Genomic DNA, 55449 nt, shown 5'->3' on the forward strand with positions numbered 1-55449 from the left:
GGAGGAGACCCACATGACAACCGCCGCGACGAAGCGTCTGGTCCGGGGTTGGGCATGTGGCGCCTGCGCGTTCGCTTTGGTGATCTTGCCGACAACCATCGTTCGCGCGCCCGCCGTCAGCCGCGCCGCCCCCGTCTGCCCTCCCGGCTTCGTGTGGAGCGGGTATCTGAATCAATGCGTGTTGTGGGTCCCCTCGGCGAACGGGCCGGCTGCACCCGTTGGGCCCCGCGGGCCCGGCGTCCCGGGTCTACCTACCGATCCCTGCCCGCGTTCGGGCGCCACAGGTCAACCCCGCGCTCACCGCGTCGAGCCGCCGCAAAATAGCGGGGAACTTTCCGCTTCCCTCGGTCGTTAAGCTGGCTAAGTATCGCTTTGAGTCGAGGGGAAGACGCATGCCACGCACGGACAACGACAGCTGGGATCTGGCCACCAGCGTGGGCGCGACGGCCACCATGGTGGCTGCGGCCCGAGCGATCGCAACCAAGGCCGACGATCCGCTGATCGATGACCGCTTCGCCGAGCCGCTGGTTCGCGCCGTCGGCGTGGATTTCTTCACGCGATGGGTCGACGGCGACCTCGCCGCCGCTGACGTCGACGATCACGAATCCGGGTGGAAGCTCGAGCACATGCCCCTGGCAATGGCCGCCCGCACACGGTTCTTCGACGCCTTCTTTCACGACGCTGCCGAGGCCGGGATCCGTCAGGCCGTGATTCTGGCGTCGGGACTGGACGCACGCGCCTACCGGTTGGCATGGCCCGAGGACATGACGGTATTCGAGATCGACCAGCCGGAGGTGATCGAATTCAAGACCACCACCCTGGCGAAGTTGGGTGCCGCCCCCCGAGCCGACTTGCGCCCCGTCGCCATTGATTTGCGCCAAGACTGGCCAAAGGCTCTGGCGGAAGCAGGCTTTGACGCGAGCCGCCCCACCGCGTGGATCGCCGAGGGTCTCTTCGGTTACCTGCCGCCCGAGGCGCAAGACCGCTTGCTGGACAACATCTCCAGGCTGAGCGCGCGGGGCAGCAGGCTGGCCGTCGAAGCCATCCCGGACCGGCCCGAGCAAGACGTCGAGAAAGCCCGCGAGATGATGCGCAGGGCCACAGCCAAATGGCGCGATCACGGCTTCGAGTTGGATTGGGAGGAACTGGGTTTCGAGGGTGAGCGCAACGACGTCGCCCAATACCTGAAGAACCTCGGCTGGCGGACGGTCGGCAAGCAGATGAGCGAGCTGCTCGCCGGCAGCGGGTTGGCGGCGATTCCCCAGACCAACGATTCGGTGTCCGTCGCCGATACGATCTACTACACGTCGGTTTTGGAAGGATGACGGAACCGAGCCGCAGAGGCCTCAACGACGCGGTCACGCGGCTATGGAGTTTCCTGGCCCCGGTCTACGACCTGCCGTTCCTGCAGCAGTGGGTATACCGTCCGCCGCACGACGAGGTGATAGCGCAGCTGCGCGCACACCATGCCCGCAAGATAGCTGATATCGCCTGCGGCACCGGCATTCTCAGTGATCGGATCGCCCGCGAGCTTCGGCCCGACGAGATCTACGGTGTCGACATGTCCGAAGGCATGCTCAGTCAGGCGCGCGCCAGAACCGACGCGGTGCAATGGCTGCGCGGCCCGGCGGAGCGGCTGCCGTTTGACGACGGGGCTCTCGACGCGGTGGTGACCACCTCGGCGTTCCACTTCTTCGACCAGCCGGCGGCGCTACGCGAATTCCACCGCGTGCTGGCGCCCGGTGGGCTGGTGGCCGTTGCGGCGCTTAGTGCGCGGCAACCGCGACTACAAGCCCCCTCGTCCAATAGGTGGAAGCCGCAACACAATGCGTCGCCGGCGGAGATGCGGGCGATGTTCGAGGACGCCGGGTTCGTTATCAGCGAGCAGCACCGGATCCCGCGACCGGTCTGGACCCGCGTGGTTTCCGACCTGATCACGGTCGGGACCAAGAACTGAACGGCCGTCAGGCCGCCAGCTTGCTCGTGACGCGGGGAGTGAAGTGCTCGCAGCGGCCGGTGTACACGACGCGCGAGGGTCGATAAGTCGGCGCATGCCGGACGGCCGTCACCGCATGCTGCCGCGCGAAGCTCGCGTGCCCGCGCCCGACGGTCCGTTCGATGAAGTCCGCGGCGATCCACCCGGCGCCGAATAGCGCCGCCGCGACGCCGAACTGAAGCGGCGAACCGGTGGCAAGGGCGGCCAATGCGCAAATTCCCGACACCCCAGCGACGGCCAATGCGCCCACGTAGAGCGGGGTCACGCGAGGGTCTCGTGTGGGCCGCATGGATATCGCGCCTCCTGGTCGGTCGATCGCTCTGGCCGGTGCCGAAACCCAAAGCGTGACCTTGATGTTTCGCTATCGAGACACGTGAATCGAGGGCCATACGGCATCTGTGGCATGGCGTATGGCCCCCGCGATGGGGTCGAAGGTCCCAACCGGTCGTTCGCTCTTGGTTGTGGCAGCACACCGGAGCGGCTTAAAGCTCTGTGGTGCAGGGTGATTGGGGCCGGGCTCCGGCTCGGTTATCGACCGGCAGCACGACGCCCGCCTCGCCGGGTGGCGAAGCGGGCGTCGCGTTCACTGCTGTTTACAGCGGAATCCAGACTCCGAAGAACCAGAAGCCCCACTGATTGAAGCCGGGGTCCCACACGGGAGTCTCCTCATAACCCCAGTAGTTGATCGGGCCGTATCCCCAGTGCCCACCGGGCGGGGGGAGCGGTCGGTCCCAATCGGGTCGCGGCGGCACACCTGGTCCCCAGGGCGCCGGCCCGTCACCCCATGGCGCGCCACGGAAGTAGCCGCGCTGGGGATCTCCGTGCCAGGGGCCGCCGGGACCGCCAGGCCCGCCGGGGCCGCCTGGGTGGTCGGGCCCGCCTGGGCCGCCGGGGCCGCCTGGGTGGTCGGGCCCGCCTGGCCCGCCGGGGCCGCCAGGATGATCAGGTCCACCGGGTCCCCCCGGTCCGCCGGGGCCACCGGGACCATTGGGGCCGCCCGGATGGCCGGGGCCACCTGGCCCGCCAGGTCCGCCCTGAGGCCCACCGGGGCCGCCCGGGCCGCCGGGTCCACCGGGGCCGCCGGGTCCGCCCGGATCACCGGGTGCGTTGGGCGGGTGAATGCCGCCCGGAGCGGGTGCGCCATGGTTGCCGGCCGGGCCGGGCGGCGGCCCGCCCGGAGCGGCGCTCGCCGCGCCGGCACCCATACCCAAGGCCGCAGCGCTCAGAGCGCCGGCCACGGTCATCCCCCCGAGAAATTGCTTGAATTTCATAGTCCTTCACCTGTCTAACTGCTAGTGAATTCCTCAGAATCCCCCCTTACACAGACCGACCCTAGATAGCTTCCCTATGCAACGGCTGTGTGAGGCCCATGCAGAGGTTTTGGGCCGCGCCCGTGCGCTCGTAAAGTGACGGAAAAGCACCGGGCCTGCGGCTTTGGCAAGGCTACGTTTGCTAGTCCACGGGATCTTTGATGTATATCGTTGCGGCCGTGTCGAGCCGGTCGCATCCCCATCCGTCCGAACCACACGTGGGTTCGGTGTCGTCGAAGTTGAACTGGCTGCGCGCTGGAGTTCTGGGCGCCAACGACGGCATCGTGTCCACCGCCGGCATTGTGGTCGGGGTCGCGGCCGCGACGGTCGAACGCGCTCCGGTATTGACCGCCGGCACCGCGGGACTGGTCGCCGGAGCGGTGTCGATGGCGCTGGGCGAATACGTCTCGGTCAGCACCCAACGGGACACCGAGAAGGCGCTGCTGCACAAGGAACGCCAGGAGCTGCGCGACGATCCGGCCGCCGAATTGGATGAGCTCGCCGCCCTGTACGAGGCGAAAGGCCTGACCCCGGCGACCGCGCGCACCGTCGCCGAGGAACTCACCGACCACAATCCGCTCCTCGCCCATGCCGAAGTCGAACTGGGCATCAATCCCGAGGAGTTGACCAACCCCTGGCAGGCGGCGTCGTCTTCGGCGTTGTCATTCGCCGTCGGGGCCCTCCTGCCGTTGATCGCGATCCTGGTTCCGCCGGCGACGTGGAGGATCCCGGTCACCGTCGCGGCTGTGCTCGTCGCGCTGGTGATCACCGGGGCGGTGTCGGCCGGTTTGGGCGGAGCGCCCAAGGGCCGGGCGGTGCTCCGCAACGTCATCGGGGGCGGTCTCGCATTGGCGATCACATATTTGATCGGCCACCTGGTAGGCGCAGCGATCGCCTGAGCGGCGGCCACGCAAACTCACCTGAATCGGCTCGGCCCGCGGTGACTGGGACTGGTAACTGTAATATCAACTGTTGCCATCCTCAGATCAGGGAACCCAACACCGGGCGGAGCGTCGCGCATTGACCGAAACGAATCTCGTGCCGAATAGCGTCGATTCGGCGGCGCAGACGCCATACTTATTTCGCGATGAAACCCGTTACGTGCCAAACCCGATCGCGCGCGGCGGGTGGGGGCCGTCGCTCAGCGGACACGTCGTCGGCGGACTGCTCGGGTGGGCGGTGGAACGTGCGGTCGACGACCCGGAACTGCAACCCGCCCGGCTGACCGTCGACTTGCCCGCTCCGGTCGCGTTGGAACCCATCGAGGCGCACACCACCGTGCACCACGACCGGCGGCGGCTGCGGCTCGTCGAGGTCGTCCTCACCCAAGACGGCGCGCCGGTCGCGCGGGGGAGCGCGCTGTTCCTGCGGCGCGGGCCGCAGCCCGGCGGGCAGGTGTGGTCGCCGACCCCGCACATGCCGCCGCTGCCCATCGAGGACGGCGCGCAACCCACGCTCTTCATGCGAACTTACGGATGGGGCACCGAGCTGCAGAATCGCGACCCTGAATGGGACGACACCTCCGGCCGGAAATACACCTGGCTCCATGAGACCCGCTCGCTCATCGACGGTGAACCGCTCAGCCCGTTCACCCGCGCCGCCATGGCGGCCGATATCACCGCCTCCCTTGCCAACTGGGGCACAAACGGCTTGCAATTCATCAATGCCGACTACACGCTCACGCTGAGCCGACTGCCGGAAGGGCCCCACATCGGCATGGCCGCGCTGACCCACTACAGCCACGACGGGGTGGCCACCGGGTCGGCCGTCCTCGTCGACCGCAAGGGTCCCATCGGCAGCGGCGTGTCGGTGGCGATCGCGCACTCCGGATTCCGCCCGACACAGGTCAATCCGACGAACGGATGAGCACCGGAAGCGACGTCACCTACTGGCGGCTGATCGCCGACGCGGCCGGGGCGGGATCCCCCCGGCCACTGCTCGCCGATGACTACGGGCGCACGCTGACCGCGCGGCAGTTTCACGATGCGGCCTGCGCGACGGCCGCCGCCTTCGCGGCACGCGGGATCGGCGCGGGAACCGTGGTGTCGTGGCAGTTGCCGACCACGCTGGAAACCATGGTCGTCATAGCGGCGCTGGCCCGGCTTGGCGCGGTGCAAAACCCGATCATCCCGCTGCTGCGAGAGCACGAGGTCGGCTTCATCACCGAGCAGCTGTCCTCGGAATACCTTGTGGTGCCCGAGCTTTGGCGCGGGTTCGATCACGGTGCACTGGCTCGCGGCCTGGCCGCGACCCGGGGCTTCGAGATCATCACCGTCGATCTGGTGACACGACCCGCCGACGCCGAGCTTCGGCTGCCCCAGGCCGACCCCGGTGCGCTCCCGTCACCACCCGCTTCGGCCAGCGATGCCCGATGGGTCTACTACTCGTCGGGAACCACCGCGGCCCCCAAAGGAATTCGCCATACCGACGCATCGGTGATGGCAGGCGCGACCGGACTGGTCGAGGCCATCGGCATCACCGCCGACGACGTCGATCCCATCGCGTTTCCGGTCGCGCACATCGGCGGCGCGGTGATGCTGGCCGCCGCGCTACGGACCGGCATGCGGTTGGCACTGTTCGAGGTGTTCGACCCGCCGACGACACCGTTCGCCATCGCGGCCCACAACCCGACTTTCCTGGGCACGGCCACCCCGTTTTTCGTCGGCTTCCTCGAAGCCCAGCGAGCCCACGGAGACCAGCCGCTGTTCCCCTTCCTGCGCGGCTGCCTGGCCGGCGGCGCACCCATCACCGCCGAGCTCGGCCGTCAAATCCGGGAAGCCTTCGGCCTGCCCGGCATCGCCAATGCATGGGGGCTCACCGAGTTCCCCGTGGCGGCTTCGCCGTCGCTCACCGCCACGCCGGAATCGCTGGACCACACCGTCGGTGCGCCGACCCGGGGGGTCAGCGTGCGAGTGGTCGGCAGCGACGACGCCGAACTGCCCGTCGGGCAGGAAGGTGAGCTGCGGCTCAAGGGGCCCCAATGTTTTCTCGGCTACGCGGACCCCGCGCTGGACCTCGACGCGTTCGATCGCGACGGCTGGCTTCGCACCGGAGATCTTGGGCTGGTCGATCAGGATGGCAACGTCCGCGTGACCGGTCGCATCAAGGATGCGATCATTCGCAATGCGGAGAACGTCTCGGCCCTTGAAGTCGAGAATGTGCTGGCCACGCATCCCGCTGTCGCCGACGTGGCGGTCATCGGCGTTCCCGACCCGCGCACCGGCGAGCGCGTATGCGCGGTGGTGGTGGCCGCGCCGGCCGAGGACGTGTCGTTGGAATCGCTGGTGCGGCACTGCCATTCGAGCGGGCTGAGCCGCTACAAACACCCGGAGCGCCTGGTGATCGTTGAAGCGTTGCCGCGCAACCAATTCGGCAAGGTGATCAAGAAGGATCTCCGCGAAGTCTTCGGGTGAGGGTGAGGCCGGCCTACAGCCCCTTGGGTGCCTCGCGGACGGCCTGCACCGCCGACGCGTCGCCGTCGAACTCGACGCGCGCCGCCCTCCCGACCGAGAACAGCAGCAGCTCCTCGGGCGGACCGGTGACCGTCACGGCCGGGCCCTGTCCCGCCGTCAGCAGCGTCTTGCCCTCCGGGGTGCGCAGCGCCACCCGGCCCGGCACCTTGGCCAGAGTGAGCCGGGCCATCAGGGGCAGGGTGCGGCGCAAGCGGGCGCTCAATTCGGGTTCGAGCTCGCGCGGTTGCCAGCCCGGCTGCGCGCGCCGCACATCCTCATGGTGGATGAACATCTCGGCGACGTTGGCCACCGGGTCCAGCAGCTTGAACGGGGAGTAGAGCGGCGGGCCGGACGCAACCTTGTCGATCAGCTCGTCCCAATCGGCCCCCTCGGCGACCTGGTTCTGCACCTTCTCGGTATGAGCGGCGAAGAACGGGATCATGATGCCGGGAGCCGCGTCGGGCCGGTACTCCCGGATGACGAGGTGGGCGGCGAGGTCCCGCGTCTTCCACCCTTCACACAAGGTGGGCGCCTCGGGCCCGGTGGCGCGCATGGTCTCCACGAGGGCGGCTCGTTCGCGTTGAGCAACAGACATCTGTTCAGACTAGGCCCGAGGTGACGGGCCCAAGCGACGCGCTGCTCGCATCTCGGTAAATTTGGAACGTCAAATGTCCGAAAGGACCCGGGAAGAGACGTAGGGAATGTCATGAACGCGCGTGTCGAGCAGCTGGAGTTTCAGGCGGAAGCACGGCAACTGCTGGACCTGATGGTCCACTCCGTCTACTCCAACAAGGATTCGTTTCTGCGGGAGCTGATCTCGAACGCTTCCGACGCACTGGACAAGCTGCGGCTGGAAGCCTTCCGGAACAAGGACCTCGACGTCGACACCTCCGACTTGCACATCGAGATCGAGGTGGATAAGGACGCACGCACCCTGACCATCCGTGACAACGGCATCGGCATGAGCCGCGACGAGGTGGTGGGGCTGATCGGCACCCTGGCCAAGTCCGGCACCGCCGAGCTGCGTCAGCAATTGAAGGAGGCCCAGAACGAGGCCGCCTCCGAGGAACTGATCGGTCAGTTCGGCATCGGGTTCTACTCGAGCTTCATGGTCGCCGACAAGGTCGAGCTGCTCACCCGCAAGGCCGGCGAGAGCGAGGCCACCAGGTGGGAATCCAGCGGCGAGGGTACCTACACGATCGAGGCCGTCGACAGTGCCCCGCAGGGGACGTCGGTCATCCTGCACCTCAAGCCCGAAGACGCCGAAGACGAGCTGCACGACTACACCTCGGAATGGAAGATCCGGAGCCTGGTCAAGAAGTACTCCGACTTCATCGCCTGGCCGATCCGGATGGAGGTCGAACACCGGACGCCGCCGGCCGAGGAGGGCGGCGAGGAGACCGTCACCACGGAAGTCGAGACCCTCAACTCGATGAAGGCGCTGTGGGCCCGCCCCAAGGAAGAGGTCTCCGAGGAGGAGTACAAGGAGTTCTACAAGCACATCGCGCACGCCTGGGACGACCCGCTGGAAGTCATCGCGATGAAGGCGGAGGGCACCTTCGAATACCAGGCCCTGCTGTTCATCCCGTCCCACGCACCGTTCGACCTGTTCAACCGCGACGCCCAGATCGGGATCCAGCTGTACGTCAAGCGGGTGTTCATCATGGGCGATTGCGACCAGCTGATGCCCGAATACCTGCGCTTCGTCAAGGGAGTCGTGGACGCGCAGGACATGTCGCTCAACGTCTCCCGCGAGATCTTGCAACAGGATCGGCAGATCAAAGCCATCCGCCGGCGGCTCACCAAGAAGGTCCTGTCCACCATCAAGGAACTGCAGTCCGAGCGGCCCGATGACTACCGCAGCTTCTGGACCCAATTCGGCCGAGTGGTCAAAGAGGGGCTGCTGTCGGACTTCGACAACCGCGAGACCCTGTTGCAAATTTGCTCATTCGCCTCGACGCACAGCGAGGAGGAGGCCACCACCCTCGCCGAGTACGTGGAGCGCATGAAGGAGGGCCAGGAGCAGATCTTCTTCGCCACGGGGGAGACGCGGCAACAAATCTTGAAGTCCCCGCACCTGGAGGCCTTCAAAGCCAAGGGTTACGAGGTCTTGCTGCTCACCGACCCGGTCGACGAGGTCTGGGTGGGGACGGTGACGGAGTTCGACGGCAAGCCGCTGCAGTCGGTGGCCAAGGGCGAGGTGGACCTGAGCTCCGAAGGCGACGAGAGCGAAGCCGAGCGCGAGGAGCAACAGAAGGACTTCGCCCACCTGCTGACCTGGATGAAGGAGACGTTGAGCGAGCACGTCAAGGAGGTGCGGCTCTCCAGCCGCCTGACGGAGTCGCCCGCTTGCCTGATCACCGACGCCTTCGGCATCACGCCGGCGCTCGCGCGGCTGTACCGTGCGTCCGGCCAGGACATCCCGGTGGGCAAGCGGATTCTCGAGCTCAATCCGAACCACCCGCTGGTCACCGGGTTGCGTGAGGCGCAAAAGAAGGCGGAGGACGACGCGGCGCTCGCGGAGGTCGCCGAAACCGCCGAATTGCTCTACGGCACAGCCCTTCTCGCCGAAGGGGGCGCGCTGGACGATCCGGCGCGGTTCGCCGAGCTCCTCGCCGACCGGTTGACCCGCACGGTGTAACCCGGGATTTGCCAGGGCCGAGCTGGGGGCGTTCGCTGCGGGCCATACCCCCAAAAGGGGGGATTAGCCGGATTGAAAAGCCGCTGGCAGGGATAATCACATCCCATGGCTGAGTTTCGCGTCATCGACCCGCGTGGGCGGGTCGTCGCGACGAAGGTTTTTGCCAGCGCGGAGTCCGCACACGCGTGGTTCATCCATTCGGTGGGCGGGAACACCGAGCTCGGTTGGCGCATGGAGGTCAACGACGACGGCCAGTGGGCCAACTTCGACGACACGCAGGGGTTCACCGCTCCGGTGAGCCACCGCCCCGGGAAGCGCTGATCCGGTCAGGGTCCGACGACGAAGCAGCGGCCGGCGCCGCTGGTGAACAGCACCTCTTGAACCGTCGACGGCGCGACGGTGGGGAAGCCGAATCGATGCACTTGTTGGTCGGCGGTGATGTCGGCGTCCTGCGACTCACTGGTGCCGTCCTTTTTGCGCACCAACGCGGTGACCTTGTCCGGCTTGGGCGGGTTCTGCGGGTCGCGGAAGTACCACACCTCGATCCCGGCGCCCGAGGAGTCGCCGCGCCACCCGTCCGCGTAGTAGCACGCCGGATTTCCCTCGGCGTCCGGCGGCGGTGGCCGGCATATCGACAGCCCGACGCAGTCCGGCGCGCTCGTGTCGGGCGTGGGCGTGCTGGACGGGGCGGTTGAGCTGGGCGGCGTAGACGGTTTCGTCGTGCTCGAACCGGAGGCATTCGGCGGTGCGGCGTGCTGCGACCCGCAGGCCAGGAGACTGGCGCAGGCCATCGAGACGACGGCGACCAAGCGGGTCGGCGCGGGCATCGACCACGCGGATGTCAGTGGCATACTTCGCACGCGATGCCGTCGCCGTCGCGGTCCAGGCCCGACCGGTAACCCGGCTGTCCGCGGTAGATCGGAGCCACGCCGTCGGCGCACGCCGCCTTGCAGTTCGGGTAGTAGACGCTGGCGCCCGTCGTCGGCGCGGGTCCGGGCGAGGTCGTCGTCGCGGGCGCGGCCTGGGTCGCAGGTGCCCCCGCAACCCCGACGACGATTGCTCCGGCGATGAGCAATCTACGAAGCATGTTGGCGAGCCTCCTGTTAGCGAAGCGGTGTTAGTTGCTGACGACTAATGAGCTAACACCGCGACGCGGTCACCGAGCAAGAGGCGAGCACACGTAGGCTCCGCTCATGCACGTCGACGCGATGACGGTCCCGCAGCCGCTACACCAGATCGGCGACCTGGCCCGGCGAACGCAAGCCGCCGGTTTCTCCGGGTTGTTGTTCACCGAGACGGGCCGCACGGCTTATCTCAACGCTGCCGTGGCGTCGCAGGCCGCGCCCGGCCTCGAGTTGTCCACCGGCGTCGCGGTGGCCTTCCCGCGCAGCCCGTTCGTGACGGCGGCCACGGCCTGGGAGCTTCAGGAAGCGACCGGCGGGAATTTCCGGCTGGGTCTGGGCACCCAGGTGCGCACCCACGTCGTCCGGCGCTACGGCGTGGCGTTCGAGCGGCCCGGACCGCGCCTGCGCGACTACCTGTTCGCGGTCAAGGCGTGCTTCGCGGCGTTCCGCTCCGGGACGCTCGATCATCACGGCGACTTCTACGACCTCGACTTCATCACCCCGCAGTGGAGCCCGGGTCCGATCGACGCACCCGACCCGAAAGTCGATATCGCAGCGGTCAATCCGTGGATGCTGCGGATGGCGGGCGAGGTGGCCGACGGCGTGCACGTGCATCCGATCGGCGAGCCCGGTTACATCGCCCGCCACGTGTTGCCGAATGTCGCCGACGGGGCGGCGAAGGCGGGACGTTCGCCGGCGGACATCGCGGTGATCGTGCCGGTGATGACCATCGTCGGTGACTCCGACGAGGAGCGTGCCAAGCAGCGAGAAGGCGTGCGCGCCAGCATGGCTTTCTACGGCAGCACCCCCAACTACGCGTTCATCTGGGACCAGGCCGGCTTCGAGGGCACGACCGCGCGGATCCGCGAGAAGCAGAAGGCCGGTGACATGGCCGGCATGGCGGCCCAGGTCAGCGACGACCACGTGGCCGCCTTCGCCACCGAGTCGACGTGGGACGGACTTGCCGACGCGCTGATCGACAAATACGCCGGAAAGGCCACGCGCCTGGTGCTTTACAACGCCGTGGGCGATCCGGAGCGGTTCGAGCGGTACGGCGAGGTGGCCCGCCGCATCCAACAAGCCCGTCAGTGACTGAGCTGTATTGCCTTGACCACCAACAGCAGTGCTCCGACGATCAAGTAGGCGCGCAGCGCGATCATGCCGAGTCGGGTACCCGGTGACCAGGTGACCGGCTCGAGCAGCGTCAGGGGCGGCATCCGCCAGGTGTTGCGGTCGACGCCGCGCGCCGGCAGTCGTGCAGCGGGCGCCGCGGGTTGCCGGCGGCCCATCCAGCGCAGCACCGGCACCGCCGCGGCGGCGAGTACCACGAGGGCCAGGGCCAGGTAGCCCGCCACCGCCACGACGTTGAGGTCGCGGAACAGTGTGGTGGCCATCAGGATTCCCGACAACAGCAGCAGCGTGCCGACGATCAGCCCGGCGACCCAGTTGAGCCAGGGCCGATTGACCCACGGGCCCAACACCTCCCGGTCATTGCACAGCAACAGCAGAAAGACGCTGGCGCTGGGCAGCAGTAGGCCGGCGAGGGCCTGCACGGCGGTGGTGATCAGCCCGAGCGGGGCGCCGGGAATCAAGACGATGGCCGCGGCCACAAAGACCATTGCGGTGTAGGACAGGTAGAACTGTTTGGCGTCGGCGAATCCGCGGTGCAGCGAGTGCTTCAGGCCGAACACGTCACCGAAGGCGTAACTGGTGGCCAGGGTGACCGCGGCGGCGCCGATGATCGAGGCGTCCATCAGCACGATCGCGAAGATCCAGCCCAGCGTCCCCCGGTGTTCGCCGAGCAGGTGCGCGGTGGCGCCGGCGTCGGTGAAGCCGCCGACGGTGTTGGTGGAGCGTGCCGCCCATTCACCGGTCATCACCAACGCCGCGGCACCGATGACGACGACGAAGGCGCCGAGCACGGTGTCGGCTCGTTCGTATCCGATGAAGCGCGGGGTAATGCGCTTGTCGACGACGTTGGACTGCTGGAAGAACAACTGCCAGGGCGCCACGGTGGTGCCGACGATGGCGATGATGAGCAGCACCGCGTCCGAGCTGACGCCGCCCGAAATGCTCGGTATCACGAAGGATTTCGCGGCTTGACGCCACTGGGGATGCGACATCAGCAGCATCGGGATCTGCAGCAGTGTCACGGCGATGAAAATGAACATGGCGCGCTCCCAGCGGCGGAAGCTTCCGCTGGCCATGATCGCGACCAGCGCCACCGCCGAGACCGGCACCACAACGTATTTGGAGACGCCGATGAATTCGGCGGCGAGGCTGATCCCGATGAATTCGGTGACGATGGTCAGGAAGTTGAGCAGGAACAGGTCTCCGACCGAGAACCAGCCCCAGCCGCGGCCGAAGCGTTCGTTGATCAGTCGCGCGTGCCCGACGCCGGTGACCGCACCGAGCCGGACCACCATCTCCTGGTTGACGATCAGGACCGGTATCAACAGCAGCAACACCCACAGCAGGGAGTAGCCGTAGTTCTGTCCGGCTTGCGCGTAGGTGGCGACGCCGCCGGCGTCGTTGTCGCCGACCATCACGATGATCCCGGGACCGACGATCGCGAGCAGGGTGAGCAGCCGGGTTTTCCAGGTGCGGGCATGCTCGGTCTCGCCGACGCTGATGCGGCCGAACGCGCCCTCGATGTCGCCCAGGTGCGCGGCGTCGAGCACCGCGCTGGGCCGGTGAATCTCTTCGCGACCCGTGGTCACAGCGCGTTACCTCCGGGCACGCGGGAGCTCTGGTCGGGGATCTCGCGGACGGGACGGGGCGCGGGCTCTCGCCGACGCCAATCCTCGGGGATGGTTGCCTCGAGCACGTCGTCGACGGTGACCACCCCGAGCACGCGGTCCTGATCGTCCACCACCGGGATGGAGTAGAGGTTGAAGTCGGCCATCAACAGCGCCACATCGGTCAGGTCGGCATCGGCCGTAACCCGCACCGGGTCGGAATCCATCAGTCGCGCAAGGGTTTCGGCGGCCGGGGCCTGCAACAGCGTGATCACGGAGACGACGCCGTCGAGCCGTTTCTCCTCGTCGACCACATGCACTTTGATCAGCGCCTCGGGTTGGATGGTGCTGGCGGAGGCGATCAGGGCCAGGGCTTCGGCCGCCGTCGTGGTTGCCGCGCATGAGACGAAGTCGACGTTCATCAGCCCGCCCGCGCTCTCGGGATTGAAGCCCATCAGCGTGATGACCTTGGTGCGCTGCGGGGCCGGCATCAGCTCCAGCACGCGCCGGCGCCGCGACTGGCGCAGGTCCGCGATCGCGTCGGCGGCGTCGTCGGCACGCATCCGGCCCAGCAGCGCAGCGACCTCGTTGTCGGGCATGCCGTCGAGGAGTCGGCTGGCTTTTTCGGGCTCCAGCTCTTCGAACACGTCGGCTTCCAGTTCAGGGTCGCTGCGCACCCGGTCGAGGATCTCGCCGCCCTCGGCCTTGTCCGCCTCCTCGAGAAGGTCGGCGATCTCGGCGGCTTTGAATTCGCCGAAACGATCCGACAGGCGCCGCACGGCATCCGAGCGAGCGTCGCCGATCAGCGGCTCGAACGCCTTCCAATCGCGGGCCGCGTGTCCGCCCGACTGCTTGATCAGCCCGAACAGCCGCGGTGGCCGTCGGGTGTCCACGCGCGTGAGCATCCATCCGGCGCCGGTGTATTCCAGCTCCACGTCGTAGGCCCGGATCAGCTCGACGTTGGCCACGTCGATCAGCCGGTGGCCCAACACGTCGGCGCGCAACAGCACCTCACCTTCGCGGCGTTCGAAGCCGCGAAGGTCAACCTTGTTCTTGGTCAACAGGACTCGGTCCGCGGCGTACTCGTCGATCGATTTGTCGCCGATGAACACCCGCCGCCCGCCGACCCCGGCCACGATCCCGGTGACGAGGGGATATTCGTCGGCGCCCTGAAGCCGCACGATCACGTCCTCGACACGGCCCACCGTTTCCCCGGCGCGGGCCAGCACCGGCGCACGCAGCAGCTGCGAGAGGTGAATCACCGGCCGCTCTCCGCCGCGTTCCGCCGCCTTCTGCGATGCGCTCATTCGTTCCTCCTCGACACCCCGCCACCGACCCTTCGAGCAGACTGCACGAACCGTGTCGCGACGTCGCGTGCAGCTACGGCTTACCGCCCGGATCGGTGGTGGCGCAAGTGTCGTCGCTTGACCGGGGTCGGCCGCAAGATCGTACGCCGGGGGCGCGGCGAGCAGCTACCGCCGACAGGTGAACGGCGGGCGGCCAGTGAGGTCTTATTGCTTGCCGATCTTCCCGGCGATTTGATTGGCGATGCGCACGCCGAGGTCGCCCGCGTCCTTGCGGCACGCGTCGACGTCGACGACGACGTTGCTGCGCACGGTCAACGCCCGCTGACAGGGGATGCTCACGTTCACGCCGTTTCGGCTCAAGGTCAGGGTTACGGTTGTGCTCAGCATCCCGTTGGTGTTCGTGACCGGTCCGACCTTCCACTGAAGTTCGGGATGGGTCCCGTCGGCGGGCACGGTGTCCAAACGGTTGGCGCAGGCGGGCCATTGCTGGGACGAGGTGGTGAAAAACGCGTTCGCTTGGTCGGGCGCGGGGAACAACACCACAAACTGATACACGTCAGGGCTTTCCAGGTCGTCCGCTCCCGGGGGAGTGGGCGCAAGGTCGTGATAGCCGTAAACCGCCGTGTACCCGCTGTCCGCATAAACGGGTGTCAGGGCCGCGTGGAGGGCGTACTTGCATTCGGGGGGAAGCGTGTAGTCGGTGCGCCTGGCTGTGTCTTCTTCCAGCGCGGTCTTGGGTGGGTCGCTGGTTGTGCCCGTGACCCCGAGCACCGAGTCGATATCGCTGGGGCTGAGCATGAGGTCGGGCAGCTGGGCCTTTTCCAGCGGAGTCTTCGACGCAGCCGTGGTGCTGCTCGTGCTCGACGACGAGGCGGCACCCCCGTCATCGTGGCTGCAGCCCGCGAGCAGTATCCCGGCGGCGGCGATGACGACTGAAGCTGTCAGCTGGCGCATGTCGAGTGCCTTTCCTGCCTGGGCAAGCGTTTTCGCGCACCCCCAGCGCGTCCCCTATTCAGATGTTGCTCCGATGCAGCGTACGTCAGCGGCCGGGCGTCGCGAGCCGGTTCGGGTTACGCGATATGTTCGCGGCGTGACCGCAGTCGACTTCACCTCGGTAGCGCCGATCGTCCCGGTACGAAATCTCGATGTCGCCCTGGATCGCTATCGACGACTCGGCTTTGCTGCACGCGCCTACGACGGGCCGGATCGCTACGGGTTCGTCGACCGCGGATCCGTATCCATGCATCTCACCGAATGGGACGAGCACGACCCGTTGCGAACCGCCGCAAGCGTGTATCTCTACGTCAGCGACGCCGATGCCCTCTATGCGGAGTGGGCGGCACTGGACGACCTCGAGGGTCGCCTGGTCCCACCGCAGGACACTGCATACGGTCTGCGCGAATTCGCCTATGTCGATCCCGACGGCACGGCGCACCGGGTCGGTTCACCCACCCGATCCGCCTGACACCGCCGGCTTTTCGTCGCCCGGCGGGGCGCCGGCGGCCTGGCTGTGGGCCAGCGCCACCGTCGCCGCCGCCATCGCCGCCACCGACAGGGCGAGTGTCACCAGGCCGATGTCGTTGGTGCGCAGCGTCTCCCCGAGCACGGTGATGCCGAGCACCGATCCGACGACGGGCTCGGCGACGGTCACGGCCGGAAGCGACGCGGTGAGCGCCCCGGCCCGAAACGCGGACTGCTCCCAGGCCGTCGCCGCGATGGCCACCACCACCCACACGTACAACTCGGGCAGGCGCAGCAGGGCGGGAATGCCACGGTCGAGCTGGTCGACCACTCCCTTCGTCAGCACCGAAAACAATCCCCACAGCGAGCCCGACATCAGACCCAGCAGCATCGCGCCGACCGCGCCGGGAAACAGGCGCGCACCGATCACGCACAAGATCAGCGCCGGACCCATGACCAACGCCACAATGGTCCAGGTATGCACAGACCCTCGCGGCGTGCCCTCCTGAGGATCGCCGACCGTCACCACCACCGCGACCGCCGCCGCCAGCAACACGGCCCAAATGCCTTGCCACGGCGTGATTCTCCGATGGTTCACCCGGGCACTGATCAGCAACGCGAACAGCAGGGATGTCACCAACAACGCCTGCACCAGCACCACCGAACCCAGGGCCAGCGCCGCGGCCTGCAACCCGAAACCGGCGGCGGCCACCAAGCTGCCCGTCCACCATTGGCGGTCGCGCAGCAGCTGGCGGAACAGGGCCGCGGTGCCAACAGGCTGGTCGGTGACCTGTTGGGCGGATCGCTGCTGGATGACGTCTCCGATACCGACCATCAGGGCGGCCGCGATCGCGAGGATCGCCGCGATATCCGTCTTGCCCAAGCGGACCTCCTGTGTAACCGGCGTTGCGACCCTAGACTTCTGGACGGTACGCGACACGGTGCTTCGAGGGGATCCACGCCATGGACGACACGAACTCCCGGATCGGCGTGCTGGCCACCGAGGCGATCGATCTGCTCGTCGACGCCGTCGACCAGATTGCCTCCGAGCGCTGGGACCAGCCGTCCAACCTGGAGGGCTGGAGTTTGCGCGAGCTGGTCGGCCACGTCACGGGCAGCGCCGCGAAGGTGGTGACCCTCGTCGAAGACGGCGAGCTGTGGGACCGTCCGTCGCAGCCTTCCGACTGGGTATGCGACGACCCGGCGGCGCGGCTTCGTGAGTTCGCAACGCGGCTGAAGGCCGCCCTGCCCGGCGCCGACCTCGACGGGCCGCGGATGTCGCCCGAAGGTGAGGTCCCGTTGCGGCGCGCGCTGACGTATCCGGTTTCCGACCTGGCCATGCACGCCTGGGACATCCATCGCTCGCAAGGGCGGCTGATCGAGTTGCCCGCGAACCTGCTGGACCTGTGCCGTGGGCTGGTGGAGTCGCTGCCGGAGCACCTGTTGCGGCGCCCGGGCGGCTTCGGGCCGGCCCAACCCGCCCCGGATGATTCGACGCCGACCGCGCGGCTCATGGCTTACCTGGGCCGCTCGGTCGACGTCAGCCCCTGAGTTCGCTTGCGGCACAGGCATTTCACAGGGGGAACACCAGCACCCGCGCCGGAAGGCACTCGGGTTGCCCGCCTCTCAGCGACAAACGTCGGTGGCGAAGCGGCCACCTAGCCCGACGAGCGGATTGTCGCTGAGAGGCGGGCACTCCGAGCATCCCCGGCGGGCTGTGGCGCATGTGACGACCGCGCCGGGCCTCAGCTATTGCGGCTGATCTTGAGCGCGGCGGCGATCATGGGGATCTGCAGCGGCAGCCGGGCGAGGGCGGCGATCCGCATCGGCCAGGGCTTGTTCCACCACAACCGGCACATGTTGATGTTGGCCGGGAACACCCCGACGAACAACACCGCCGCGGCGAGCGCGGCCAGTCGCCGGGTGCGTCGTGGCAGCAGCGCCGCCCCGACGCCCACCTCGGCCACGCCAGACGCGTAGGTGTAGAACCGGGCGCTTCCCGGCAGCTCGGCGGGGACGATCGTGTCGAACGGCTTCGGGGCCAGGAAGTGCAACGTCCCCACGCCCAGGAGCATCGCCGCGACTCGATACGCGGTCAGCTCGGTGGTGTCACGCACGGCGACTGATCTGGTTGTCATCGGCCCATTGTGTCCTGTCACGCGCGGTCGGCGTCGGTGTAGCGGATGATGCCGCGGACGTTGCGGCCCTCCAGCATGTCGCGGTAGCCGTCGTTGATCTGCTCGAGTGTGTACTCGCGGGTGACCATGTCGTCGAGGTTGATCTGCCCCAGCTTGTACAGCTCGAGGATGGCGGGAAGGTCGTGTTGCGGGTTCCCGCCACCGAACAGGCTGCCGCGCAAGCTTTTCTGCAGCAGGGTTAGGCCCGCCAGGTTGAGGATGACGTCGGTGGCCATCACGTTGCCCATCGCCGTCAACACACAGGTCCCGCCTTTGGCCGTCAATCCCAGCCATGCCTCGACCTCGGCGCCGTCACAGTGGCCGACGGTGACGATCACCTTGCGGCACATCGCTCCCCACGTGGCTTCGGCGATGGCGCCGGCGGCGCTGGCCACGTCCGCGAAAGCCTCGGTCGCGCCGAATTTCAGCGCTCGCTCGCGTTCCGATTCGAACGGATCGACCGCGAAGATGCGGCGGGCGCCGGCCAGCCGGGCGCCCTGAATCGCGGCGACACCCACCCCGCCGACGCCGACGACCGCGACGTCGTCGCCGGGCCCCACGGCCGCGCTGTGTACCGCCGACCCGTACCCGCTCGTCACACCGCAACCCACCAGACAGGCCACGTCGAACGGGATGCCCGGATCCACCTTGACCACCGACGTCTGGTGGACCACCACATAGGGCGCGAACGTTCCCAGCAGCGACATCGGAATGACATCGCGTCCGCCTGCCGTCACCCGGAACGAACCGTCGCTGACCGATGCGCCCGACAGCAGTCCCATGCCCAGGTCACACAGGTTGCGCAGCCCGACCTGGCACGGCGTGCATTTACCGCACGAGGGGATGAACGACATGATCACGTGATCGCCCACGGCGAGGTTGTCGACGCCCTCGCCGACCTCGGTGATGATCCCGGCGCCCTCGTGGCCGCCCAGCACGGGATAACTCGGAATCGGAAAGTCGCCGGTCATCAGGTGATGGTCGGAGTGGCACAAGCCGGCGGTCTCGAGCTGCACCGTGACCTCGCCGCGGCGGGGTGCACCGATCTCGATCTCCTCCACCGACCATGGTTGGTTCAACTCCCAGACCAGAGCGCCTTTGGTTTTCACGGCCGGTCTCCTGTTCGTCGCCCACCTGCTCCAGGTGAACTTAGGCCATTTACTATTGCCCATACGGTATTTGTTACGATTCGCGTCATCTGCTGACATCCGCGCTGCCGACCGCAGCCAGACCGTTCGAGGTTGAAAACATGGCTACACCCGTCATTGTCGGAGCGGTGCGGACGGCGATCGGCCGTTCCTTCAAGGGCACGCTCGTCAACACGCCGCCCGAGACGCTGATCACCACGGTGCTTCCCGAGGTGGTGCGCCGGTCCGGCATCGACCCGTCCGCCATCGACGACATCATCTTCGCCGAATCGCATTACGGCGGAGGGGATTTGGCGAGGTATGCGGCCACCGCCACCGGGATGGAGGACATTCCGGGCCAGTCGGTGAACCGGCACTGTGCGGGCAGCCTGACCGCCATCGGCAATGCCGCCGCCCAGATCGGCTCCGGGATGGAACGCGTGCTGATCGCCGGCGGCGTGCAGTCGCTGTCCATGACGCCGCTGACCAACTGGCGGATCCCCGGCCCCGAGCTGAAGTTCGAGGAGCGCTGGATGCCGCCCACCCACGTCGAGACACCGGACGCGCCCGCCAAGGACATGTCGATCACCGTGGGCTGGAACACCGCTCAGGCGGTCGGGATCACGCGCGAGGAGATGGACGCCTGGGCGGCCCGGTCGCATCAGCGCGCCATCGCGGCGATGGACGCGGGCAAATTCGTCGACGAGATCATCCCGCTGAAGGTCACCCAGTTCGACGGCTCGGTCACCGAGTTCTCGGTCGACGAACACCCTCGCCGGGACACCACCGTGGAGAAGCTCGCCGGGCTGAAAGTGTTGCACCCTGAGATCGAGGGATTCTCGATCACGGCGGGCAACAGCAGCGGAACCAACGACGCGGCCGCGGCCGTGGCCCTCGTCGACCGCGACTACGCCGCCGCCGAGAACCTCCACGTGATGGGCGCGGTGCGGGCATGGGCCGCCGCGGGCGTGGCGCCCAGGGACACCGGGCTGGGTGCCGTCAAGGTCATCGGCAAAGTGCTGCAGCGGGCCGGTCTGTCGGTCGACGACGTCGCGTTGTGGGAGATCAACGAGGCGTTCGCGTCCGTGCCGATCGCGGCGTGCCGGGAATACGGCATCGACGAGGAGAAGGTGAACTTCTCCGGGAGCGGCTGCAGCCTCGGTCATCCCATCGCGGCCTCCGGTGCCCGCATGGTGACCACGCTGGTCTACGAGCTGGCCCGCCGCGGTGGCGGCATCGGCCTCGCGGCCATGTGCGCGGGCGGTGGCCAGGGCGGCGCCGTGGTGATCGAGGTCTAGCGGCGATCGCGAGCGCGGCGAAGCCGGGCGAGGCGGGTCGCCGCCATCAGGCCTAGCGGCGATCGCGAGCGCGGCGAAGCCGGGCGAGGCGGGTCGCCGCCATCGAACCCGCTAGTTGCAGTACGTGTAGCCGATGAATTGTGTGCCGCGCGTGTCGCCGCTCGAGTAGTTGGCGAAGTGCACCGCCGGCTGCCCGTTGTACTGGGTGTTCATTTTCTGCACGGTCGGCGGCGGAACACCTTTGGGGAAGGCCAGGATCATGTCGGCGAAAATGTTCAGGCCGACCTGACAGATGGCCTCGCGCCGCGGCGGCTGCGGATTCCATGCGTGGACGATCACCGGCTCGGTCAGCTGATACCCGGCCGCGCAATTGGGGTCGCAGACCTTGAAGACGGCCGTGCCGGTGCCGTCGGCCCCCTGCGGACCCCAGGCGCTCCACGACATGTCTTGCAGCGCAACGGCAACGCTCGCGCAGCCCAACACATTCAGCCGCTTCGGCCGCTCGACGGGCGGGACCGAAAGGTTGTAGCAGCCCGGGATCGCGAAGCTCTGCGGCGGTGCCGGCTGGGCGGTGGGTGCCTTGGCGCCCTGGTCGCCCTGATTCAGCTTCAGCACCACGAAGGTGAGGATGCCGCCCAGCGCGACCGCCGAGACGATGCCGATCACGATCAGACGCCCGCGTGGGATGCGCCCCACCCGACTCAAAAAAGGAACGTTGCCCCCGCTCACGATCAACAGATTACGGCCGGAACATTCTCGAGGGGTGGTGACCGTCAGGACCGAGATGGCAGGGTAAAGTTGGTCAACACTGCCAACTTAAGGATTGTGATGGCCTTGCAGCTGACGGATGACCACGAACTGGCCGCGCGGTTGGCCACCGAGGCCGGGCGGCTGTTGCTCACGGTTCGGGACGAGTTCGCAGACGCGGAACCCAGCGAGCGGAAAGCCGCCGGCGACAAGCGATCCCACGATTTCCTGATGGCGGCGCTCGCGGACGAGCGGCCCGACGACGCGGTGCTGTCCGAGGAGGGCGTCGACAATCCGGTCCGGCTGCGCTCGGAGCGGGTGTGGATCGTCGATCCGCTGGACGGGACGCGGGAATTCTCCGAGCTCGGGCGCGACGACTGGGCCGTGCACGTGGCGCTGTGGGAGGCCGGTGAGCTCGTCGCCGGGGCGGTGGCGCTGCCGGCGCAAGGGGTCACCCTGGCCACCCCCGAGGTCGACTCGCCTCCCGCCGCGCCCGGTAAGCCCCGCATCGTGGTGTCGCGCACCCGGCCGCCCGCCATCGCCCTAACCGTCCGCGACGCGCTGGACGGGGTGCTGGTGGAAATGGGGTCGGCCGGCGCCAAGGTGGCTTCGCTCGTCCAGGGGTTGTCCGACGTGTACGTGCACGCCGGCGGCCAATTCGAATGGGACTCAGCGGCGCCGGTGGCCGTGGCCCGAGCGGCCGGCCTGCATACCTCCCGCATCGACGGCTCCGACCTCGCCTACAACCGGTCGGATCCCAAGCTGCCGGATCTGGTGGTCTGCCGGCCCGAGTTGGCGGAAGCCGTACTGGCCGTCACCCGCTGACCGTGTGGCCGCCGCGGTTTCATCGCGACGACGTTGAAGCGCAATGCATTTCGCGTGCAAATGTGGCGAGATTGATGCCAGCGCAGGAAATACGAGTGATCGCACGGTGGCGTCGACCGCGACGTCCAGCGGCGGTCAGCGCAGCGCCTGCTGCCAGGACAGAATGCGTTCGGCCAGTTCGGGTCCGGAGTCTTCCTGGATGAAGTGACTGGCATTGATGCGGGCGTGCGGCTGACCCGCGGCGCCGGGGATGTGCTTGATCAGGGGACGGTCGGCCTGGCCGAGGATCGGATCGCGGGCCCCGAAAATGGCGAGGCAGGGTTTCTCCCATTGGCCCAGGGCCTTCCATGCGGCTCTGTTGGCCGGGACCGCCGGATCGTCGGGTGAGGTCGGCACCAACAGCGGGAAGGCGCGGGCACCGGCCTGATACGTCTTGTCGGGAAACGGCGCGTCATACCCGGCCCGCACCCGGGCGGAAACGCGACGCACGGTCCCCACGGAGACAATGCGGCCGGCCGGCAGCACGGGGGAGTAGCGCGCGAACGCGCGCCAGGCGTAGAAGGCGGGTGGGGTACGTCGCTCCGCGGTCGGAAGGAAGCCGTTGGCCACCACGAGCCGCGCGATGCGGTCACCCTGTTCGGCGGCGATGCGCAGCCCGATCAACGATCCCCAGTCCTGCACGAACAGCGTCACGTCCCGGAGGTTCAGCCGCTCGAACCACGACGTCACCCATTCGACGTGCCGCTGGTAGGTGTAATCCTCGATCCGGCCCGGCTTGTCGGAGCGGCCGAAGCCGATCAGGTCGGGTGCAAGGACGCGGTTCCCGGCGTCGGCCAGCGGCTGGATCATCGTCCGATATAGGTAGCTCCAGGTGGGTTCCCCGTGCAGCAGCACGATCGGCGGCCCGTCGGCAGGGCCCTCGTCCAGAAAGTGCATGCGGAGCGGCTGGGTGTCGCTTGCCGCGACGTCAACGTAGTTCGCTACGAACGGATAGCCCTCGAGGTTTTCGAATCGGGAGTCCGGGGTTCGTAGCACATGCATATTCAGCTCCTCCGGTGGGCGGGCGCCCCTGCTAGCCTCTCGCGACAACGCGAGTTCGTCTAGTGGGAGATTTCGTTGGGCTGGACGTCTTGTGGACATTAAACTGGCTTGCTCATGGCGATTCGGCGCGCGGTCCTCCTCATCGCGGATATCGGCGGCTACACCCACTACATGCAGTGGAACCGGATGCACCTGGCCCACGCGCAGTTGACGGTGGCGGGCCTGCTGGAGTCGGTGATCGACGCTGGCAAAGGCCTGAAGCTGGCCAAGCTCGAGGGTGACGCCGCCTTCTTCTGGGCGCCCGACGGTGACGCCAAAGTGCTGGTGTGTGACCGGCTCTCCCGGATGCGGGAGGCGTTCATCGCGCGGCGGGAGCGCTTTAAGAAGGACCTCGCCTGCGAGTGTGCGAGTTGCGCGCAGTTGGACAATCTCTCGCTCAAATTCGTCGTCCATCAGGGTGAGGTGGCCGAACAGCGGGTGAAGCGCCACGTGGAACTCGCAGGCTTCGACGTCATCCTGGTGCATCGAATGCTGAAAAACATGGTCCCCGTGGTCGAATACGTCCTGATGACCGATCCAGTCGCGGAGTGCCTCGACGAGCCGATCCGCTCGCTGTGCACACCGCTGACCCACGTCTTCGACGACATCGGGGAAACCCCGACGCACTACATCGACCTCGCGGTCTCCCAGGTTTCCCTCGCGCAACCCGAGTCCAGCTTCTTTCGCCGGTTCGGGGCGACGATGAAGCTGGAGTTGAGCTCGCTGCCGTTCGTGCTCGGCTTCAAGGAGCCCGCCGACGGCTTCCGCAACCTGGGCCGCGGCGTCGAGGAGATTCCCGCCTAGCGGGCGTCGCCGAGGGCCCGGCCCATCCGCGACACGGCCTCGGTGAGGATTGCCGGCGAGGTCGCAAAGTTCAATCTGACATGGCCGGCGCCGCCGGTTCCGAAGACGTGGCCGGAACTGAGCGCTACCCGAGCGTGGTCGAGGAACCACCGGGCGGGCCCGGACAGGTCGGCGACCACCGCCAGTCCCACGGCCGCCTCTTCGGCGAATCCCAGCTCGCGACAGTCCAGCCAGGCGAGGTAAGTCCCTTGCGGCCACTGATATTTCACGCCCGGTAGGTGCTCGGCGACCAGATCACCGAGCAGCGTTCGGTTTTGGTCGAGGCCGCGCAGCAGTGCGTCGAGCCAACCGCCGCCGGTTCGGAATGCTTCGGCATGGGCGATGACGCCGAAGTGGCTCGGTCCGTGGCTGACCTCCTCGGGCATGCGGTGCAGGTCGGCGACGGCCTCCGGTCCGGCGATGGCGAGCGCCGCCTTGAGGCCGGACAGGTTCCAGGCTTTGGAGGCGGATGTCAGGGCGAAGGCGTTCTCCGCTCCGGGCACCGTCAGATATGGCGTGAAGCGTGCGCCGGGCAAGACAACGGGCGCGTGAATCTCGTCCGACACCACCCGGACATCGAACCGGCGGGCCAGCTCGGCGACGGCGCCGAGTTCCTCGGCCGTGTGCACCGTCCCGGTGGGGTTGTGCGGATTGCACAGCAGGTACGCGGCTTTGCCGCCTTCCGCACGGGCTCGCGTGAAGGCTTCCGCCAAGGCGTCCAGATCGATTCGCCCGTCCGCGGCCAGCGGCGCCTCGATGATCCGGCGGCCGTCGTGCGACACGAACGCGTAGAAGGGCGCATATACCGGCGGGTTGACGATCACGGCATCGCCCCGGTCGGTGACCAAGCGCAGCACCTCAACGGCGCCGAGCATGACGTCCGGGACGATCGCCGTGCGGGGGACCTGAAGGTCATGCCATTGCCAACGGCGCGAGGCGAATTCACTCACCGCTTCGGCGAAGGCGGTGCCGGACGGGTACCCGGTGTCACCGATGTCGATGGCCCGCCGAAGGGCGTCGGCCACCGTCGGGGCCAGGTTGACGTCCATCTCGGCAACCCACAGCGGGAGCACGTCGTCCGGGTGTGCGCGCCACTTCATGCTGGTGCGCAACCGGAGCTGTTGCAGCGTGAGTTCCTCGAGTGGGTTAAACGTCACTCGGGCAGACTAGGTGGCGAACGCGTGCTTTGGAATCGTCAGGGGCAGGTCGATCGAACTCATCAGCCCGGGTTCGGCGGCAACGACATACGGGACGGCGTTGACCACGCGCATCGCGGTGGCGACCATCGCACCGGCGCCGGAAGTCATCCCCGCCACCCCGGCCTTACGCGGGTCCTTGAGCGTCGCCGCCATCGTGCAGTCGATGTCGGGGTCGCCGCTGATCATCACCCGGTAAGACAGATCGCCGATCCCGGTCGGCCAGTCCGGGGCCACGTCATGGGCCAGCCGGGTGATGTGCTCGATGACGATGGCTTCGCGGCCGTCGACCACCCCGATCGCCCGCATGCGCAGCGCACCGCACGTCCCCGCCTCGACGGTGCCCATGGCGACCTCCAGTGTCCGGTTTGTGACCGCGCGGTCGAAATATTCGCGGACCTCTTGGATTTCGACACCGAGTGCGTCGGCGACCAACCGGAGTTGGCCCTGCCATTCGCCGGCGATCGCCCCCGGAAAGCCGATCCACGGCTGGTAGTCGAGCGACCGGCCGAATCCCAATGCGTCACTCATGATGTCGGGGACGCCGTAGTCGTCGTACAGGCCGATCTCGAACGCGTGGATCTTTTCGATGGACGACGACTGGGTGGACAACACCAGCGGCAGGTAATCGGCGGCGAAGCCGGGCTCGATCCCCGACGCGTAGAGCGAGACCTGGCCTTGCTTGGCGGCGGCGACGAGCTGGTCGCGCCATTCCGCGGGCTCGTAGGCGTGCGGGTTGACCAGCCGGGTGGTGCTGGTCGTGACGACGTTGATGCCGGACTCGAGCAGCCGGACGTAGTCGGGGACGGCCAGCGCGTCGCGCTCCGGGCCGCTGGCGGCGTAGATGACGCAGTCGGGCTTCAGCGCGATCAGTGCGTCCGCATCGGTGGTGGCGGCCAGACCGATCGGCTCGCCGTTGGCGAGTTCGCCGGCGTCCCTGCCGTCCTTCTCCGGCGAATGCACCCACACACCGACGAGTTCCAGATTCGGGCGACGCTGGACGGTGCGGATGGCGATCGAGCCGATGCCGCCCGTCGCCCACACCACCACGCGGTGAGTAGTCATCTCGTCCTCCTCGGGTGGCGTGCGTGATGAAAGCTGGCGCGGCCGTTGCCCTTACGACCGCAGGTAGCCCGGTAATGCCCAACGTCCGATTCGGAAGCTAACAGCGCGCGGCCGCGCGGTCAAGGGTTTAAGAGAGCGCGCACTATCTTAAAGAACAAATCTTAGGTAACGCTGGACGATGTGAGGACCGACCGGCCTTCGGTGCGTCGTCACGCGATTCCGTATGTCGTCGACGCCCCGGGCCGGCCGAGCTCGCCGGACATCCCGACGACGCTGCGGCTTTACGCCTTCGACTGAACGTGTAACGTGCAGCGCAGAGATTAGGCCTCCTAGGAGTCTGTCGTGTACACACTGCGCTTCGACATGCGTGATCCCGAATGGGCCGCGCCGCCAACCGATCTGTACGCCGCGGTGCCGGAAATGTGCGCCTGGGCCGAGGAACACGGCGGTCTGGCCGCCGTGCTCTGTGAGCACCACGGGTCCGAGGACGGCTACCTGCCGTCACCGCTTCTGCTGGCCTCGGCGGTGGCCGCTCGAACGCAGCGCCTGGCCCTGAGCCTGATCCTGATTCTCCCGTTCTACGAAACCGTGCGTCTCGCCGAAGACATGGCGGTCCTCGACATCATCAGCAACGGGCGGGCGTCCTACATCCTGGCTTTGGGCTACCGCCCAGAGGAGTTCGAGCACTTCGGTGTGCCGATGAAGACGCGCGGCCGCCTCTGCGACGAGAAACTCGCGCTGTTACGGCGACTGCTTGCCGGTGAAACCGTCGTCGAAAACGGACGGCGGATCACCGTCACACCGCGCGCGCTGACGCCCGGCGGGCCGGGACTGATGTGGGGCGGAGGCACGTTGGCGGCGGCGCGCCGGGCCGGCAGGTACGGCCTGGGCATGCTGGGCAACGCCAACGCACCGGGCATGCAGGAGGCCTACGAGGAAGCCTGCCGCGAGCACGGCCATCAGCCCGGGCCCACCTTCTTCCCCGACCGCAACACGCCCTCGGTCGTCTTCGTCGCCGACGACGTGGACCAGGCGTGGAAGGAGATCGGCGAGCACCTGCTCCATGACGTGCGCACCTATGCCGCGTGGAATCCCGGTGACGAGACGACGGCCGGCTTCAGCCACGTCAACACGGTGGATGAGTTACGTGCGAGCGGGACGTCGCACGTGATTATCTCTGTGCCCGAGGCGGTCTCGCGGGTCCGCGCCGGCCAGGTGCTCAACCTGTCGCCGCTATGCGGCGGGCTGCCACCGGACATCGCGTGGCGGTATCTCAAGCGCGTGGGCGAGGTTGTGCTGCCGCAGGCTCTCGGGTGACTTCGCCGAGCCGCATCCGAACGCCGAGTTGCGGCCCTACTCGGGTTGGTTCGGCACGCCCGGAAACAACTGCTCCGCCGGGCCCGCGGTCACCCAGCCGCCCAGCTTCGTCACCAGGTGCGGCGCGAAAACCGCGCCATAGAGCACGTTTCCGACGACGACCACCGCGGCGACGGACAGCATCGCCGAGCCGAGGCGGCTCTTCGACCTATGGTCGGCCCACATTTCGATGACGTTTCGTCCTTGCGGGTCGGTGCGGCCGAGCAGGTAAGTGAACACCATCATCTGGATGGCCATCGCGAGGGAGTCATAGAGCGGGTACTGATGCACCGTCCCCTCGCGGATGGCCAGCCCCGGAATCACCCGCCCGTAATAGAACACGCCGAGCTTGGCGCCCAGGAACCCGTTGAAGAAGAGCGCCCAGCAGAAGCCGACGACGAGGCCGACCACCAAAAGCGTTGGCGGCCTTCGCCAGCCGAAGCGTGCGCTCAACCATCGCCCGAGCGCGGTGCCCGTCACCGCCGGCAGCACGAAGTAGGAGATGTAGCCGATGGGAACGAACAGCGGCAGCCCACCCCACGTCACGTTCAGCGGCCACCAGGATGGCATGCGGGGGATGGCCGGCGGGAACTGTGCGTACATCGCCCAGTCGTAGGGCGCCTCGATCCACGAGAACGATATCGCCGAGATGCACAGCAGCAGGAGCGGGTGCAGACGGCGCTGACGAACGCTCAGGAACGCGCCCAGGGCGGTGAAGCCGATGCCCCCGACGAGCGCGAAGTCGCTGGCCGCCTGCATCACGGGCGTCATCTGGGAGCTCACCGGCCGTTCCCCGGGGTCCGGCGCGCCTGCGGGTCAAAGCGCAGCACCAGCCCGAAGATTAGGACGATCAACCCGAACAGGGTGCCCAGCATGATGACAGCGCCCACGGTCGCACACCTTTCGCCCCTCGACTCTTTAGATAGTGCACACTATCCTAAAGTCAGTCAACCATCCGGATAGGAGCCGAACCGTGCCCCAGCGGCCACCCACGAAGCGCGGTCCGCCGGCGGCGGCGTCGCGTCGCCCCCGCGGCGCTCCGCGGGGGCTGCTGCTCGACGCGGCGCGGGCCCGTTTCGCCCGCCAGGACTACCGCAGCACGACGACACGTGAAATCGCCCAGGCCGCAGGCGTTACCGAGCACCTGCTGTTCCGCCACTTCGGTTCGAAGGCGGCCCTGTTCCGCGAGGCCCTGGTGCTGCCCTTCACGACCTTCGTCGACGAGTTCGGCCGGACCTGGCAGTCGGTGATCCCGGAGGAGACCGACGAGAAGGAGCTGGCGCGACACTTCGTCGGGCAGCTCTACGACGTGTTCGTCGAACACCAGGGTCTCCTGTTGACGCTGATGGCGTCGGAGGCGCTGAGCGAGGAGGAGAAGGCCGACGCCGGCATCGCGGAGATCAGGGAGGCGATCAGGGCGCTCGGTCAGATCAGCGCGGAGGGCATGCACCTGCGGGGGCTGCGGTCGGACCATCCCGACCTGCCCGCTCACTCGACGGTGGCGATGATCGCCGGCATGGCCGCGTTGCGCTCCACCTATTTCGGCACCAGACCGCCGTCGCGAGAGGTCATCGTCGAAGAGCTGGTCCAGGCAATCCTGCACGGCTTCCTGCACCGAAACGACTGAGCGAAGGGATCCAAAATGTCAGGTACCAGCGTGGTCGACTTGTACTACGACCCGTTCGACTCCGGCATCGACGACAACCCGTACCCGGTGTGGAAGCGCATGCGCGACGAAGCGCCGCTCTACTACAACGAGAAGTACAACTTCTACGCGCTCAGTCGCTACGAGGACGTGGCGCGCGAATTGCCGAACTGGCAGACCTACCGCTCCGGTCGCGGGACCACGGCCGACATCCTGTTCGCCAATATCGAAGTGCCACCGGGGATTCTGCTGTTCGAGGATCCTCCGCTGCACGACCTGCACCGCCGCCTGCTGTCTCGGGTATTCACGCCGCGCCGCATGCTGGCCGTCGAGGACCTGGTGCGCGGCTTCTGCGTCCGGGAGCTGGATCCATTGGTGGGCGCCGGCGGGTTCGATTTCATCGCCGATCTCGGGGCGATGATGCCGATGCGCACCATCGGGTACCTGTTGGGCATTCCCGAACAGGATCAGGAAAAGATCCGCGATCGCGGTGGGGCGTACATCGAGTTGTCCGAGGAGCGCGACCCCGCCGCGGTGAATGCGAAGCTGTTCGAGGAGAGCATCGTCGTGTTCGCCGAGTACATCGAGTGGCGGGCCGATCACCCGTCCGATGACCTGATGACCGACCTGCTGCGGGCCGAGATCGACGAACCCGATGGCACGCGACGGCGCTTGTCGCGGACCGAGGTGCTGGCCTACACCGCCATGATCGCCGGCGCCGGGAACGAGACCACCGCGCGGCTGATCGGTTACATGGGGCAGCTGTTGTCGGATCATCCGGATCAGCGCCGCGAACTCGTGGCGAACGCGTCGCTGATCCCCGGCGCCGTCGAGGAGACCCTGCGTTACGAGCCGCCGTCCCCGGTGCAGGCCCGGTATGTCGCCCAGGATGCCGAGCTCTACGGCACCGTCGTGCCCGAAGGCTCATACATGTTGCTGCTCAACGGTTCCGCCAATCGCGACGATAGACATTTCGACGACCCGGACCGCTACGACATCCACCGCCAGGGTGGCCACCTGAGTTTCGGCCAGGGCCTGCACTTCTGCCTCGGCTCCGCGCTGGCCCGGATGGAGGGCCGGGTGGCCCTGGAAGAGGTGCTCAAGCGTTGGCCGGACTGGGAGGTCGACTACGGCAACGCCCAGCGGGCGCACACCGCGAGCGTGCGCGGCTGGGCTCGCCTACCCGTCGTCACGGGCTAGGGCGGGCGCGGCGGTGGTTCCCTCCTACGCCCGGCCAGTGTGCCGAGTGTGAAGTTAGCTTCACGCTGGCCGTCGAGTGTGAAGCTAACTTCACACTCGACGGGGTGAGCGCGCGGCCGGCCGCACACTCGGCGAGATCAAGCGCTCTGGTCGACCAATACCGCGCCGTCGGGCTGGTTGCCCAGCGTCTGCAGCGGGAGATCCCCGCCCTGGGCGGTGAGACGAACGATCTCGGCCAGCTGCCCGGGGGCGTCGCACTGCAGGTAGTGATCGGCGCCCGGCACCACCCAATACCGGTTGCGGCCGGGTTTGGTCTTCAGATAGGTCTGCCAAACGTGGTTGGGGACGCGGAGCGGGGCGACGTTGTCGTGCAACCCCCACACCACGGTGGTGTTGATCGGACTCTTGGAAAGCGCCTCCAGCCAACCGGTTTCGTCCGCGGCGCGCTCGTTGAGGTATTGAATGGTGTCGGGCAGCACGCGGATTCCGTCATTGTGGGCGAAGCATTTCGCCAACGCGGCGATCTCGGGGTCGTCGAGTGTTCGCCGCGGCATGAAGGTGCTGGCGCCCAGGCCGGCGGCCAGCATCTCCGGCGTCGTCGCCGCCGCGGTGGGCCGCCCGGTCGCGGGATCGAGCAGCGCGGTCTGGAAGACGGTGAGGTTCGACAGCGGCAGGTAGATGTTGGCGTTCGTCACGATCAGGTCCACCGGTACGGCCGGCGGATCGAGGGCCGCCAGCATCTCCACCGCGATCATGCCGACGCTGCTGCCGCGGTCATGGGTCAGCATGCGGTAGTCGGTCAGGTTCCACACCTGGGTGATCGCGTACACGAGCAGGCGCGCGTCGTCGTAGAGCGAATAGACGTACGGCTCAGTGGGTTTGTCCGAAAGGCCGTATCCCGGGAAGTCCAGCAGGTAGATGTCGAACTCCGAGCCCAGTTCGCTCGCAAGGGCGAAGAAGTCGATGCTCGACGTCGGGAAGCCGTGCACGAGTACCAGGGCGGGCGCTCCCGGCGTGCCGCAGCGGCGACTGAACACCGCGACCTCGTGCCCGTCGTTGGCGGCGGTCGTTGACCGCCAACGCAGTTCCGTACCGCCGCTTTGCCACTCCGCGAAGATGTCCAAGCTGCCAGCATCGCAGAGGCGGTCGCGGTAGACAACCACGGCGCTAGCGGAACGTGACGACGACCTTGCCAGCGGCGTCGGCGGAACGGTTTCGCGCTGGTTCACGGGCAGGTGACATGCACTCCGAAGGTCACCGGGCGCGTGCCGCTTTGGCCGGGGGTCGATGCCTCGCCGGTTCCGGTGATCGTGTAACTCTTGCCCTGCTTGGTCGCCTGGACCTGATTTGCGGACTTGGTGGCCTGATAGGGGAGTTGGTACTGGCCGGTCGCCAGCGTCAGCGAGAGCGCGAATCCGTCGACCATGGGCGGGTTCTCGTCCGAAACGGCCAGCGACACCGACGCCGTATCGTCGTGCACGCCGATCCGGGTGGTGAGGTCTCCCGATTCCGGTGGGGAAGCATTCGGTTGCGCCGCTGAACTGCTGCATTCGACTCGCGCCGTCATGGTGTGCTTGTTCCCGTCGATCATGACGGTCGTGGTCACCGCCACAGGAGTCGAGCTCGGGGTCGACGGCGGATGGCTGTCCTTGCCGGAACAACCGGACAGACCCGCCGCCAGCGCGATCCCGGCGGCCAAGACGACGTGCCGATTCGTCATCACACCTCCTTCGCCAGCCAGGACTATAGGGCCCATTCGTTTCGGTAAGGTCTCTTTTCCCTGGCGACCAGTCAACCGATGGGTTTATCGCCAGGCTTCCCAACTCACCATGCTCCGTAGCGGTCCGGCGAACGAGGGCCGCACGGCGCCCGAGCGCCACCGGTCCTCGAGGACGGGCGCCAACGCGTCGGTAGTGGTCAGCGGGTCGGCGTCGAGGTAGACGACGGTGATGTACTGGAAGTCCGTGCGCCATCCTCGCGGCAGGTGGCTCCAACCGGTGCTGGAACCGAACGTCCACGCGCCGGCCGTCCCCGACGTGGCGAGCAGTGCCGGATGGTGTTCGGCGTGCAGCCATTGCAGCCACTCGTCCGGGCGGCGCCCGTCAACGGGTTCTTCGACGATGAGGACGACACCGCGGTGCGGCCGAAACGGCACCACCTCGGCGGAGATGAGTGCATGCGGCGCCGACTGCCACTGCAGCAGGCGCAGCCCGGCCACTTGCAGCGACGGCCGGACGACGGGGAATCGCCCGTTCTCGCGCAGCGCGCGCCCGAGCGTGACGAAGTCGTCGAAGGTTTCCTCGACGGGATCACCAACCAGGTAATGCACGGCGTTGCCGATCTCGGCCAGCGGGCCGTTTCCGGCCACCCTCTGCTGCGGATAGTCGCCGTCGGCGATCCAGCGCAACCCGTACACGATGCCCGGCAGTTGATACTGCTCCGGCATGTGATCCAGCAGGTGCCAACGCAGGTAACTGCCGTCGTCGTCGGGCGGCGCGGCGGCGGTGAGGCTGAATACACCGGCCCTGACGCGTATCACGCGGCGCCCCCGGGTTCGTGCAACTCGGCGAGCGCCTGCAGATTGTCCAGGTAATGCTGCAGCGAGGTGTGGCGAAAGACGGCGGGCACGATGGTGGCGCCGTGCGCGGCGGCTTCCGCGACGGCGTCGCGGGTGCGCTCCGGTTCGGTGATCGGATCCAGCGGTGCCGGTGGCGGCAGGATGACCTCGAATCCCGGACGAAGCTCGAAGCGGCCCAACCAGTCTCGCGCTTGACGCAGGCCCACGCTGAACGGCGCCCAGCCGTCGGCCAGCGTCACGGCGCGGCGCAGCGATCTCAACGTGCGGCCGCCGACCCAGATCGGGACGCGCTCCTGCACCGCGCACGGGTCGACGGTCATGCCGTCGAACGCGTAGAACTCGCCTCGGTAGGCGGGCTCGGGGACCGACAGCGACGCGCGCAGCGCCTTGAGCGCGTCGTCGCCGCGCGGCCCGCGATCGTCGAAGGGCGCGCCGATGAGGTCGAACTCCTCTTTGAGGCTGCCGACTCCGACGCCGAGGATGAGCCTGCCGCCGCTGACCTTGTCCAAGGTGCCATAGCGTTTCGCGATCTCGAGTGGATGGTGGTACCCGAGCACCAGGACATTGGTGGCCAACCGGATCTGGCGGGTGCGCGCGGCAAGATAGCCGAAGGTGGCCAGCGGATCCCAGTAGCGCACGCCGCGGCGGTCCGACTCGGCCGCGGGCAGCGCGATGTGCTCGCTGCAGGTCAGGTGGTGATAGCCGAGCCGATCCGCTGCTTCGGCGATTCGGGTCAGCTCCTCGATGGAGGCGTCCTTCTCCCAATCGCCGCTGGCCTTCGGGAACATCGTCACCACGGGTGTGGCCACCGAGAGTCGTGGGCTCATCCCTGCATGTACCCTCCGGCGTCGACGGGGATGGATTGCCCGGTGATGGTGCGGCTTTCGTCGCTGGCCAGGAACAACGCCAGGTTGGCGACATCCTCGGTCGTGGAGATATCTTGCAGTGCAACGCCTTTGAGGGCGCTCGCGCGCTGGTCGGCGAAGTCGACCCCCCGCTCGTCCGCGGTGCGTTGCACCCATCGACGCCACAGCTCGGTGTCGATCGCCCCGGGCACGATGCAATTGCACCGGATGCCGTGGGGGCCGACCTCCAGCGCGACCGACTTGGTGAAGGCTCGCAGCGACGCCTTGGCGGTGACGTAGTGACTCTTGCGGACGACGCCGGAATAGCCTGCCGTGGAGGAGAAGTTGAGGATCACGCCGCGGCGGCGCGCCAGCATCGACTGGTTGAGCACTTCCCGGGTGCACAGCATGGCCGCGGTGACGTCGATGGCGATCGTCGCGTTCCAGTTGTCCAGGGTCTGCTCCCAGATCCAGCGGTCTTGTCCGGGCGCGGCGGCGTTGTTGCACAGGATGTCGACAAAACCGAATTCGTCGACCGCCCGCGCCACCATGGCCGCGACGTCGCGCTCGTCGGTCACGTCGGCGCGCATCGCGATCGCTCCGGGGCCCGCGGCCCGGGCGGCGTCGCGCACGAGTTCTTCGCGCCGCGCGGCCAGCAGCACCCGGGCGCCTTCCCGCACGAACACCGAACCGAGCACCGGTCCCAGGCCCGTGCTAGCGCCGGTGATGATCGCGACCTTGCCCTCCAGCCGGCCCGTCATCGCGCACTCACCTTGCGGGCACACGTGATTCGACCCACGCGTGGATTCGTTCGGCGACGGCGAGCCACCCTGGGTCGAGCATCATGTCGTGGCTCATCTTAGGGAAGATCTCGGCGTCGGTGTGGTAGGCGGCCGCGGTTGCCCGCACTTCCTGCGGCGTGAAGCAGACGTCGTCCTCTGCCCCCAACACCAGCAGCGGGGTGGTGACGAGGTGCGGCCGGGGGAGGTGGAGCCACAGCATGTCGATCGCGATCTTCAGGGCGTACTCCTCGCAGAGTTCCGCGGCATAGCGCGCCACGTCGGCTTCGGAGTGCGACCGCGAGAAGAAGGTTTCGCGGGCCAACTCCGGTGTGGCGCCGACACCGCGCAGCGACCTCGTCATGGCCAGGCCGCTGGCGGTGTACCACGGGTGCCGCTTGAGCCTGCGGGCCAAAAACCCCAGGATGCCGCTCGGGGGTGCCGAGGCGAGCAGCACCGCGGCGGCGGCGTCGTGCGACTCCAGATACTTCTGCACCACGAAGCCACCCAGCGAGTGGCCGACGACGACCGGTCGCTCGGGCAGGCCGTCGGCAACCGCGGCGACGTCGGCCACGAAGTCCGCGATCGAGCAGAGCCGCATCGACTTGGGGGCCGGGCTCTTTCCGTGACCGCGCAGGCTGACGGCCAGCGCTCGGTGGCCCTTGTCCGCGAAGAAACCCAGGAAATGTTCGTCCCAACACCAGGCGCCGTGCCAGGCACCGTGCACGAATAGCACCGGCGGCTTGTGGGTTTCGCGGCGCGGCGTTCTCTCGATCACTTCGAGCATGAGCGGGACTCCTCGTCGGGCCGCCCCCCGGTTGGCTGCAACGCCGCTGAGATTAGCCGCTGACGTGCCCATGCAGGGCCGGAATCGGTGAAGCGACGGTGTCCGTTGGCGTTTACTGGTGCGGTGGGTGTAGGTGGCGAAGTGCGCACGCTGGTGCTGTCGGCCTTCCCGGCCGAAGCCGATGCGGTGCTCTCACACACCACGCTCGATCCCGATCCCGTGGTGATCGCCGGCCGGAAGCACTTCTACCTCGGCTCGATCGCGGGCCACAAGGTGATCGTGGCGATGACCGGCATCGGCCTGGTGAACGCCGTCGACACCACCGAGGCCGCGTTGGCCCGCTTCACTATTGGCGCGGCGGTGTTTTCGGGCGTCGCCGGTGGGGCGACGCGGACCCGGATCGCGGATGTGGCCATACCGGCGCGGTGGACACTGGACAACGGCAGCACATTTCGCCCGGTTGATCCCGCCATGCTGGCGACGGCCGAAAGGCTTTCTGTCGCACTGGAAAGCGTCGACCGGTGGATCGACCTGCGGCGGCGGCCGCAGATCGTGATCGGCGGCGACGGTTGCAGCTGGGACAACAACAACGGCGTGGCGTTCCCCTGCATCCCGAACGGCGGTGACGTCTTCGGCTGCCAGCCGCGCAGCGCGCCCGATCGGTCCTTCCGATACACCGGCAACTTTCGGCAAGCGGCGGGCCGGTGGCTGCGAAGCGCCCTGGTCAGCAACCTGAACATCGTCTCGTCCGCGGATCCGGCGTTTGATGCCACGGACATGGAAACCGCGGCCGCCCAAACGGTCGCCGACGCCCACGGTGTCCCGTTCCTCGGCATCCGCGGTATCACGGATGGGCCAGGTGACCCGCTTCACCTGCCGGGCTTTCCGTTTCAATTCTTCTGCTACAAGCGGATCGCGGCGAACAACGCCGCCCGGGTCACCGCCGCCTTCCTGCAGAGTTGGGGCGGCGCCTGATCGTTCACTCGGCGCCGACGGCCACCGCGCGCCCCGGGTCCGAGCACCACTCGGACCACGAGCCGGGGAACAGCGCCGCCTCCACGCCGTGCGCCGCGAGCGCGGCGACCGTGACGCTGGCCGTCACGCCCGAGCCGCAGTAGGCGCCCAAAGCGCCGTCACGGATCCCACGCTCGGCGAGCAGCCGGGTGAGCGCGTCACCGCCGACGAACGTGCCGTCGTCGTCCAGCACGGCGGTGCTCGGCAGGTTCGTCGCGCCGGGGATGTGCCCGGCCGCGGGGTCGAGCGGTTCGACGTCGCCGCGGAAGCGTTCGGGCGCCCGCGCGTCGAGCATCGTCACACCACCGGCGCCCGCCTGCTCGGACGTCAGGGTAGGCCGGCTGCCCGCGTATAGATCGTCATGCGGCACAGTCACATTCCCGGATTGCGGTGTGACCCCGCCGGTTTCGAGGCTCCGGCCGGACGCGCGCCAGGCGGCCAGGCCGCCGTCCAGGATGCGCACATCAGGCAGCCCGGCCGCCGTCAACACCCACCATGCGCGCGCCGAACCGGCGCGATTCCAGTCGTCGTAGACCACCACCGCTGAGTCCTGCCGGACGCCCCACCGGCGTGCCGCGGCCTGCAGGTCGCTCCCCGACGGCAGCGGGTGGCGGCCGCGACCGGCGACCGAGTGGTCGCTGAGCTCATCCTCGAGCGACGCATACACCGCCCCCGGAAGGTGGCCCTCCAGGTAGGCGGGCCGTCCGTCGGGCTCGTCGATCCGCCACCGCACGTCGAGGATGGCCAGCGGGGCGCCGGCGTCGATGAGGCCCGCCAACTCCGTGACGGTGATCAGAACCTGGTCTCGGGGTGCCACCGACTCAGCCTAGCGGCCGGGCAAAGCGGCCTCGCTCAGCAAAGCAGTGGCGTAGCGTCCCACTCAGTAAGACCGCGGATGGAGCAAAGTCATGGCGCGCATCGGCTATGGATTAACCGGGTGTCTCGCGATCGCGTCGGCGCTGCTGACGGCCGCGCCCGCCGAGGCGATACCAAACACCCGCTGTGTCCTTTCGACATCCGTCCAAGAGGTGCAGCATGTGTCCCAGCTGCCCCCGGAACTCCTCAAGCTTCTACCGCCGATGGCCGACATCGGTGCACCCTTCAACGCGACGGACGCGGTCAGCGATCCGACGTTGCCCTTCCGGCGGTTGATCCGCGCCGGCAATCACGACGCCGACTGGTTCGTCTGGTACGAGCACGGCGGTGTCGGATACTCCTGGCAGGCGGTGGTCGCTCGGGTCGCGCCGGGCGGCGCCCCGACGGTATTGGCCAACGCCGGGACTATTTCCGACACGTTGTGCAGGCTCACCGACGGCGCCTTCACCGGTGCGGTTCCGCCGTACCCGCCGGGATCGTGGGCGGCCGCCGACTTCTGAAAACTTTACCGACCGACGGTCTGGCATACCGACCACCGGTCGGTTATCCTCGGTGCAGGCCAGGGAGGTGGCGCAATGAGTGCATCCGAGCAATCGCAGACCCGAACCCGCATGTTCGCCCGCGTATTGGGCCCCTACATGTCGATCGTGCCGACCACGATCGCAATCCGCGGTTCATACATGCAGGAACTATTCACGGAGTTCAAGGCAAATCCCATGTGGCCGTGGCTGTATGGAGCCATCTTGTTGATGGGCGGCATCTTCATCATCGCCTTTCACCAGTATTGGCGCGGCCTGGCGGCGATCGTCGTGTCGGCCGTGGGCTGGTTTTTCTTCATCCGTGGTCTGCTGTTGCTGACCCTGCCACGGGCCTACGACGCGGCCGGCAACGCCATCTACAGTTCGGGCGCGACTGCGGCGCTATGGGTGTTGTTCCTCTTCCTCGCCTCCGTCGGGCTGTACCTGACGTACGTCGGTTGGAAGCCCGAGAGTGCCTCGGGTAGTTAAGCATCCCGACGTCCGCCGCGCGGATCTGCTCGATCGGGCGGCGGCGCTGTTTCTGCGTGACGGATATGACAACGTCAGCCTCAACGATCTGATCGCCGATGCGGGTGTCTCCAAAGGGGCCTTCTACCATTGGTTTCCATCGAAGGACGCGTTGATCGCGGCCTTGGCGGAGCGCAGCGCGCGGGCCGCGTTCGCCGGCGTGGAGGACGCGGTTGCCGCATGCGGCGGTGACGCGCTGGATCGTCTGAACGCCTTGCTGCGGAGCGGGTTTGAGGTCAAGATGCAGATGAATGTGTCGGAGCAGCTGGCCGCGATGGCGTCATTGCTGCGGCCCGACAACGCCCATCTCTACGCACGGATAACCGCGGTCGACGAAGCGCTGGTCCTGCCCCTGCTGACGCGCCTGATCGAAGAGGGGGTCGCCGAGGGTGTCTTCGACACCTTCGATCCCGTGGGCGTCGCCGATATGATCTACGGCCTTGCCGCGCGCACGAATTCCACCATCGTCGCGGTGTTGCAGGCGCCCGACGAGTCCGCCCGGGAGCGCGCGATCGACAGCATGACAAAACGATTCAGACTGCACGGCTTGGCCATCGACCGCATCCTCGGGCTACCCGACGGAAGCGTCACCACGCTCACGCGAGCACAAGTCGAAGCGCTGGTCGCCGCGCTGCCGAGAACCTACTAGCTACGCGGTGTGTTCGGCGTCGCCGGGGTCGTCCAGAGTCGGTGCCCCCAGCGAGGCCAGCATGCCCGTCGCCGCCCGATGCCAGGTGAAATCCTCGGCGCGGCGGCGCGCGGAGACGCGGCGATGGTGCTCGGGACGGCTGGTCACGGCGCTGACCGCTCGGGCGATGGCCGCCGGGTGGTTGTCCGCGGAGGCGCCGCTGTCCGGGGTGATGATCTCGGTGAGCGCCGAGGTACGCGACACGACGGCCGGGGTTCCGCAGGCCAGCGATTCCAGCGCGGCCAGCCCGAACGTTTCGTGCGGCCCGGGCGCCAGCGTCACGTCGGCGGACGCGAGCAGACCGGCCACCGTGTGCCGGTCGGAGACGAAACCTGTGAAGTCCACCGGTAGTCGCGCGGCCTGGCGCTCCAGCCTGGCCCGCAACGGACCCTCGCCCACGACGACGAGCCGGGCGTCGACCCCGGCGTGGCACAACTCGCCGACGGCGTCGATGCTGCGGTCGACGCGCTTTTCCACCGACAGCCGCCCGCAATGGACCAGCAGCAGCTGCGTCGGTGCGGCCCAGCGCCGCCGCAGCAGGTACGAGTGCCGGCGCGGGTGAAAGGTCTGCAAGTCCACGCCCAACGGGACGGTCACGGTGTTCGTCGCGCCGATGCGGTCGAATTCCGCACGCGCGAAACCGGTGGTGCACACCACCGTGTCGTAGTCGGCGGCGGTGCGCGCATTGGCCAAATCGGCGAACTTCACCGCGGCCCGGTGCGGAAGTATCTGTCCCACAAGGCGATCCAGCCGCTCGTGGGAGATCATCACGGTCGTGGCCCCGTGGTCGCGGCCCCACCGGCCCAGTGACCGCAGCGTGAGCCGGTCGGACACCTCCAACGCGTCGGGCCGCAGGGCCGCCAGGAGCGCCTTGACCGGTCCGGGCAGGACCGCCCGGTACCCGCCGGTGAGGGGAATCAGCCGGGCGGGCAGGGTGATTCGGACCACACCGGTGCGCAGCTGGGTACGTTCGGCGCGGTGGCCGGGAACGATCAGGAAGACCTCGTGGCCGCCGGCGCAATATTCGGCGCCCAGTCGATCGACCGCGGTGCGAAGGCCGCCCGAACGAGGGCCGTAGAAGTTGGCGACCTGTACAACACGCATAACGTGAGGACACGCGGCGCGCGTGTGCACTCAACAATGTGGACTTGACGGTGGCCTGAACAGTCCATGAATTCCGGCGTAGCGGTCCGATTCAGCCCCCTTTGGGGCCTTCGGCCTTATTGATCCGCTCGGCGATGTCGGTGCCGGACAGCTGGGCGCCGAGGAAGTCACCGGAGGTGGGCAGGCTCAGGTGCAGTTGCGAAGCCCCGCTGACCGCGACGTCCCCGCGCTCGAGAGTGAAATCCAGGATATGGCCCCCGCCGGTGCGGTCACTGTTGAGGAAGTGCAGGTGATAGCCGGCGACCGAGATGCCCTGCTCGAAGTCGGGGGTGCGGAAGCCGACGACCGTCCCCGACACGTCGGTGAACACCTTTTCGGCCTGCTCTTCGGTGGCCTGGGTCAGCGGCGGGTAGGGCGGCTTTTGCGCCATTACCGTGCGGGTGTGCAGCTCGGCGAACTGCCCGGTGATTCGGATGGCGTAGATCAGGTTGGCGCTGGTGATCTGGCGGTCGATCGCCGCGGTCACATCCGCGCGTCCGGTGCGGGTTTGGATCGCGATCTCGAAGTCGGTGTGAAACCGGGTGACCGCCGCGAAGGGGCTGCGATCGGTTGGTGCGGCCCGGGTGGCGGTGCCGTCGGCGCGCAACCGATAGCAGACGCCGTCGAGGATGACCATCTCGCCGTCGAGGTGATTGAAGGTGCCCAGGCCGAAGTCTCCGTGGCGCAGGATTTCGGCGACGGTGACGTCGCCGTCGTACACGCCCTCCAGCAGGGCGCCGATCGTCGAGAATTGATACACCTCGGCGTCGTCCGCGCGTTGATGTGTGAGAAGCGTTGCCGCCCAACGGCGGAAGCGTTCGTAGGCGCCCGAATGTGTGTCCATGATCCTTACTCGAAGGGGTCGTCGTGCAGCTGGGCGGCGAGATCGGTGTTGTGGCTGTAGTCGACGGGGACGTCGATCAGGGAGGGGCCGTCCTCGGCCAGCGCCTGGCGCAGGGTGGTGGTGAATTCGTCCAGCGAGGTCACCCGGTAGCCACGGGCGCCGAAGGCGGCCGCATACGAGACAAGGTCGTAATCACCCAACTCCACACCGGATTTCCGGTCGTACTTCAGGAGCTCCTGGAAGCCGACCATGTCATAACTGTTGTCCCGGAACACGATGTGGGTGAACGTGAGGCCCAGATGGGCGGCGGTCGCGAGTTCCTGGGCGGAGAACAGGAATCCACCGTCGCCGGAGACGGACACGACGGGCGTTCCGGGCCGCACGAGGCAGGCGGCCATCGCCCACGGCAGCGCCACGCCCAGGGTCTGCTGGCCGTTGGAGAACAACAGCCGCCGCGGCTCGTACACCCGAAAATGGCGGGCCAGGTAGATGTAGACGGAGCCGACGTCGCAGGTGACGGTGGCGGTGTCGTCGAGTTCCTCGCGCAGCCTCAGCAGCACGGCGACGGGGTTGAGGCCCGGACCCTCGGGTGTGGTCTGGCCCGCTTGATTGTCGATGTCGCTCAACGCTTTTCGTTGCTTGGCGATCTCGCCCTGATAGGCGCCGGTCAGGGTCAGGCCGGCCAGCTTGTCGGTCAGCGATGTGAGCGTCGCCGCGATGTTGCCCAGCAATTCCACGGTCGGCTGATAGTGGTTGTCGATGTCGGCGGGGACCGAGTCGATGTGCACGACGGTGCGCCCCGCGTCGTCGTTCCACAGCACGGGGTCGTACTCGACCGAGTCGTAACCGACGGCGACCAGGACATCGGCGTGCGCCAGGACGACGTCGCCGGGCTGGTTGCGGAACAACCCGACCCGGCCCAGGAAACTGTCCTCCAGCGCGCGGGAGATCACCCCGGCGGCCTGGAAGGTTTCCACGACGGGCAGCCCGGTGGTGGCGATGAGGGCGCGCAGCGCCAGGCAGCTGTCGGGGTCGGCCCCGCGCATGCCGACCAACAGGGCGGGCCGGCGCGCGGCCCGGATCAGCTCGCTCGCCTCGGCGATCGACGCGGCGGGGGCGGCGGCCAACGGGGGAATCGGGTTGCGGCCCGGGATGCTCGCCGTGGTGGGCGCGGCCAAGACATCGGCGGGCAGGACGACGGCGGCCGCGCCGCGCGGTTCGCTGAGCGCGGCGCGAAACGCGCCGACGGTGGCCTCGGCCGCGTTGTCGGGGTCGTTGACCTCGCCGGTGAACTTGGTGACCGTCCTGAGCATTGCGGCCGCATCCATGGATTGGTGCGTGCGCTTGAGGCGATCGACGCGCCGCACCGCGCCGCACAGCGCCACCACCGGATCCTGTTCGGTGTTGGCGGTCAACAGGCCGGTGGCCAGGTTGGTGGTGCCGGGGCCGGAGGTCACCAGCACCACGCCCGGCGTGCCGGTGAGGCGCCCGATCGCCCCGGCCATAAACGCGGCGTTCTGTTCATGGCGGCACACCACCACCTGCGGGCCGGAGTCCAGCAGCGCGTCGTAGACGGCGTCGATCTTCGCCCCCGGGACGCCGAAGACGTACTGCACGCCCTGCGCCGACAGCACGTCGACGACCTGCTGCGCGCTGCGCACGGCGTCGCCGGGATTCGTGGGGGCCATCCATCCAGCCAAGCACGGGTCGCGGTGTGGTGCGACTTCGTCGCCTCGGGTTGACCATCCATGTGCATGCGGGTGTATGGTCCGAATGGTGACGATCGAGAGCGTGCGGCAGGTTGAACTGACTGAGGATCTGACGCGACGGGCACTGCGGCTTGTGCTGGACAAGACGACCGACCTGGCCGCCGACGTGTTGAGGGTGCCGCTGCACTACTACCGCGACGCCAAAGTCGCCGATATCGAGGAGACGCAGATCCTGCGGCGAACCCCGCTGGCGATCCTGCCCAGCGTGCAGATCCCCGGCCCCAACGACTTCGAAGTCCGCTCGGTGCTGGGCAGTTCGTTGCTGGTGACCCGCGACCGCACCGGGGTCAGCCACGTGTTCCTCAACTATTGCCGCCACCGCGGCGCGATGCCGGCCTGCGGCGCGGGCAACGCATCCCGCTTCACCTGTCCCTATCACGCGTGGACCTATAAGAACACCGGCGAATTATTCAGCGTCCCAGGCAAATCCGGCTTCACCGGTATGGACATCGACGACTATGGGTTGGTGGAGTTACCGAGTCAGGAGGCCTACGGCTTCATCTGGGCGGTCCTGAGCGCCGACGCGTCTATCGACGTCGATGCGCATCTGGGACCGCTGCGTTCACAGCTGGCCGAACTCGACTACGCATCGTTCGGCTATCACACGCATCGCGAGTTCATTTCCGAGGTGTCGTGGAAGGGCGCGCTGGAGGCGTTCGCGGAGGGCTACCATTTCCCGTTTGTCCACGGCGAGAGCCTGATTGGTCAGAACGCGTTGCCCAATGTGGCGATTTACGACGAGTACGGCAAGCATCACCGGCTGGGGTTTCCGTTCAACTGGATCGTCAATCTTGATGCCGATCCGAGCGGTTCGTGGGACGTGCGGGACAACATGGGGCTGATCTATTGGATCTACCCGAACCCGATCCTGGCCAACAGCAACGTCGGCGTGGAGGTCATCGACATCCTGCCGGCCGGTGCCCCGACGCGATGCACCGTGCGGCACAGCTGGCTAGCGCGCGTCCCGGCGACCAGCGACGACCAGCGCGCCGGCTACGACATGATCTATGACGCGGTGCACGCGGCGGTGCGCGACGAGGACTTCGCGATGCTGCCGCAGTGCGGCGAGGGCGTCCGCCAGGGCCAACACGATCATATGGTCATCGGCCGCAACGAGATCGGCGTGCAACACATGATCAAGGTGTTCGCCGAGGAAATCGGCGTCGCGTTGGGTTGAGTTCTCGTGCGACCATATTCAGCGTAAGGACAGCGTAGATGCGCAGACACGGCTGGGCCGGCGCGTTGCCGTCGAGCGACGAGGAAGCCATTGCGCGGATCATCGCCGCCGCGAGCCGAGCGATCGAGCGGTCGGGCGCGGACATCAAAATCACCGATATCGCTCGCGATCTCGGGGTCACCCGCCAAACGGTGTATCGCTATTTCCCGAGCACCGATGCGTTGCTGGTGGCGACGGCGCTCTCGGAAGCGGGCCCGTCCCTCGACCGGTTGGCGGCCCACTTGGAGCCCATCCACGACCCCGCCGAGGCGGTGGTCGAGGGCATCGCTCACACGCTGGAATTGCTTCCCCAAGACAAATATCTGGGGCTGCTGTTGACGTCCGAGAAGGCGGTGTCTTACTCGGCGAGCGTGACGTCCGATGTCGCGCTGTCCCTGGGGCGCTCGATTATCGATCGCTTCAACGTGGATTGGAACAGCGTCGGCATCACCGACGACAGGCGCGACGGCCTGGTCGAATTCATGCTCCGGGTTTTGCAATCGTTCATCGTCGATCCCGGACGGCCGCCGCGGTCCGGTGTCGAGTTGCGGAATTACCTGCGCCAGTGGGTGGCGCCCGCGATCACCCATTTTCAGCCCGTCGCCGGCGATTCGCGCGTGCGCTCAGGGCTTTGAGTGTGCGCTCAGGGCGGCGACACGCCGTGCGGCGCCGCCCAGGACGCACACTCGATGGGGCCTTAGTCAGCGCCTGCCCCAGTCCCACGGCGGCGTGGTCAGCAGTCCCTGACCGGCGACGCGCGTCTCGCCCCACTCCTTAAACAGCTCGATCTCGACGGCTCCGTCGGAGGAGCCGTCGGCGTCGGCCACCGGCACGGTGTCGAGGAATTCGAGCAGCGCACCCGAATGCGTGACGACCAGGACCTGCGTTCGCGCCGCGGCGCCGCGGATCAGCCCCGCCAGCGGACGCACCAAATCTGGATGCAGCGAGGTCTCCGGCTCGTTGAGCACCATCAGCGACGGCGCCTGAGGGCTCGACAGCGCGGCGGCCCACAGCAGGAATCGCAATGTGCCGTCGGACAATTCGGCCGAACGCAGCGGCCGCAGCATGCCGCGCTGCCGCAACTGCAAGTCGAACAGCCCGTCGTGGACGGCGACCGACACCGTGGCGCCATCGAAGGCCTCGGCGACGGCCTCACCGAGTCCCTCGATGCCGGCCTCGATGATCGTCTGGATCGCGGCGGCCAGGTTGCTGCCGTCGTCAGCGAGCACCGGTGTGCGCGTCCCCACCTGCGGGTGGCGCGCGGGCGCCTCCGCGTCGACCCGGAAGCCGTCGTAAAACCGCCAGCCGCGCAGGCGTTCACGCACGGCGGCCAGTTCGGGAAGCGCGTGCGGGTGGGCGTACTCGGCCAGCACGCTGCGATACAACGGCAGGGACCGGGACAATTCGTCGAATCCGCGGCCGGTTTCGGCGCTGACCTCGACGAAGCTCGCGCCCCGGCGCACCAGGGTGGTGCCGCTACGCAACACCGGGCCGGCGAACAACGCCTCGCGCTTGATCTCTGGGTCGCGGGCGAAGGCCGAGCGAGCCTGCCCCGCCGAGACCGGGATGCCGAGGTCGACAAGATAGCCGAAATCGTCTGAGGCGAAGCCCAATTCGAGGGACACCGGGCGCGTTCGCACGGTGCCCTGGACCTTGCCCGTCCGGCGTGCGCCCTTGAGCTCCTCGGGTCCTGCCCACAGCGCCGACTGCAGCCCACCCTCGCGGGCCAGCGAGGCGATCACCTCGCCGCGGCCGCAATCGGCCAGCAGCCGCAGCGCGCGGTACAGCGACGACTTGCCGGCGCCGTTGGCGCCGGTGACCACCGACAACCGACCCAGCGGGAGGATCACCTCGCGCAGCGAGCGATAGCCGCGGATGGCCACCGTCTGCAACATGGGGCCGACTGTACGGCCGACGACCGACGGGCCTTACTCCTCGTCCGCCGCGTCGAGCAATTGAACTTCCTCGAGGTCCATCTCGTTCTGCAACTCGCGCAGGACGATGTCGTCGATCAGGTTCTGGTTGCGCAGCGCGGTGATCTCGCGCCGCTTCTGCTCGAGCACGCCGAGCCGCACCCGCCGGACCAGCTCCTTCTTCTTGACGAGGTGTCCGTTCGCCGAACCGTCCTCGGTGGCCAGGGCCAGCGCGGCCTTCTCCTCGTATTCCTTCTGCAGCCGGCGCCGCAGCTCGTCGCTGACGCCGACCTCGTCGGCGACCGTCGGCAGCGCGTTGAGCGCCGCTTGGACGCCCCGGGTACGGGCGAGGTCCAGTTCCTCGACGTAGGCGACGTCATCGGGCATCTTCGCCCAGCGGACCACCGCGGGCAGCGTGGTCCCCTGAAGCAGGACGGTGGTCAGGATCACGACGACCACGATGAAGATCAGCAGGCTGCGATCGGGGAACGGCGCGCCGCTGAGGGTGGTCATCGGCACGGCCAGCGCCGCCGCGAGCGACACGGCGCCGCGGAATCCGGCCCAGGCGGTGACGAAGCGCTGACGCCAGCTGACCCGCCGTTCGCGCTGGGCCTCGCGACGATCGATCAACCGGATCAACACAACGGTGATCTCACCCCAGAAGATCCGCGACAGGATCACTACCGCGGTGACCGCGAGCGCGATGAATAACGCGTGGCGCACCCCGCCGTCCACGCCGACTATGCCGCGCAGCGCGTTGGGAATCTGGACGCCGACGAACACCCACAGCGAGCCGTTGAGCAGGAACGTGGCACTGTCCCAGAAGGCGTACGCCTGCAGGCGCGAGCGTGCCCGGATCACCACCGGACCGGCGTAGGCGAGCACGAGGGCCGAGACCATGACGGCGACGACCCCGCTACAGTCCATGCTCTGCGCCAGCAAGAAGGCCGCGAACGGCGTCAGCAGGCTCAACGCCCCTTCCTCCTGGGGTGCGTCGATCCGCTTGCGCAACAACGTCACCGCCCCGCCGACCAGCAGCCCGGCGGCGATGCCGCCCAGATAGGAGCCGACGAACCGCCCCACCAGGTCGATCGGGGTGATCGCGGAACCCCCGATCGCGACGTGGACGGTGACGGCGAACAGCACCAGGGCGGTGCCGTCGTTGATGAGACTCTCGGCCTTGAGCACGGTCACCGAACGGCGGGGCAACTTCTTCGCGAGGCCGGCGACGGCGGCGGCGTCGGTGGGGGAGAGCACGGCGCCCAGCACGGCGGCCGCGTGTGAGTCCATGCCCAGCGCGCGCGCCGTCCACGACACCGCGACGGCCGTCGCGATCACCAGACCGACACTGAGGAAGACGATGATGCGGGCATTCGCCCGGATCTCGCGGAAGCTGGTGTTCAGGCCCTCCCAGTAGAGGATCGCCGGCAGGAACAGCAGAAGCACGATCTCGCCGTTGACGTGCACGTGGGCGAAGTTGGGGATGAGGCCCAGCAACGTGCCGAGCACGATGAGCAGCACCGGGGGACCAACGCGATAGCGCCGGCCGAGAACCGTCCCGAGGATGACGGTGGAGACGAGCGCAACGATCAGGACGAGGCCAAACACCAGCCCATCCTGCCGGACATGATCGGATTGCGCGGCTTGGGGTTTGGCGGGCCCGGCGGTCAGCCCGCTTTGCCGGCGGTCCCACCCGTCACATCAGCACCTTGCGGAGGGTATGTGGTGACGCCAGAAAGTGATAGCGCCGGCGATATCAAATGCGAGACGCGTGAACTGGTCGCAGACTGACGCGTGAACTGGTCGCAGACTCAGGTGCAGTCGCAGCAGCAGTCGTCGCAGTCGCAGCAGCAATCGCAGCCCTCGCAGCAGCACCAGCAGCCGGTCCCGTCGCCGCCGCGCCGCGACTTGCGCCCCGGGTTCGGCGTGCCCTCCTCGTCCCCGGGTTGAATCGACTGGTCACCGAAGTTGATCGGCTCCTGCTGCCCGCGCGGCGTTCCGCTCTGTGCGGTGAGACCGGCTTGGGCGAAGGTGCGCTTGATCGCGCGGCGCACTTCGCTGGTCAGCAGCCGATCGACCAGGCGCCCGTCGGCGAAGGACACGTCGGCCAGCGCCAGCTCGATGCCCAGCACCGCGTCGTCGCACAGGGCGCGCGCCGCGGCCACGGGAGTTGCGGTCGCCGCCAACGGGTTCCACTTTCCGCGCGCCACGTCGTCGCGGTAGTCCTCGACCGCGTCGAGCAGGTGCGCGACCCGGCCGAACAGCCGCCCGACCTCGCGCAACGGTGCCGCGTTGTCCGGGCGGCCGGCCAGCACGGCGGTGTGCGCGAACGCCTCCGCGACGGCGGTCTCGGTGGGCTCGGTCACCAGCAACAGCGAACTGCCCGGACGAGCCTGCGCCTCGAGCGCGGCCTGGCGGTCCATCGCGGCGACGAGCACACCGGTGTCGAAGCCCAGGGTGTGACCGGTGTCGGTGCCTTGGCGCACCCAGCGTTCGGCGATGCGACGCGCCGCCGGCCGCACCCCGGCCACGCCGACCATGCCGTCGCGGTCGTCGACGTGGTCACGGACCCGGGCCGCGGCCAGCGCCAGCGACACCACCGCGGCCAGTCGCACGCAGTCGCCGGTGGCGACGTCCGCGCGCCGCATCCCGCGCAGTGGGCATGGCCCGGCCGTGCGGCGGGCCGGCTGCCCGGGCGTCTGCGCTTCGACCAGCAATGAGACCACCAGCCCGTCGTAGTTGGTGGCGATGCGGGCGGCCTGGCCGTAATCGTCGCGCAGCGCCAGACACACTCCGCACAGCTGGGCCGTCCAGGCGGCCGCCAGTTCGCCGCCGAGCCGGCGACGGCAGGGCCGAATGATGCCAAACATGCACAGAAGTTACCGGACCTTCAGCAAACGCGCGCTCGAAACGCGGGGCATCGGACGGTCCCGTGGGCGGCCGCACGGCGGGGAGGCTCCAGGCCATAATGGGCTCGATGACTGCCGGGAAGATGAAGCTCTTGGTGACCGTCGCGCTGCTCGTTTCGCCGATGTTGGTGGGCTGCCATTTCGCCTCCAGGAACCCGCCGTCGACCAAGACGCTCGAGGTGCCGATGAACGAGGTGCTCACGCAGAGCGTCGTCACGCAGAGCATCACCCTGTCCGTGGGCAACACGCTGGTCGTGAAGCTGGGGTCGAACTACACGACGCCGTACCGATGGGCGCCGGAGATGAAGATCGGGGACCCGGGCGTCCTCAAGCAGGAGAGCCACGAGTTCGTGCCGCCGAGCTCGGACGCGCTGGGGGCCCCCGGCACCGAGGTGTGGAAGTTCACGGCGTTGAAGCCGGGGACCACGACGATCGGCACCGCCTACACCAGCTTCGTCGGCAAGGACGCCAAACCGTCGTGCACATACACGGCCAACGTCACGGTGCAGTAAACGCTCTGGCAAACCGATGCGAGGGCGTCGCGCTCGGGTTACGGTCTTGAACGTGCTCGGTTTTCTCCGCAATCTGTCCGAGATCGGCAAACTCCCCAAGCCGCTGCGCGATGAGCTCGAGGCCGAGGGGTTGATCTTCAGCGCGGGCAAAGTCGGGGTGAGTCGGCACTTCGGCGGCCACGTGCCCGGCGTGTATTCGGCCTCGGGCGTGTCCCGCCTTGCGGGCGCCTTCGCGTTCACCACCGCGCGGATCCTTGCCACGCTTCCCGCCCGCGGGGACGCCAACCTGCGATCGATCGATTGCCCGTGGGACAACAGCGACGGGCCGGCCAGGGCCACGATCACCGGCAAGGGCCTCAAGCTCGAAATCGACTTGCACGGCGTCGATCCCGCTTTCAGCGGGTCGATGAGGCTGAACTACCGCAAGACGATTCCCGACGAGGTGCTGGAAAAGCTGCCGACCACGACGCTGCGTTTCCCGGTGCAGCCCGCGTTCGTGTATCGGGCGGCCGGGGTGCGGCCCAAGGATTAGTCTGCGGCTCAAAGGTTTCCGCTACGCGGCGGTGGGCCGCAGCATGCGGCCGCTGACGAGCGTCGAGACCCAACCGGGCATCAACCGTGAGCCGGTGGTCATCGCCCGATAGCGCCATCCGGGCACTACGACGGCGCGACCCCGGTCCAGCGCGCGCAGCCCGGCCGCGACGACGGGTTCGGGCGCCGCAAGCCGGCGATAAATCGCGGTGTGCGAGACGTCCGAGCCCAGCGCGTCGACAAAGCCGGTGCGGGTGGGCCCCGGGCACAACGCCGTGACCGTGACGCCCGATCCGCGGGTCTCGGCCCACAGCGCCTGGCTCAGCGACAATACGAACGCCTTCGACGCGCCGTAGGTGGCCTGGTACGGCCCGGGCTGAAAGGCGATGGTGGACGCGACATTCAAGATGCCGCCCCTTCCGCGGGCCAACATGCCGGGCAGTACCGCGTGGGTCAGCTGCACGAGCGCGTCGACGTTGACCGCCACCAACTCGCGCTCGCGCCGGGCGTCGACCTCGGCGAACGGACCGTAAGTGCCGAAGCCGGCGTTGTTGACCAACACGTCGACCTCCCGCCCGGCCAGCCGGGCCACCAGGGCGTCGACGCCGTCCTGGGTGCCGAGGTCGCCGACGACCAGCTCAACCTGCTGATCGACACGCTGCGCCACCGCGTTCAACCGATCCTCGTCGCGTCCGGCGAGCACCAAGGACATGCCCCGGCGCGCCAGCCGGTCGGCGAAAATCGCGCCGAACCCCGAGCTGGCGCCGGTGATGACGGCCAATGACATGACTACCCCTTACTTCGCAACGGTTTTCACGGCGGGGTGGATGCCCAGCGCGTGGCTGACCAGGCCGATGCCGGCACCGAGGATGGGCCAGATCGGCCAGAAGTACATCTCGCCCGTGGTCGCGGCGACGGCCGCCCACACGGTGAGCACGATGACGGTCATCAGGAGGTAAGCGCCGAGGTGGATGCGCACGCTGCGGCGGGCGGCCTCGACGCGGGCGGCGCGGCGGCGGGGGTCCGCACGCCGGATCCGCTCGATCGGCAGGTCGGCGAGGAGTTCCCGAAGCTCTCCGGTGCTGTGCGCGCCGAACACGGCTTGCACCCGCTGCTCGTACTCGGCCAGATCCAAATAGCCCTGCGCCAGCGCCTGGCCGAGGCGCGCGGCCGCCCTTTCCCGGTCGCGGTCGCCGGCGCGGGGGGTGGTGAGTTGCTGATCCATTTCGTCCCCTTCCGAAGATGTGAATGGCTTTAACATAGTCTTCAATGTTAATCTCGTCAACATGGCGGTTGGACGAAAATCATCGAGCGGGGCGAAACGCCGGGACAGCTACCACCACGGCGACCTCAAACGCGCGCTGACCAGCGCCGCGCTGTCGCTGGTGGCCGAGAAGGGGCCGAAGGGTTTCACCCTGACCGAGGCGGCGCGGCGTGCCGGGGTGAGCGCCGCCGCCCCCTACCGGCACTTCGCCGACAAGGCCGCGCTGCTGGCGACGGTGGCCGAACAGGGCTTCCGTGACCTGCACGCCGAACTGACCGACGCCGCCGCCACCGAGGACCCCAAGGAGCGGGTGGTCGACCTCGGCCGCGCGTACGTGCGCTGGGCCGTAGCCCACCCGGACCACTATCGGGTGATGTTCGGCGCCGAGCTGACGAAGGCCGACCATCCCGACCTGGCCGTCGCCGGCGAGCGGGCGTTCGGCGACCTACTCGACGCGATCGCGGCGTGCCAGGAGGCGGGCGTCGTCGACGGTCAGGACCCGCGCGAAATCGCCGCGCCGCTGTGGTCGCTGGTGCACGGTGTCGCGTCCCTGGCGATCGGCGGCGAGCTGCACACCGTCGGCATCGAGCAGGAACCGGAGGCCATCATCGCCGGCGTGGTGGCCCAACTGCTCGGCTAGGCCACGTTGGCTTGCCGGCGCGCGGCATACACCTCGGCCAGGAATTGCTCGACCGCGACCGCGGTGTGCACCGCGCGGGCCGAACCGAAGATGTCGAAAGCGTGCTGGGTGAACGGCAATTCGGCGTATACGACGGGCTGGGTGCTCACCTGCCGCAGCCGCGCGACGAACGCCCGCGCCTGCTCGACGGGCACCAGTGAGTCGTTGCGGCCATGAAGGACGAAGAATGGGGGAGCGTCGGCGGAGACGTGGTTGATCGGCGACGCGGTGATGAACGGCTGCATGTTGGTCGACGGCCGTTGCTTGACAACGGATTTGACCAGCAGCGCCGGCATCATGGGATGCATCGCGTCGTTGAACCGGGTGAAGTCGTAGATGCCGTAGAACGGCACGGCCGCCTGAACCCGGGTGTCGGCGTCCTCGAAGCCGGGCTGAAATTCCGCGAAGTTGGGGGTGAGCGCGGCCAGCGACGAGAGGTGGCCGCCGGCCGAACCGCCGGTGATGGCGATGAATTCGGGGTCGCCGCCGTACTCGGCGATGTGCGTCTTGACCCACGCCAGGGCGCGTTTGACGTCGACGATGTGGTCGGGCCAGGTGTTGCGGGGGCTGTGCCGGTAGTTGATCGACACGCAGATCCAGCCCAACTCCGCGAGGTGGCTCATCAACGGATGTGCTTGTCCGCGTTTGTTTCCCGTCGTCCAAGCGCCCCCCGGGATCTGGAAGAGCACCGGCGCCTTGCCGGTGGGGTCCAGATCCGGACGACGCCAGATGTCCAGGAAATTGGCGCTGCCGTATTCGCCGTAGCTGATGTCGGAGTCGTGGGCGTAGTCGCGGTAGATGCGCATCATCCGTAACAACCCTGGCGTCTTGGCGGTGCCGCCACCGGCCGGACGGCGCCACAGGTCGCCCGATTCGGTGAGGCGCGACGTGCCCAGGCCCTCGTCCAACGCCTCGGTCAGCGGAATGTTGGCCTTGTGCCCGGCGCGGCTGAAGTTCAGCAGGCCCAGCGCGGACAGGCTCGCCACCGTCCACGCCGCGAGTCGCACCGGCCGGTCGAGCCGGCGGGCCGTCAACGCCAAACCGCCGAGCTGGCTGGCGAGCGTTTGCAGCGGCAACTCGGTGACCACCACCCCGAACATGAACGAGAAGAGCGAGGCGTACCCGCTGCGCGCCAACGGCCGGTAAGCGTTGAGCGTGGACACCGCGGTCACCGCCGTGACCACGAGCGACCCAATTTGCCGGATGACATGCATGATTCGAGCTGTCCGCATGGGCACACCTTACGAGGTGCGTTGGGTCAGGCGAACACCGTCTTGGGCATCACCGTGGGCTTGACCCCGTACCGCGGCGTGCTTGAGGCAAAACCCCTTCCCGCCGTAGCCATCGCGGGCATCCCGGCCGGAACCGCCGTCACCGGTGCCGCCTCCTCCGGTGCCGCGGCCCAGCCGGAGCCCGCCGATGGCGAAGCGACGGGATCCACCGGCGGGGCGGCCGCCGACCAACTTCCCGGCACCGACAGTCGGCCTACCGTGGACCCCTGGCCCACGCCGGCCAGCACGGGCGCCGGGGCGACTCCGGTCGATCCGGCCGGCGCCGCCGACCCGGCCAGCACGGGCCCGACGAACGGGCCGGCACTGCGGAGGAACAGCGAGGGAACCCCGTTGACGGTGTGGCTCAGCAATACCCCGGTCGGGATCGCTTCCATGGACCACCATGCCGCCGTGTTGACCACGCCATTGATGGTGTTCTGTACCAACGGGATGTTGAAGAATCCACCGTTCGCGGCTTGGAGCGGGGCGGCGAGTTGCGACACCGCGTCCGGCGCGGCGGTAATCGCGCGCGCTAGCCCGGCTTGCGTGTTGGCGGTGGCGCCGGTGACCGCGGCGGCTTGGCGGGCCATTCCGCCCGGACTGGTGAGCGGCGCCGGGGGTGTCATCGGAGTCATCCGCCCGGCGACCGCCGAAGCGGCGGCGTAGCCGTACATGGCGGCCGCGTCCTGAGCCCACATCTCGCCGTAATGCGCCTCGGTGGCCATGATCGCTGGCGTGTTGACGCCGAGGAAGTTGGTCGCGACCAGCGCTGCCAATTGGGCTCGGTTGGCCGCGATCGCCGGCGGGGGAATGGTCATCGCGTATGCCGCTTCGAAGGCCGCCGCGGACGCGGTCGCCTGCGCGGCTGCCTGCTGGGCTTGCGCGGCGGTGGTGTTGAGCCACGTGATGAATGGCTGGGCCGCGGCGGCCGCCGACGCCGACGCGGGACCCATCCACTGCTCGCCGGTGAGCTCCGTGACCACCGACTCGTAGCCCGCTGCGGCCGTGCCCAACTCGGCCGCCAGCGCGTTCCACGCCGCGGCGGCGGCCATCATCGGTCCGGCGCCGGCACCGGCGTAGATACGGGCCGAGTTGAGTTCTGGGGGTAGTGCACCGAAATCCATTGTCTCGTCTCCCTTTCAGATGGCGGCCGGCCGGCCCATCACGGTCGGCTTCACGCCGTAGCGCGGCGCGCCAAGGCCGCCGGTTCTTCCGGCGGTTGCGAGCGCGGGCATCCCGGCCGGCACGCCGGTCACCGACGGCCCCTGGGGTGCCGGGGTGCTCGAGCCGATCATCGTGGCGGGTGCTGGGGGCGCGGCCGGCGCGTTCGTTCCCGCCCACGTGGGTGGCACCGACAGCCGGCCGACAGAGGTGGCCTGTCCGAGAGCAGCCGCGGCCGGAGCCCCAGCGGGCTGAAACGCGCCGGCGACGGGGCGCACTGTGTCCGTCAGGGTCGTCCCAGCGAGGGCGGACGACGCCGGACCCGATATCGCGTCGGGCCTGACGAGCAGGCCGCCGCCCGCCAGCGCAAGCAGGTCCGACGTCGCGGACCCGAAGTTGCCCAGCCCGACGTCGGCGATGTTGGCGAGGCCGCTGCCGGGCACGGTTGCCTGGGGCAACGCATTGGGGGCGGCAAAGGGTAGGGCAGTGGCGGCGGAGTTCGCGGCCTCGGTCGCTTGATAGGAGCCCGCGCTGGTGCTCAAGGTTTGCACGAACTGTTGATGCACGGTCGCGGCCTCGGCGTTGACCGATTGGTACAGCTCGCCGTAGGCGGTGAATAGCGCGGCCTGTAACGCCGACACTTCGTCGGCGGCCGCGGGAGCGATCGCGGTCGTCGCGGGCGCCGCTGCCGCACTTTCGGCCGTCAATGCCGAGCCCAGGGTCTCGAGCTTCCCCGCCGCGTAAAGCAGAGCTTCGGGCTGCGTGATCAGAAATGACATCGGGGTCTCCTCATGGAATTAATCGGGGAATATGGGAGTGCCCCGACTCATGGCGGCTAAGCCGCCAGTTCCATGAGTCGCCTATTGAGTTCGCGGAAAGGCGCCGCGCGTTCGCCTGAGGTGGCCTAGGTCGCCTCGGCCCGGCTTTCCAGGTTCTTGACCGCGGCCGGATCGTGCTCTGTCAGCCCGACCTTGGCCGCGCCGCCGGGGGAGCCGAGCTCGGTGAAAAAGTCGGCGTTGATCTGCGTGTACTCGCT

Annotated in this window: 60 protein-coding genes (1 of these 60 cut by a window edge); 25 read left to right on the forward strand and 35 right to left on the reverse strand. The window is 68.0% G+C overall.

Annotation, left to right across the window (positions count from 1 at the left end; genetic code table 11):
• Positions 1-392 precede the first annotated feature (392 nt).
• Positions 393-1325, forward strand: coding sequence for an SAM-dependent methyltransferase (locus tag A5681_RS08440; protein ID WP_067272086.1), 933 nt, complete (start codon positions 393-395; stop codon positions 1323-1325).
• Entirely contained in the window at positions 1322-1957 is a 636-nt protein-coding gene (locus A5681_RS08445; RefSeq protein WP_067272089.1) for a class I SAM-dependent methyltransferase, read from the forward strand. The genes A5681_RS08440 and A5681_RS08445 overlap by 4 nt, the downstream gene beginning before the upstream one ends.
• Before the next feature lie 7 nt (positions 1958-1964).
• Here the strand turns inward: A5681_RS08445 and A5681_RS08450 are convergent, their stop codons facing one another.
• Positions 1965-2261, reverse strand: a complete 297-nt coding sequence (locus A5681_RS08450; RefSeq protein ID WP_156737904.1) for a hypothetical protein — start codon at positions 2259-2261, stop codon at positions 1965-1967.
• Positions 2262-2589: 328 nt separating this feature from the next.
• The gene (locus A5681_RS27635) at positions 2590-3267 is read right to left on the reverse strand and encodes a chitin-binding protein (protein ID WP_082968266.1); all 678 of its coding nucleotides are present in this window, start codon (positions 3265-3267) and stop codon (positions 2590-2592) included.
• Between the two features lie 200 nt (positions 3268-3467).
• Here A5681_RS27635 and A5681_RS08460 point away from each other — a divergent pair, with 200 nt between their 5' ends.
• The 3 genes from A5681_RS08460 to A5681_RS08470 all read left to right on the forward strand — a co-directional run bounded on the left by A5681_RS08460 (position 3468) and on the right by A5681_RS08470 (position 6719).
• Positions 3468-4205: a VIT1/CCC1 transporter family protein gene (locus tag A5681_RS08460; RefSeq protein ID WP_067306860.1), complete on the forward strand. Its 738-nt coding sequence runs from the start codon at positions 3468-3470 to the stop codon at positions 4203-4205.
• Between the two features lie 121 nt (positions 4206-4326).
• Complete coding sequence (locus A5681_RS08465; RefSeq protein ID WP_067272098.1) at positions 4327-5172, forward strand: thioesterase family protein; 846 nt, start codon at positions 4327-4329, stop codon at positions 5170-5172.
• Complete coding sequence (locus A5681_RS08470) at positions 5169-6719, forward strand: class I adenylate-forming enzyme family protein (protein WP_067272102.1); 1551 nt, start codon at positions 5169-5171, stop codon at positions 6717-6719. Before A5681_RS08465 ends, A5681_RS08470 begins: the two co-directional genes overlap by 4 nt.
• A 13-nt stretch (positions 6720-6732) precedes the next feature.
• On the opposite strand, the gene A5681_RS08475 is transcribed toward A5681_RS08470, so the two are convergent.
• The gene (locus A5681_RS08475; RefSeq protein ID WP_067272105.1) at positions 6733-7353 is read right to left on the reverse strand and encodes a TIGR03085 family metal-binding protein; all 621 of its coding nucleotides are present in this window, start codon (positions 7351-7353) and stop codon (positions 6733-6735) included.
• A 111-nt stretch (positions 7354-7464) separates the two neighbouring features.
• Between A5681_RS08475 and htpG the strand changes: the two genes are divergently transcribed.
• Both htpG and A5681_RS08485 read left to right on the forward strand, forming a co-directional pair.
• Positions 7465-9399, forward strand: coding sequence for a molecular chaperone HtpG (gene htpG / locus A5681_RS08480; RefSeq protein WP_067272107.1), 1935 nt, complete (start codon positions 7465-7467; stop codon positions 9397-9399).
• A 105-nt stretch (positions 9400-9504) separates the two neighbouring features.
• Positions 9505-9720, forward strand: coding sequence for a hypothetical protein (locus A5681_RS08485; protein WP_067272112.1), 216 nt, complete (start codon positions 9505-9507; stop codon positions 9718-9720).
• Positions 9721-9725: 5 nt separating this feature from the next.
• On the opposite strand, the gene A5681_RS08490 is transcribed toward A5681_RS08485, so the two are convergent.
• Together A5681_RS08490 and A5681_RS08495 are read right to left on the reverse strand one after the other, a co-directional pair.
• Positions 9726-10250 (reverse strand): hypothetical protein, encoded by a 525-nt coding sequence (locus A5681_RS08490; protein WP_197498549.1) that lies wholly within the window; start codon positions 10248-10250, stop codon positions 9726-9728.
• Complete coding sequence (locus tag A5681_RS08495; RefSeq protein ID WP_082968267.1) at positions 10241-10486, reverse strand: excalibur calcium-binding domain-containing protein; 246 nt, start codon at positions 10484-10486, stop codon at positions 10241-10243. Before A5681_RS08495 ends, A5681_RS08490 begins: the two co-directional genes overlap by 10 nt.
• A gap of 106 nt (positions 10487-10592) precedes the next feature.
• Between A5681_RS08495 and A5681_RS08500 the strand changes: the two genes are divergently transcribed.
• Complete coding sequence (locus tag A5681_RS08500; RefSeq protein ID WP_067272123.1) at positions 10593-11615, forward strand: TIGR03617 family F420-dependent LLM class oxidoreductase; 1023 nt, start codon at positions 10593-10595, stop codon at positions 11613-11615.
• Here the strand turns inward: A5681_RS08500 and A5681_RS08505 are convergent.
• The 3 genes from A5681_RS08505 to A5681_RS08515 form a co-directional block, all read right to left on the reverse strand.
• A complete protein-coding gene (locus A5681_RS08505) occupies positions 11609-13243 on the reverse strand; it encodes an Nramp family divalent metal transporter (RefSeq protein WP_067272127.1) in 1635 nt (544 codons plus the stop codon). The two genes, A5681_RS08500 and A5681_RS08505, sit on opposite strands and share 7 nt — an antisense overlap.
• A complete protein-coding gene (locus tag A5681_RS08510; protein ID WP_067272130.1) occupies positions 13240-14568 on the reverse strand; it encodes a magnesium transporter MgtE N-terminal domain-containing protein in 1329 nt (442 codons plus the stop codon). Before A5681_RS08510 ends, A5681_RS08505 begins: the two co-directional genes overlap by 4 nt.
• 204 nt (positions 14569-14772) lie before the next feature.
• On the reverse strand, positions 14773-15522 hold the full coding sequence (locus tag A5681_RS08515) for a sensor domain-containing protein (protein WP_067272135.1): 750 nt from the start codon (positions 15520-15522) through the stop codon (positions 14773-14775).
• 136 nt (positions 15523-15658) lie between these two features.
• On the opposite strand from A5681_RS08515, the gene A5681_RS08520 reads away from it, so the two are divergent.
• The gene (locus A5681_RS08520; RefSeq protein ID WP_067272138.1) at positions 15659-16033 is read left to right on the forward strand and encodes a bleomycin resistance protein; all 375 of its coding nucleotides are present in this window, start codon (positions 15659-15661) and stop codon (positions 16031-16033) included.
• On the opposite strand, the gene A5681_RS08525 is transcribed toward A5681_RS08520, so the two are convergent.
• Complete coding sequence (locus A5681_RS08525; protein ID WP_067272141.1) at positions 16013-16912, reverse strand: DMT family transporter; 900 nt, start codon at positions 16910-16912, stop codon at positions 16013-16015. The two genes, A5681_RS08520 and A5681_RS08525, sit on opposite strands and share 21 nt — an antisense overlap.
• An 80-nt stretch (positions 16913-16992) precedes the next feature.
• Here A5681_RS08525 and A5681_RS08530 point away from each other — a divergent pair, with 80 nt between their 5' ends.
• On the forward strand, positions 16993-17580 hold the full coding sequence (locus A5681_RS08530; protein WP_067272144.1) for a TIGR03086 family metal-binding protein: 588 nt from the start codon (positions 16993-16995) through the stop codon (positions 17578-17580).
• A 194-nt stretch (positions 17581-17774) separates the two neighbouring features.
• On the opposite strand, the gene A5681_RS08535 is transcribed toward A5681_RS08530, so the two are convergent.
• Complete coding sequence (locus A5681_RS08535; RefSeq protein WP_067272147.1) at positions 17775-18167, reverse strand: hypothetical protein; 393 nt, start codon at positions 18165-18167, stop codon at positions 17775-17777.
• Between the two features lie 17 nt (positions 18168-18184).
• Positions 18185-19315, reverse strand: coding sequence for an NDMA-dependent alcohol dehydrogenase (locus A5681_RS08540; protein WP_067272150.1), 1131 nt, complete (start codon positions 19313-19315; stop codon positions 18185-18187).
• A 140-nt stretch (positions 19316-19455) separates the two neighbouring features.
• Here A5681_RS08540 and A5681_RS08545 point away from each other — a divergent pair, with 140 nt between their 5' ends.
• A complete protein-coding gene (locus tag A5681_RS08545) occupies positions 19456-20631 on the forward strand; it encodes a thiolase family protein (RefSeq protein WP_067272153.1) in 1176 nt (391 codons plus the stop codon).
• Between the two features lie 111 nt (positions 20632-20742).
• On the opposite strand, the gene A5681_RS08550 is transcribed toward A5681_RS08545, so the two are convergent.
• Positions 20743-21336 carry a hypothetical protein gene (locus A5681_RS08550; protein WP_197498554.1) on the reverse strand — a complete coding sequence of 198 codons (594 nt, stop codon included), beginning with the start codon at positions 21334-21336 and terminating at the stop codon, positions 20743-20745.
• 123 nt (positions 21337-21459) lie between these two features.
• Here A5681_RS08550 and A5681_RS08555 point away from each other — a divergent pair, with 123 nt between their 5' ends.
• Positions 21460-22203, forward strand: a complete 744-nt coding sequence (locus A5681_RS08555; protein ID WP_067272156.1) for a 3'(2'),5'-bisphosphate nucleotidase CysQ — start codon at positions 21460-21462, stop codon at positions 22201-22203.
• 135 nt (positions 22204-22338) lie between these two features.
• On the opposite strand, the gene A5681_RS08560 is transcribed toward A5681_RS08555, so the two are convergent.
• Positions 22339-23244 carry a haloalkane dehalogenase gene (locus A5681_RS08560; RefSeq protein WP_067272158.1) on the reverse strand — a complete coding sequence of 302 codons (906 nt, stop codon included), beginning with the start codon at positions 23242-23244 and terminating at the stop codon, positions 22339-22341.
• A gap of 114 nt (positions 23245-23358) precedes the next feature.
• Between A5681_RS08560 and A5681_RS08565 the strand changes: the two genes are divergently transcribed.
• A complete protein-coding gene (locus tag A5681_RS08565; protein WP_067272432.1) occupies positions 23359-24087 on the forward strand; it encodes a DUF2652 domain-containing protein in 729 nt (242 codons plus the stop codon).
• On the opposite strand, the gene A5681_RS08570 is transcribed toward A5681_RS08565, so the two are convergent.
• Positions 24084-25226, reverse strand: a complete 1143-nt coding sequence (locus A5681_RS08570) for a MalY/PatB family protein (protein WP_419866301.1) — start codon at positions 25224-25226, stop codon at positions 24084-24086. The genes A5681_RS08565 and A5681_RS08570 overlap by 4 nt on opposite strands.
• A gap of 66 nt (positions 25227-25292) precedes the next feature.
• The gene (locus A5681_RS08575; RefSeq protein ID WP_067272164.1) at positions 25293-26387 is read right to left on the reverse strand and encodes a dihydrodipicolinate reductase; all 1095 of its coding nucleotides are present in this window, start codon (positions 26385-26387) and stop codon (positions 25293-25295) included.
• Positions 26388-26729: 342 nt separating this feature from the next.
• On the opposite strand from A5681_RS08575, the gene A5681_RS08580 reads away from it, so the two are divergent.
• Positions 26730-27704, forward strand: coding sequence for an LLM class flavin-dependent oxidoreductase (locus A5681_RS08580; protein ID WP_067272167.1), 975 nt, complete (start codon positions 26730-26732; stop codon positions 27702-27704).
• A gap of 36 nt (positions 27705-27740) precedes the next feature.
• Here the strand turns inward: A5681_RS08580 and A5681_RS08585 are convergent, their stop codons facing one another.
• Positions 27741-28526, reverse strand: a complete 786-nt coding sequence (locus A5681_RS08585) for a spirocyclase AveC family protein (protein WP_067272169.1) — start codon at positions 28524-28526, stop codon at positions 27741-27743.
• Positions 28527-28716: 190 nt separating this feature from the next.
• Here A5681_RS08585 and A5681_RS08590 point away from each other — a divergent pair, with 190 nt between their 5' ends.
• Together A5681_RS08590 and A5681_RS08595 are read left to right on the forward strand one after the other, a co-directional pair.
• Complete coding sequence (locus A5681_RS08590) at positions 28717-29370, forward strand: TetR/AcrR family transcriptional regulator (RefSeq protein WP_067272172.1); 654 nt, start codon at positions 28717-28719, stop codon at positions 29368-29370.
• Positions 29371-29385: 15 nt separating this feature from the next.
• Complete coding sequence (locus tag A5681_RS08595; RefSeq protein ID WP_067272189.1) at positions 29386-30588, forward strand: cytochrome P450; 1203 nt, start codon at positions 29386-29388, stop codon at positions 30586-30588.
• A gap of 137 nt (positions 30589-30725) precedes the next feature.
• Here A5681_RS08595 and A5681_RS08600 read toward each other — a convergent pair whose 3' ends face one another.
• From A5681_RS08600 to A5681_RS08625, 6 genes are all read right to left on the reverse strand, one after another.
• Positions 30726-31712 (reverse strand): alpha/beta fold hydrolase, encoded by a 987-nt coding sequence (locus tag A5681_RS08600; protein WP_067272435.1) that lies wholly within the window; start codon positions 31710-31712, stop codon positions 30726-30728.
• Positions 31713-31813: 101 nt separating this feature from the next.
• A complete protein-coding gene (locus tag A5681_RS08605; RefSeq protein WP_067272437.1) occupies positions 31814-32308 on the reverse strand; it encodes a lipoprotein LpqH in 495 nt (164 codons plus the stop codon).
• Positions 32309-32392: 84 nt separating this feature from the next.
• Complete coding sequence (locus A5681_RS08610) at positions 32393-33124, reverse strand: hypothetical protein (protein ID WP_067272439.1); 732 nt, start codon at positions 33122-33124, stop codon at positions 32393-32395.
• On the reverse strand, positions 33124-33993 hold the full coding sequence (locus tag A5681_RS08615) for a TIGR03619 family F420-dependent LLM class oxidoreductase (RefSeq protein WP_067272191.1): 870 nt from the start codon (positions 33991-33993) through the stop codon (positions 33124-33126). Before A5681_RS08615 ends, A5681_RS08610 begins: the two co-directional genes overlap by 1 nt.
• Positions 33990-34772 (reverse strand): SDR family NAD(P)-dependent oxidoreductase, encoded by a 783-nt coding sequence (locus A5681_RS08620; protein ID WP_067272194.1) that lies wholly within the window; start codon positions 34770-34772, stop codon positions 33990-33992. Before A5681_RS08620 ends, A5681_RS08615 begins: the two co-directional genes overlap by 4 nt.
• A gap of 7 nt (positions 34773-34779) precedes the next feature.
• Positions 34780-35577, reverse strand: a complete 798-nt coding sequence (locus A5681_RS08625) for an alpha/beta hydrolase (RefSeq protein ID WP_067272196.1) — start codon at positions 35575-35577, stop codon at positions 34780-34782.
• A gap of 123 nt (positions 35578-35700) precedes the next feature.
• On the opposite strand from A5681_RS08625, the gene A5681_RS26425 reads away from it, so the two are divergent.
• Positions 35701-36552, forward strand: a complete 852-nt coding sequence (locus A5681_RS26425) for a hypothetical protein (protein WP_231996254.1) — start codon at positions 35701-35703, stop codon at positions 36550-36552.
• 4 nt (positions 36553-36556) lie between these two features.
• Here A5681_RS26425 and A5681_RS08635 read toward each other — a convergent pair whose 3' ends face one another.
• Positions 36557-37408: a sulfurtransferase gene (locus tag A5681_RS08635; protein WP_067272198.1), complete on the reverse strand. Its 852-nt coding sequence runs from the start codon at positions 37406-37408 to the stop codon at positions 36557-36559.
• A 220-nt stretch (positions 37409-37628) separates the two neighbouring features.
• Here A5681_RS08635 and A5681_RS08640 point away from each other — a divergent pair, with 220 nt between their 5' ends.
• The 3 genes from A5681_RS08640 to A5681_RS08650 all read left to right on the forward strand — a co-directional run bounded on the left by A5681_RS08640 (position 37629) and on the right by A5681_RS08650 (position 39162).
• Entirely contained in the window at positions 37629-37967 is a 339-nt protein-coding gene (locus tag A5681_RS08640; protein WP_067272444.1) for a hypothetical protein, read from the forward strand.
• A 75-nt stretch (positions 37968-38042) separates the two neighbouring features.
• Complete coding sequence (locus tag A5681_RS08645) at positions 38043-38474, forward strand: hypothetical protein (protein ID WP_067272447.1); 432 nt, start codon at positions 38043-38045, stop codon at positions 38472-38474.
• The gene (locus A5681_RS08650; RefSeq protein WP_067272200.1) at positions 38458-39162 is read left to right on the forward strand and encodes a TetR/AcrR family transcriptional regulator; all 705 of its coding nucleotides are present in this window, start codon (positions 38458-38460) and stop codon (positions 39160-39162) included. The genes A5681_RS08645 and A5681_RS08650 overlap by 17 nt, the downstream gene beginning before the upstream one ends.
• On the opposite strand, the gene A5681_RS08655 is transcribed toward A5681_RS08650, so the two are convergent.
• From A5681_RS08655 to alsS, 3 genes are all read right to left on the reverse strand, one after another.
• Positions 39163-40305, reverse strand: a complete 1143-nt coding sequence (locus tag A5681_RS08655) for a glycosyltransferase (RefSeq protein ID WP_067272204.1) — start codon at positions 40303-40305, stop codon at positions 39163-39165.
• A gap of 91 nt (positions 40306-40396) precedes the next feature.
• Positions 40397-41188 (reverse strand): acetolactate decarboxylase, encoded by a 792-nt coding sequence (gene budA / locus A5681_RS08660; RefSeq protein WP_082968270.1) that lies wholly within the window; start codon positions 41186-41188, stop codon positions 40397-40399.
• Between the two features lie 5 nt (positions 41189-41193).
• Positions 41194-42876, reverse strand: coding sequence for an acetolactate synthase AlsS (gene alsS, locus A5681_RS08665; protein WP_067272208.1), 1683 nt, complete (start codon positions 42874-42876; stop codon positions 41194-41196).
• A gap of 88 nt (positions 42877-42964) precedes the next feature.
• Between alsS and A5681_RS08670 the strand changes: the two genes are divergently transcribed.
• Both A5681_RS08670 and A5681_RS08675 read left to right on the forward strand, forming a co-directional pair.
• Positions 42965-44134: an aromatic ring-hydroxylating oxygenase subunit alpha gene (locus A5681_RS08670; RefSeq protein ID WP_419866300.1), complete on the forward strand. Its 1170-nt coding sequence runs from the start codon at positions 42965-42967 to the stop codon at positions 44132-44134.
• A 38-nt stretch (positions 44135-44172) separates the two neighbouring features.
• Complete coding sequence (locus tag A5681_RS08675) at positions 44173-44808, forward strand: TetR/AcrR family transcriptional regulator (protein ID WP_067272216.1); 636 nt, start codon at positions 44173-44175, stop codon at positions 44806-44808.
• Positions 44809-44874: 66 nt separating this feature from the next.
• Here the strand turns inward: A5681_RS08675 and A5681_RS08680 are convergent, their stop codons facing one another.
• The 3 genes from A5681_RS08680 to A5681_RS08690 all read right to left on the reverse strand — a co-directional run bounded on the left by A5681_RS08680 (position 44875) and on the right by A5681_RS08690 (position 48956).
• Positions 44875-46068 (reverse strand): AAA family ATPase, encoded by a 1194-nt coding sequence (locus A5681_RS08680; RefSeq protein ID WP_067272219.1) that lies wholly within the window; start codon positions 46066-46068, stop codon positions 44875-44877.
• 33 nt (positions 46069-46101) lie between these two features.
• Positions 46102-47694, reverse strand: coding sequence for a Na+/H+ antiporter (locus tag A5681_RS08685; protein ID WP_067272222.1), 1593 nt, complete (start codon positions 47692-47694; stop codon positions 46102-46104).
• A 203-nt stretch (positions 47695-47897) separates the two neighbouring features.
• The gene (locus A5681_RS08690) at positions 47898-48956 is read right to left on the reverse strand and encodes a DUF5685 family protein (RefSeq protein WP_067272226.1); all 1059 of its coding nucleotides are present in this window, start codon (positions 48954-48956) and stop codon (positions 47898-47900) included.
• A gap of 98 nt (positions 48957-49054) precedes the next feature.
• Here A5681_RS08690 and A5681_RS08695 point away from each other — a divergent pair, with 98 nt between their 5' ends.
• Entirely contained in the window at positions 49055-49507 is a 453-nt protein-coding gene (locus tag A5681_RS08695; protein ID WP_082968271.1) for a protease inhibitor I42 family protein, read from the forward strand.
• Positions 49508-49559: 52 nt separating this feature from the next.
• Entirely contained in the window at positions 49560-50039 is a 480-nt protein-coding gene (locus tag A5681_RS08700) for a hypothetical protein (RefSeq protein ID WP_156737906.1), read from the forward strand.
• 21 nt (positions 50040-50060) lie between these two features.
• Here A5681_RS08700 and A5681_RS08705 read toward each other — a convergent pair whose 3' ends face one another.
• Both A5681_RS08705 and A5681_RS08710 read right to left on the reverse strand, forming a co-directional pair.
• Positions 50061-50825 carry an SDR family NAD(P)-dependent oxidoreductase gene (locus A5681_RS08705; RefSeq protein WP_067272232.1) on the reverse strand — a complete coding sequence of 255 codons (765 nt, stop codon included), beginning with the start codon at positions 50823-50825 and terminating at the stop codon, positions 50061-50063.
• A 9-nt stretch (positions 50826-50834) separates the two neighbouring features.
• Complete coding sequence (locus tag A5681_RS08710; RefSeq protein ID WP_067272235.1) at positions 50835-51263, reverse strand: DUF1707 domain-containing protein; 429 nt, start codon at positions 51261-51263, stop codon at positions 50835-50837.
• 61 nt (positions 51264-51324) lie between these two features.
• Between A5681_RS08710 and A5681_RS08715 the strand changes: the two genes are divergently transcribed.
• The gene (locus A5681_RS08715; protein ID WP_067272238.1) at positions 51325-51942 is read left to right on the forward strand and encodes a TetR/AcrR family transcriptional regulator; all 618 of its coding nucleotides are present in this window, start codon (positions 51325-51327) and stop codon (positions 51940-51942) included.
• Here the strand turns inward: A5681_RS08715 and A5681_RS08720 are convergent.
• The 4 genes from A5681_RS08720 to fdxA all read right to left on the reverse strand — a co-directional run.
• A complete protein-coding gene (locus A5681_RS08720) occupies positions 51939-53213 on the reverse strand; it encodes an alpha/beta hydrolase (RefSeq protein WP_067272242.1) in 1275 nt (424 codons plus the stop codon). The two genes, A5681_RS08715 and A5681_RS08720, sit on opposite strands and share 4 nt — an antisense overlap.
• Positions 53214-53239: 26 nt before the next feature.
• Complete coding sequence (locus A5681_RS08725; protein ID WP_067272245.1) at positions 53240-54376, reverse strand: PPE family protein; 1137 nt, start codon at positions 54374-54376, stop codon at positions 53240-53242.
• A 15-nt stretch (positions 54377-54391) separates the two neighbouring features.
• Positions 54392-55192, reverse strand: coding sequence for a PPE family protein, SVP subgroup (locus A5681_RS08730; protein ID WP_067272248.1), 801 nt, complete (start codon positions 55190-55192; stop codon positions 54392-54394).
• A 125-nt stretch (positions 55193-55317) separates the two neighbouring features.
• Positions 55318-55449: the end of a ferredoxin gene (fdxA, locus tag A5681_RS08735; protein WP_067272250.1), read on the reverse strand. It continues 195 nt past the right edge of the window; 132 of the gene's 327 nt are visible here — the last part of the coding sequence; the start codon falls outside the window, past its right edge — the gene reads right to left on this strand; the stop codon is at positions 55318-55320.

It is taken from the genome of Mycobacterium scrofulaceum, from assembly GCF_001667885.1.
Classification (GTDB): Bacteria; Actinomycetota; Actinomycetes; order Mycobacteriales; family Mycobacteriaceae; genus Mycobacterium; species Mycobacterium scrofulaceum_C.

Excerpts from the sequence above, each read along its gene's own strand:
- A5681_RS08440 (WP_067272086.1), top strand. The coding sequence starts at position 393 with ATGCCACGCACGGACAACGACAGCTGGGATCTGGCCACCAGCGTGGGC.
- A5681_RS08445 (WP_067272089.1), top strand. The coding sequence starts at position 1,322 with ATGACGGAACCGAGCCGCAGAGGCCTCAACGACGCGGTCACGCGGCTA.
- A5681_RS27635 (WP_082968266.1), bottom strand. The coding sequence starts at position 3,267 with ATGAAATTCAAGCAATTTCTCGGGGGGATGACCGTGGCCGGCGCTCTG.
- A5681_RS08460 (WP_067306860.1), top strand. The coding sequence starts at position 3,468 with ATGTATATCGTTGCGGCCGTGTCGAGCCGGTCGCATCCCCATCCGTCC.
- A5681_RS08470 (WP_067272102.1), top strand. The coding sequence starts at position 5,169 with ATGAGCACCGGAAGCGACGTCACCTACTGGCGGCTGATCGCCGACGCG.
- A5681_RS08475 (WP_067272105.1), bottom strand. The coding sequence starts at position 7,353 with ATGTCTGTTGCTCAACGCGAACGAGCCGCCCTCGTGGAGACCATGCGC.
- htpG (WP_067272107.1), top strand. The coding sequence starts at position 7,465 with ATGAACGCGCGTGTCGAGCAGCTGGAGTTTCAGGCGGAAGCACGGCAA.
- A5681_RS08485 (WP_067272112.1), top strand. The coding sequence starts at position 9,505 with ATGGCTGAGTTTCGCGTCATCGACCCGCGTGGGCGGGTCGTCGCGACG.
- A5681_RS08490 (WP_197498549.1), bottom strand. The coding sequence starts at position 10,250 with ATGCCACTGACATCCGCGTGGTCGATGCCCGCGCCGACCCGCTTGGTC.
- A5681_RS08495 (WP_082968267.1), bottom strand. The coding sequence starts at position 10,486 with ATGCTTCGTAGATTGCTCATCGCCGGAGCAATCGTCGTCGGGGTTGCG.
- A5681_RS08500 (WP_067272123.1), top strand. The coding sequence starts at position 10,593 with ATGCACGTCGACGCGATGACGGTCCCGCAGCCGCTACACCAGATCGGC.
- A5681_RS08510 (WP_067272130.1), bottom strand. The coding sequence starts at position 14,568 with ATGAGCGCATCGCAGAAGGCGGCGGAACGCGGCGGAGAGCGGCCGGTG.
- A5681_RS08515 (WP_067272135.1), bottom strand. The coding sequence starts at position 15,522 with ATGCGCCAGCTGACAGCTTCAGTCGTCATCGCCGCCGCCGGGATACTG.
- A5681_RS08530 (WP_067272144.1), top strand. The coding sequence starts at position 16,993 with ATGGACGACACGAACTCCCGGATCGGCGTGCTGGCCACCGAGGCGATC.
- A5681_RS08535 (WP_067272147.1), bottom strand. The coding sequence starts at position 18,167 with ATGACAACCAGATCAGTCGCCGTGCGTGACACCACCGAGCTGACCGCG.
- A5681_RS08545 (WP_067272153.1), top strand. The coding sequence starts at position 19,456 with ATGGCTACACCCGTCATTGTCGGAGCGGTGCGGACGGCGATCGGCCGT.
- A5681_RS08555 (WP_067272156.1), top strand. The coding sequence starts at position 21,460 with ATGGCCTTGCAGCTGACGGATGACCACGAACTGGCCGCGCGGTTGGCC.
- A5681_RS08560 (WP_067272158.1), bottom strand. The coding sequence starts at position 23,244 with ATGCATGTGCTACGAACCCCGGACTCCCGATTCGAAAACCTCGAGGGC.
- A5681_RS08565 (WP_067272432.1), top strand. The coding sequence starts at position 23,359 with ATGGCGATTCGGCGCGCGGTCCTCCTCATCGCGGATATCGGCGGCTAC.
- A5681_RS08570 (WP_419866301.1), bottom strand. The coding sequence starts at position 25,226 with ATGAAGTGGCGCGCACACCCGGACGACGTGCTCCCGCTGTGGGTTGCC.
- A5681_RS08575 (WP_067272164.1), bottom strand. The coding sequence starts at position 26,387 with ATGACTACTCACCGCGTGGTGGTGTGGGCGACGGGCGGCATCGGCTCG.
- A5681_RS08595 (WP_067272189.1), top strand. The coding sequence starts at position 29,386 with ATGTCAGGTACCAGCGTGGTCGACTTGTACTACGACCCGTTCGACTCC.
- A5681_RS08605 (WP_067272437.1), bottom strand. The coding sequence starts at position 32,308 with ATGACGAATCGGCACGTCGTCTTGGCCGCCGGGATCGCGCTGGCGGCG.
- A5681_RS08615 (WP_067272191.1), bottom strand. The coding sequence starts at position 33,993 with ATGAGCCCACGACTCTCGGTGGCCACACCCGTGGTGACGATGTTCCCG.
- A5681_RS08620 (WP_067272194.1), bottom strand. The coding sequence starts at position 34,772 with ATGACGGGCCGGCTGGAGGGCAAGGTCGCGATCATCACCGGCGCTAGC.
- A5681_RS08625 (WP_067272196.1), bottom strand. The coding sequence starts at position 35,577 with ATGCTCGAAGTGATCGAGAGAACGCCGCGCCGCGAAACCCACAAGCCG.
- A5681_RS08645 (WP_067272447.1), top strand. The coding sequence starts at position 38,043 with ATGAGTGCATCCGAGCAATCGCAGACCCGAACCCGCATGTTCGCCCGC.
- A5681_RS08655 (WP_067272204.1), bottom strand. The coding sequence starts at position 40,305 with ATGCGTGTTGTACAGGTCGCCAACTTCTACGGCCCTCGTTCGGGCGGC.
- budA (WP_082968270.1), bottom strand. The coding sequence starts at position 41,188 with ATGGACACACATTCGGGCGCCTACGAACGCTTCCGCCGTTGGGCGGCA.
- alsS (WP_067272208.1), bottom strand. The coding sequence starts at position 42,876 with ATGGCCCCCACGAATCCCGGCGACGCCGTGCGCAGCGCGCAGCAGGTC.
- A5681_RS08675 (WP_067272216.1), top strand. The coding sequence starts at position 44,173 with ATGCGCAGACACGGCTGGGCCGGCGCGTTGCCGTCGAGCGACGAGGAA.
- A5681_RS08680 (WP_067272219.1), bottom strand. The coding sequence starts at position 46,068 with ATGTTGCAGACGGTGGCCATCCGCGGCTATCGCTCGCTGCGCGAGGTG.
- A5681_RS08690 (WP_067272226.1), bottom strand. The coding sequence starts at position 48,956 with ATGTTTGGCATCATTCGGCCCTGCCGTCGCCGGCTCGGCGGCGAACTG.
- A5681_RS08695 (WP_082968271.1), top strand. The coding sequence starts at position 49,055 with ATGGGCTCGATGACTGCCGGGAAGATGAAGCTCTTGGTGACCGTCGCG.
- A5681_RS08705 (WP_067272232.1), bottom strand. The coding sequence starts at position 50,825 with ATGTCATTGGCCGTCATCACCGGCGCCAGCTCGGGGTTCGGCGCGATT.
- A5681_RS08710 (WP_067272235.1), bottom strand. The coding sequence starts at position 51,263 with ATGGATCAGCAACTCACCACCCCCCGCGCCGGCGACCGCGACCGGGAA.
- A5681_RS08715 (WP_067272238.1), top strand. The coding sequence starts at position 51,325 with ATGGCGGTTGGACGAAAATCATCGAGCGGGGCGAAACGCCGGGACAGC.
- A5681_RS08720 (WP_067272242.1), bottom strand. The coding sequence starts at position 53,213 with ATGCGGACAGCTCGAATCATGCATGTCATCCGGCAAATTGGGTCGCTC.
- A5681_RS08725 (WP_067272245.1), bottom strand. The coding sequence starts at position 54,376 with ATGGATTTCGGTGCACTACCCCCAGAACTCAACTCGGCCCGTATCTAC.
- A5681_RS08730 (WP_067272248.1), bottom strand. The coding sequence starts at position 55,192 with ATGTCATTTCTGATCACGCAGCCCGAAGCTCTGCTTTACGCGGCGGGG.